Below are 56,879 nucleotides of genomic sequence, written 5' to 3' on the forward strand. Positions count from 1 at the left end.
GGCGATGTGCTCTTCCACTTTCCGGCAGGCAGCAGCGGAGATCAGCGGGCCTTGCTGGGCTTCGCTGTCGGTGGCAGGGCCGACCTTCAGCGCCGCGACCGCCTCGGTGAGGCGGGCGGCAAAGGCGTCATAAATCCCGGCCTGTACCAGAATGCGGTTGGCGCAGACACAGGTCTGGCCGCTGTTGCGGAACTTCGCGGCCAATGCACCGGCCACGGCGCTGTCGAGGTCGGCGTCGTCAAACACCAGCAACGGCGCGTTGCCGCCCAGCTCCAGCGACAACTTTTTCACCGTGCCGGCGCTTTGCGCCATCAGCAGCTTGCCGACGCCGGTGGAGCCGGTGAACGAGAGCTTACGCACCACTTCGCTCTGCGTCAGTTCGGCACCCACCGCGACCGCGTCGGACGAGGTGACAATATTCAGCACCCCGTGCGGCAGCCCGGCCTCTTCCGCCAGCACCGCCAGTGCCAGCGCTGAGAGCGGGGTTTCGGCGGCGGGTTTCAGCACCACCGTGCATCCTGCCGCCAGGGCGGGGCCGACTTTGCGGGTGATCATCGCATGGGGGAAATTCCACGGCGTAATCGCCGCGACCACCCCTACCGGCTGTTTGATGGTGACCAGCCGGCGCGAACTGTGCGGGGAGGGGATGGTCTCGCCATAGGTGCGTTTGCCCTCCTCGGCAAACCACTCGATAAAACCGGCACCATAGGTGATTTCGCCTTTGGCTTCGCTCAGCGGTTTGCCCTGCTCGCGGCTTAATAAGGTGGCCAGTTGTACCTGGTGCAGCATGATCAGTTTGTGCCAGCGCTTCAGGATGGCGCTGCGCTCATGGGCGGAGAGGGCGCGCCAGCCAGGCAGTGCCTGTTGTGCGGCCTCGATCGCCGCGCGCGTCTCCGCCGGGCCGAGGTCGGCGACCTGCACAATCACTTCGCCGGTCGCCGGGTCGGTGACGTTAAAGGTTTTGCCGCTCAGCGCGGCCGTCCATTCGCCGTTAATCCATGCCTGCCGGCGCAACAGGTCGAGTTCATCAGTCATCACGGATCACTCCTTACGAAACAGCGCGTGGACATTGTTTTGTTTGAAATTCAGCACCGGGTGCAATTCCTCAACCGCCAGCGACAGCGCCAGATAACGCTGCGCCATTAAACCGGCAAAGTGGCGTGTGATTAACTCAAACAGCGAGGTGATGACCGGGCGTAAATCCTCTACGGTGCGGCCGTGGCCGATTTTCAGCGTCATATGCACGAACGCGTAATCATGCCGGCCGTCGGCCATCTGCCAGGTGTCGATCCAGTGCGCGCGGCTGCGGATCCCACCCAACGGGAAGAGGCCGCTGTCAGCCAGGGCGCGGTTGACCTGCGCAAACAGCGCGGGCAGTTGCGCCTGTTCGCGAATGTTATCGGTACATTCCGCAATAAAATGGGGCATGGGAGACTCCGTTTCAGGCGCCGGCAGACGCCGGCGCACAGGGGGGGTTAGGCTTTGTACGCAGCACCCGCCCACCCGGGCGGGAGACGGTCACAGCGTGTTGCCGAGCTTGAAACCCTGCTCGGTATCGCCTTTGCGCGTGTAGGAGAAACCGTCAGCGCCTACAGTGACCGCCTCTTCGCCCGGGTCTTCACGCGCTATGACGGGCTGCACGGTGCCGTCCAGCGTCAGCACCCGTGACCCCTCGTGGTACCAGCTCGGTACCACCGGGCTGCCCCACCAGTCGCGGCGCTGGTTATCGTGCACATCCCAGCTCACCACCGGGTTGTCCGGGTCACCGGTGTAGTAGTCCTGGGTGTAGATTTCGATGCGGTGGCCATCCGGGTCACGCAGGTAGAGGTAGAAGGCGTTAGAGACGCCGTGGCGGCCAGGCCCGCGCTCGATCATGTCTGATTTGCGCAGCGCGCCGAGCTTGTCGCAAATCGCCAGGATGTTGTGTTTCTCATGGGTGGCGAAAGCGATATGGTGCATCCGCGGGCCTGCACCGCCGGTCATCGCGGTGTCATGCACCGTGGCTTTGCGGCGCATCCAGGCGGCGTACACCACGCCGTTCTCATCACGGATCTCTTCCGTGACGCGGAAGCCCAGCCCCTGCATATAGTCCACCGCACGCGGCACGTCCGGTGTGATCTGGTTGAAGTGGTCAAGGCGTACCAGCGCGCCGGGCGTGTAGAGGTCATAGCGCCAGGCCAGGCGGTCAACATGCTGCACGTCGTAGAAGAATTCATAGGGGAACCCCAGCGGATCTTCGACCCGTACCGCATCGCCCACGCCTTTGACAAAACCGTTCACACGGCGCTCGGTTTTGCAGCCCAGCGCCTGATAATAGGCTTCGGCACGGTCCACATCTTCCGGTGCGCGGACACGGAAAGCGAAGGCTGCCACCGCCGCCACCGGGCCTTCACGCAGCACCACGTTGTGATGGATGAACTCTTCCAGCGAGCGCAGGTACAGCGTTTTCTCATCCTCAGCGGTGACATGCAGGCCAAGGATATCGACATAGAACTCACGCGCCGCGCTCAGGCTGGTGACCTGGATTTCCATATAGGCACAGCGCAGGACATCCGGCGCAGGCAGGGAGGTGGTCAGGGTTGGTGTCTTCATTATGATGTTCTCTTCAATGTTCTCTTCAGGGTCAGAATAGGTTGCCCCGGCAGCCGGGGAGAGTGGGTTACACACCCCATTTAGGGATGGGGTGATCGCCAAACGAGATACAGACGTTCTTCATTTCCGCGAACACCTCGAAACTGTACTCGCCCCCTTCACGGCCGGTGCCGGAGGCTTTCACGCCGCCGAACGGCTGGCGCAGGTCGCGCACATTCTGCGTGTTGACAAACACCATGCCGGCTTCGATGTTGCGTGCCAGACGCAGGACTTTGCTGACGTCTTTCGTCCAGATATAGGAGGCGAGGCCATACTCCACGTCATTCGCAAGGCGCAGGCCCTCCGCTTCATCTTTGAACGGCAGCAGGCAGGCCACCGGGCCAAAGATCTCCTCCTGCGCCACGCGCATCCGGTTATCGACGTCGGCCAGCACCGTGGGGCGCAGGAAATTGCCGTGGCTCAGGCCCGCCGGTTTGTCCGGGCCGCCCGCCAGCAACGTGGCCCCTTCCTCAATGCCGAGGCGGATATAGCCGGAGACTTTTTCCCAGTGCTGCGGGCTGATCAGCGCCCCGACCTGGGTCTCCGGGTTGGTCGGGTCGCCTACCCGCAGGCGGTTGGCGCGCTCGGCAAAGCGTTTGACGAACTCCGGGTAGATGCTCTGTTGGATGAAGATGCGTGACCCGGCGGTACAGCGCTCACCGTTCAGGGAAAAGATGGTGAACAGCGCGGCATCCAGCGCCCGATCGATGTCGGCATCTTCAAACACCAGCACCGGCGATTTACCCCCCAGCTCCATCGAATATTTTTTCAGCCCGGCGCTCTGCATAATCTTGCGGCCGGTCGCGGTGCCGCCGGTAAAGGAGATGGCGCGCACATCGTGATGGCGCACCAGCGCATCGCCGGCCGTCGCGCCATAGCCCTGCACCACGTTGAGTACCCCGGCCGGGATGCCCGCCTCCAGTGCCAGTTCACCGAGGCGATCGGCGGAGAGCGGCGACAGTTCCGACATCTTCAGCACCGCCGTATTTCCCAGCGCCAGGCAGGGCGCAGTTTTCCAGGTGGCGGTCATGAACGGTACGTTCCACGGTGACACCAACGCGCAGACGCCCACCGGCTGAACCAGGGTGTAGTTGAGCATTTTGTCGTCAACCGGATAGGTGCGGCCGTTCATCTGCTGGCAGATTTCAGCGAAGAACTCAAAATTGTGCGACGCGCGCGGGATCAGCACATTTTTGGTCTGGTGAATCGGCAGGCCGGTGTCCGCCGTTTCCATTTCCGCGATGGCCGGGACATTCTCGTCAATCAGCTCGCCAAGGCGGCGCATCAGGCGCGCACGCTCTTTCATCGGCGTATTGGCCCAGCCGGGGAAGGCGTTTTTGGCAGCTTCCACCGCCTGATGCACCTCTTTTTCACCCCCCGCCGCGACCTCCGCCAGCACCTCGCCGTTCGCCGGGTTGGTGGTAGTGAAGTAGTCGTTGCCGGGAACGTTTTTGCCGTTGATCCAGTGATTAATCTTTTTCACTTCAGGCTCTCCTCAAACTGTTGTTCACTCACAATGCGGTTGGTTAACCGGCCCACGCCTTCGATCTCCACCACCACCTCATCGCCGGGGTTAACGTCTGCCAGCCCTTTGGGCGTGCCGGTGGCGATCATGTCGCCCGGTTGCAGCGTCATAAATTCACTCAGGTAGGCGATCAGGAAAGGCACATCGAACACCATGTCACGCGTATTGCCGGACTGGCGTAACTCGCCATTGATGAAGGTTTTCAATTGCAGGTTTTGCGCGTCAGGGATGGCGCTGCGCGGAACAACGGCAGGCAGCAGGGGCGTCAGGGTGTCGCGGCTTTTGACGCGCAGGTTCGGCCGGTAATAGTTTTCGAGGTAGTCGCGTACTGCGTAGTCATTGCATAGCGTATACCCCTCCACGTACTCCAGTGCCTGCCCGCGGCTGACGTTGCGCGCCGTTTTGCCGATCACCACCACCAGCTCCGCTTCGTAGTGCATATAGTCGACATTATCCGGCCGTACGCTGACACAGTGATCGCCGGTGAGGCTGTTCGGGGCTTTGATGAACACCAGCGGCTCTTCCGGCGCTTTAAATTCCAGCTCGGCGGCGTGATCGGCGTAGTTAAGGCCCAGGGCGAACAGGGTGGCATGCCCCTCCGGCTGGGTTTGCGCCTCAGCCTGGGTGCTGAAGTGGTTATGCAGCGGCGGCAGGCCCGCTGCGCGGATCACCACTTCATCACCGGGGTTCACCTCAATGCGCTGCTGCGGCGTGCCAAGCAGGATCACGTCCCCCGCCTGCAACGTCGCGAAATCACTCAACGCGGCGATCAGTTCCGCGGCATTACGGTGAAGATCCGCTGTGGACCAGCGCTGCTTCCCGACACCGTTTACCTCGGTAATGATCTCCAGCGCACTGATGTCTTTCAGGGGGGCCGGCTCACCTATCGGGCAGAAGCCGTCACGGCACTTCGCCTTAATTGCCGGGCGATAGAAGCTCTCTTCCGCCAGGCTGAGATCGTTTGCCAGCGCGTACCCCTGGATGAAAGCAGCGGCATCGGCAGCGGCCACCTTGCGTGCGGTCTGGCCGATGATGACAGCCAGCGTGCCGCCGCTGAATGTTTGCTGCCGGCTGGGTAACGCGATGGTGTCGCCGTCACGGCGGTGCGTGTTGCGCGGCTTGATGAACCAGACCGGCGTTTTTGGCGGCGTCTGGTAGGGCGATTGATGGAAGCGATCATGCCAGGCTTCCGTCTGCGAACGGTGGTTGAGTGCTACGGCAAAAACAGACCTTTTCATCATGATTCCTTGAGTCAACTTGGCGCCATTGCCACTTCATTAACATGTTAATGAGTTATTATTAGCGCGGGGAATTGAACAAGGTCAATAGCTTGTTTTGATGATTTAACATAGAAAAAACGTGGGGTTTACTGATTTTTATAATTATAAAACAAGGAGTTACATTTTAAGCGCGTCTAAATTTGTTATATTTTTGTTATTGCATTTGTGATGCGTATCACTCTATTAACCTGTTAATGGGTTTGGTGTTTTTTAGCGTGTCATTATTGGGGTGTCGCCAGGGCGATGTGAAAGGTATACTTCATTTTTCTCCTGGCCCCTGACCATAAAGCGATACTGATATGTACTATTCCCTGACTATTGCGTTACTTCAGGCCCGTGAAACCGCGATGGGGTACTTTCGCCCCATCCTGAACCGCCATAACCTGACGGAACAGCAGTGGCGCATCATCCGTATTCTGGCTGAACACCGTTCGTTGGATTTTCATGCGCTGGCGCAGGAGGCGTGCATTTTGCGCCCCAGCCTGACCGGCATCCTGACGCGCCTTGAACGCGATGGGCTGGTATTCCGGCTGAAGCCCCTGAACGATCAGCGCAAACTCTTTGCATCACTGACGCCGCAAGGCGTGGCGCTGTATCAAAAAGCCTGTGATGAGATTGAGGCAGGTTACCGGCAGATCGAGCAGCAGTTTGGCCAACAAAAAATGGATCAGCTCAAAACGTTGCTGGAAGAGTTCAATACGTTGCAGGCCGGTGAGGCGCCTGTTGAGGATGTCCGGGATTTGACCGGCTGAAGAGGGTAGGGGCAGCACATCTGCAATAAGGGAAACAAGACAGTCGCCGCCTGATGTCACCACAGCTTTCCGTGATCCCTGTCGTCATTCGCTGAACATGCCCCTAAGTGGCGCAAGTGAGATCACGCGCCGGTAACCTCCCCAGAAAACGGCGATGACGCCATACGTCATGTGTTGTGTTATTAGAAACGGAACAAGTGGCAATGGCGGGTAAGCAGAGCGGGCGGCCAGTCGGCCGCCCGCGTTAGGGTGTTTTCTGTGCGGCCTTACTTCTTCAGCGCGGCGTCCTGTGACCAGGTGGCGCTGCGCACGTCTACTTTGACCGGCAGCAGGCCAATCTGGGTGAATTTATCCGCCAGCGCCTGTTGCTGGGTAAAGACTTCCGCCGTCATGCGTTCAGCGCCGAACGGCATCCGCGCCAGCGCCCGTGCCCAGATCGCCTGCTCCAGCCCGGTGGATTGCGACAGGATTTTGGCCGCGTCATCCGGGTGGCTGTTCGCCCAGCTGCTCAGCGTCGCCAGTTCATCCACCACCTGTTTGGCGGTGTCCGGGTAGTGGTCAGCAAATTTGCGGCTGGCCAGGTAGAAGGTGTAGTGCGGCACCAGCCCCTCTGCATTCTTAATCAGGCGGGCCTTGGCGTGGGTTTCCACTTCCGCGTAGAACGGGTCCCAGATCACCCAGGCATCCACCGCTCCGCGCTGGAAGGCGGCGCGGGCATCGCTGGGCGGCAGGTAGACCGGCGTGATGTCTTTGTAGTTCAGTCCGGCGTTTTCCAGCGCGCTGACCAGCAGGTAGTTCACGTCTGAGCCTTTGTTCAGCGCCACGCGCTTGCCTTTCAGGTCTGCCACGGTTTTTATTGGCGAGTTTTCCGGCACCACAATCGCCTCGGTTTTCGGGTTCGCCGGGGAGTGGCCAAGATAGACCAGATCGGCCTGTGCCGCCTGGGCAAAGGTCGGCGGCGCATCACCGGTGGCCGCCAGGTCGATACTGCCGACGTTCAGCCCCTCCAGCATCTGCGGCCCGGCAGGGAATTCCACCCAGCGCACCTTAATTCCCTGTTTTTTAAAATCTTCATCCAGCGTGCCGCGGTATTTCAGCAGCGCAAAGATATTGGCCTTCTGGTAGCCGATATTCACGGTCTCGGGCTTTTCAGCTGCAAACGCAGATGCGCTGGAAGCGGTCAGCGCCAGCCCCAGGGCCACCGCGCTGAACATTGAGGGGAATCCTTTTTTATCCATTTTTTTATCTCATCTCTGGGAAACGGGGCGACCGTGCAAATGCCGCTGCGCTGCACGGAATGCCCCCATCCTGACGAGCTGAGGCTGAATTGAAAACGGCTTTATCGGAATAATATATGACTAATTACTAAATGCTTTTTATGGATTTAGATAGTTGGGCAGTGGGTAAATGGCACTCAGCAGAATAAAACGCGCCCTTCCTGACCTTATAAAAATGCCGTGCCGGGGAGTACACTTTTTCAGCGGTTTTTTTCGATTCTCTTTTTTAAGATCAATGCGCTATCGCAGGTTGCTGCGATACATTCTTGTGTCTAGACTTCAATAAAATCATTATAATTTTGCGATGAAACTCTCAAAATATTTGTTCACTTCAGCGTAGGACGCGTAGATTGCATCATGACTGACACCTTTACGGAACTCCCCCAGACTTCACGCCGCGTGCAGTGGTCCCGCGTGCTGCTGCTCAGCATCAGCGCCTTTATTTTTAATACCACAGAATTTGTGCCGGTGGGGTTGTTGACGGACATCGCGCAAACCTACCACATCGATGCCGCGCAGGCGGGCTGGATGCTGACCATCTATGCCTGGGTGGTGGCGCTGATGTCACTGCCGCTGATGCTGGTAACCAGTAAAGTCGAGCGCAAATCCCTGCTGCTCTGGACGTTTGTGGTGTTCATCCTCAGCCATGTGCTGTCGGTCTTGGCATGGAACTTCTGGATACTGGTGGCCGGGCGCATCGGCATTGCGCTGGCCCATGCGATTTTCTGGTCAATCAGTGCCTCGATCGCCATCCGCGTGGCACCGCCAAGCAAGAAAACCCAGGCGCTGAGTATGCTGGCGACCGGCACCGCGCTGGCAATGGTACTTGGCCTGCCGCTGGGGCGGATTATCGGCCAGCTGCTCGGCTGGCGGATGACCTTCGTCGCGATTGGCGTGTCCGCTGTCGTCACGCTGGTGATGCTCTACAAACTGCTGCCGCCGCTGGCGAGTGAGCACCACGCGTCACTGAAAAGCGTGCCGGCCCTGCTGCGCCGGCCGATGCTGTTCAGCCTCTATGTGTTCACCGCGCTGGTGTTCACCGCGCACTACACCGCTTACAGCTATATTGAGCCGTATATCAAAGAGATCGGCCAGATGGGTGATGGCTTCACCACCTTGCTGCTGCTGGTGTTCGGCGGGGCGGGGATTATCGGCAGCCTGCTGTTCGGCTTTATGGGCGAGCGTTTCACCACCACGCTGCTGATGCTGTCGATTGCGCTGATTACCCTTTCGATGTTCCTGCTGAATTTTGTGGCGACCAACGCACTGGAGATGCTGATCCTCAGCGTGTTCTGGGGCATGGCGATCATGATGGTGAACCTGTCATTCCAGGTGAAAGTGCTGGCGACGGACGCCAACTCGCCGGACATCATCATGTCGATTTACTCGTCGATTGTGAACCTGGGTATCGGCCTCGGCGCGCTGCTCGGTAACCAGATTATCCTGTTCTCCGCGCTGGGGGATATCGGCGAAACCGGGGCGGCGATTGGGCTGCTGACCTTTATCCTGCTGGCGCTCTATCTGCGCAAACAGGCGAAACTCCGCTGACGTTTCTGCGCCGGGCCTGCCCCGGCGCATTCCCCTTTCTGTCCCGGTTAATCCCCGTATGCCAGCGCAATCGCCTCGGCGACGGCCTCTGCCTGTTCGGTTTTGATCAGGCTGGTGCTGATGCGGATAAATTGCCCCTCGCCCAACAAACAGCGTTTGCCCGGCAGCACGGCGTAGCCACGGGCGGCCAATGTCACCAGCGCATACTGTTCGGACGGCACCGGCAGCCAGAGCGCCAGCCCGTCCCGCGCCGGAACGGTGATGCCCCGGCGTGCCAGTGCCGAGACCAGCGCAGCGCGGCGTTCGGCATAGACCTGGCGCGCCGCCGCCACCCCTTTCTGCGTTTGTGCATCCTGCAATAACCAGGCTGTGGCGTGTTGCAGCAGGCGGCTGCTCCAGCCCACCCCAAAGTTCCTGAATGACTGGATCTGTTTAATCAGCGCGGCGGGGCCGGACATCACCGCCATACGCAGATCCGGCCCGAACACCTTGGAGTAAGAACGCACATGGATCGTGCGCTCCGGGTAGTGCGTGCCGAGGCTGCGCGCCGGATGCGCGGAGAGATCGCCTATCCCGTCATCCTCGAAGATATAGCCGTCAAAGCCTGCCAGCACCGTGGCCAGCTCATTAAAACGTGACGTTGTCACGGCGTGGCCGCAATGGGAGTGGGTACGCGGCTGGTAGATAAAGGCCGCCGGTTTCTTCGCCAGGGCAGCCGCCAGCTGGTCTGGCATGGGCCCCTCTCCATCACACGCCACCGTCAGCACCGTCGCGCCTATGTTATCCAGCATATCGAGCAGCCGTGAGGCCGTCGGGTCTTCAATCACCACCTGCGAGCCCGGCATGATCAGCGTTTGCAGCATCAGGTTCATCCCGTCGAATCCGCCGTCTGTGGCCATAAAGGCCCCGGCGCGGTAGGGCCAGCTCGGCTCTACGGCGTCACGCAGTACCGGCATGATCGCTTCGCGCTGGTAACTGTGGAGATTTTGCGTATGGGCCGCGCTGATCAATGCCTGGGTGAGGTCGGGCAACAGGGCCGGGTCAGGCGATGCCATCACCAGATCGGCCACGATATGCTCGCCAAAATTGCCTATCTGCTCAAACCGTATCGGCCGGGGCGAGACCCGATCCCCGCAGACCCAAATGCCGTTCCGGCCGCGCCCGGCGATCACTTTTTGCCGCCGCAACTGGCCCCAGGCTGCCGATACCGTGGCCGGGCTGACGTTCAGCGCCTGCGCCAGATCCCGCACTGAAGGCAGGTGCGCACCGACCTTGATGCTGCCGGAGCGGATAAGCGCCGCCGTATCGAGGGCAATACCGCGCATGGTGCGGTTCTGGAGCTGCGCTGCCAGCCAGTTGACATCAATCATCCCGGTCATAAGAAACCCATTTGTTCAGTAACAAAGTTATTATTGTACAGAGAAAACTAAACATTTAGCATCAAAAAACGATCAAAACGCGGTGATAAATTAACCGGATAAAGATTATTTATTTAATATCAACAAGATAAACATAGTTACAGGGGAGCAATGTGACCATTACACTCAGATTGGCCGTACGGGACTGGGACTATTTAACGCCCCTCGCGCTCGGGGATGTCACACCGGAAGGTTTTACGCTTGAGCTTCACCGGGTCGGTACGCTGGTGGGGGATTTGGCAACCAACAGCGCCTACGACGGCGGCGAGGTCTCATTCAGCCGCTATGCCCAGGGGCGCGCCCGGGGCGAAAACGATCTGCTGGCTCTGCCGCATTTCCTGATGCGTGGCTTCCGCCAGCGCTGCATCATCACCACCGCCGACAGCCCGCTGACCACGCTCGGCCAGTTGAAAGGCAAACGCATCGGCCTGACCGGATGGCAGGACTCCGGCAACACCTGGACGCGCGCACTGTTGCGCCGGGAAGGGGTCGGCATCGATGACGCGCAATGGTTTGTCGGCCGCTTGACGGAGGATCACCCGGTGGTGGATCGCCTGAACGGCTTTGGCCGCCCCGGCCGGATTGAGGCGGCAGCCGGTGAGCGCCCGCTGATGGCCCTGTTGGCAGAGGACGAACTGGACGCGGTGTTCACGCCCTTTATGCCGGAAGGCTTTTTCGCGCCGGGCTCCGGCTTCCGCCAGCTTCAGCCTGATTTCCGGCAGGCGGAGATCGATTACTTCCATCAGGTAGGTTACATCCCCGGTATTCATCTGCTGGCGTTGAAGCCGGCCATCGCCGATGCCCATCCGTGGTTGCCGCAGGCCTTAAGCGAGGTGATTGATCGCGCTTATCAGGTCTGGATGGATAAACGCGCCAAATACGCGGACACCACCCCGTGGCTGCTGGACGACCTGCGCCGTACCGCCCGCGACCTGCCGCCGGACTGGAATGCCAATGGCTTTGCCGCCAATGAAAAGATGATCGCCAACTTCGGTACAGAACTGCATGTACAGGGGGTGACCACCCGTTGCCTGACGCCGGCTGAGCTGTTCCCGGCCTATGCGCTTACCCACACCTATTAACAGGAGAGAGCCCATGAAAGTGGCATTAGGACAATTTGCCGTGGCCCGCGAGTGGCCGGTTAATGCAGAAACCTGCCTGGGGCTGATGGCCCGCGCACAGGAAGGCGGGGCTGACCTGTTAGTGTTGCCGGAGGGGATTCTGGCGCGTGACATTGCTGACCCGGATCTGGTGCTGAAAGCGGCACAACCGCTGGATGGGCCGTTTATCAGCGAGTTGCTGGCGGCCAGCCGCGGCAACACCCTGACCACCATGATGAGTGTTCACACGCCTACCGGCGATGGCCGCGCCTGGAACGTGCTGGTGGCGCTGCGTAACGGCGAAATTATCGCGCAGTACCGCAAGCTGCATCTTTATGACGCCTTTTCTATGCAGGAATCCAAAAACGTCACGCCCGGTAACGAGGTGCCGCCGTTGGTGGAGGTCGCCGGTTTTAAAGTAGGGCTGATGACCTGCTATGACGTGCGTTTCCCTGAGATGGCGCGCCGGCTGGCGCTGGATGGGGCAGAGGTGATGGTATTGCCGGCCGCCTGGGTAAAAGGGCCGCTGAAAGAAGCGCACTGGGATGTGCTGGTCACGGCGCGTGCGCTGGAGAATACCGCCTATATGGTGGCGGTGGGCGAGTGCGGTGAGCGCAACATCGGCAACAGCATGGTGGTCGATCCCCTCGGGGTGGCGATTGCCCGTGCTGCCGAAGGCCCGGCGCTGGTATTTGCCGATCTGGACAAAGCCCGGCTGGCGCATGCCCGGAAGGTCTTGCCGGTATTGGAAAATCGTTGTTTCGACACCCCACAGCTGCGCCGGGATAAGTAATTCCTATTAAACACGCAGATGTAAACCGGTTAACACTGTTGTTTCGCTAACAGGGTCAGCCCGGTAAAGAGAGGCGGCCTGCGAAACCGGGCCGCGGTATGTACAGACTCCCAGGCCGGATAATGGGCTTTCACCCTGGCCGGTTAGCCACACAGGAAAGAGAGAAGATGACAAAACACCTTTGCAAGCTTGCTGTTCTCATCGCTGCCTGTTTTTCTGTCGCCGGTTTTGCGGCCGACAGTGTGACGGTGCCGGCGCAAAACGTGGATCCGGCGCTGCGCGCCATGCTGCCGGCTGACATCCAGAAATCCGGTACGCTTACCTCGGTCAACAATGGCTCGTTCCCGCCGTATGAGATTGCCACCAGCACCGACTCGCTGGAGGGGGCCAGTGCCGATCTCGCTAAGGCGATGGGCGAACTGCTGGGGGTGACCATTCACCACGCCTCGGTCAGCGGCTTGTCCGGCCTGCTCAGCGGGGTAAACTCCGGGCGCTATCAGTTAGGGTTCGGGCCGATTGGGGATTACCCGGACCGCCAGGCCAAAAATACCTTCATCGATTTTGTGCAGGAGTTTGTGGTGTTCGCTGTCCATGCCGGGAACCCGGAAAAGATTAACGGGCTGGAGGATACCTGCGGCAAACGCATTGCGGTGATGGCGGGCGGCTCGGCGGAACAGGTGATCCGCAAGCAATCCACCCGCTGTACCGAGGCGGGTAAACCGGCGGTGCGCGTGCAATCCTTTGTGGACCAGCCGACCTCTATTCTGGCCGTACGATCCAACCGTTCCGATGCGTTCTTCTCCTCACAAGCGCCGCTGATCTATTTCGTGTCCAAAACCAATGGTCAGCTGGAACTGGCCGGGGTCGGCAAGAAAAACGGCTTCCATGACATTTTCCAGGGCGCGGTGGTGCCGAAAGACTCGCCGTTAAGCAAGGTGGTGCTGGCCGCGTTCCAGACCCTGTTCGATAACGGCACCTACGCCACCATCATGAAAAAGTGGGGCCTGGAAAATAATATGATCAAGGCACCGGGCATTAACCTGGCAAAAGAGGCGACCCAATGAATACAGAAACGTCTCGCCCAGACCCGGCAATCAAGGATGGCGATACGCAGGCATACCCGGTCAAGGCACTGGAGCAGCACCGTAATGTTGAGTTCGCCCACGCCCCCGCCGGGCTGGGCCGCTGGCTGGCATGGGCCGTGGTGATCGCCCTGGCCGCCTATTTTTTGTGGGTCGTCGCCACCAATAAGAACTTTGAGTGGCAGGTGGTGGCGCAGTGGTTTACTGAAGCGTCAGTGATTAAGGGGTTGGGTGTCACGCTTGGCCTGACGGTGGTGTCCATGTTGCTGGGGGTGATCATCGGCCTGTTGCTGGCGGTGGCGCGGCTCTCCAACAGCCGGTTGTTGCGCGGGCTGGCCGGGTTATACATCTGGTTCTTCCGGGGTACGCCGCTGCTGGTGCAACTGATCTTTTGGTACAACATGTCCACGCTGTTCCCCTACGTCAGCCTGGGCATTCCGTTCGGGCCGGAACTGGCGCGCTGGAACACCAATGACCTGATCACGCCGCTGACGGCCGCGATTGCCGGGCTGGCGCTGAATGAGGCGGCCTATATGGCGGAGATTATCCGCGGTGGGCTGATGTCGGTGGACAACGGCCAGGTCGAGACCACGCAGGCGTTCGGCATGTCGCGGGCGCGGGCCTTGCGCCGGATTATCATCCCGCAGGCGATGCGCTCCATTATTCCGCCGACCGGCAACCAGCTGATCAGCATGATCAAGGCGACCTCGCTGGTGAGCGTGATTGCGATGGGTGACCTGCTCTACTCGGTGCAGTCAGTCTATAACCGCACTTTTGAAGTGATCCCGATGCTGATGGTCGCGGTGATCTGGTATTTGCTGATTACCTCTTTGCTGAACCTCGGGCAATCGGCCATTGAACGTTATTACGCACGCGGCACGCGCCGTTCCGCCCCGGCCACCAGGCGCCGTTCACCCACGGTTGACGCCCCGGCAGTGCCTGCCCATCCAGGGACATCTTATAAGGAGGGCGCATGAGCCACCCTGAACAACATCCGGTGCGGCCGCTGGTGCAGGCGCGCAACGTACATAAAAGTTATGGTGATAACAATGTGCTGAAAGGCATCGATCTGGACGTGAACCCCGGTGAGGTGGTGGTGATCCTGGGGCCGTCCGGCTCGGGGAAATCGACCTTCCTGCGCTGTATCAACCACCTGGAAGAGATGGATCGCGGCTATATCCTGGTGCAGGGCGAGCAGATTGGTTACCAGCTGCGCGGCGAGCGCCTGCACCGGCTGAGTGCGCGGGCCATTGCCCGCCAGCGGCGCGGCATCGGCATGGTGTTCCAGCAATTCAACCTCTACCCCCATATGACGGTGTTGCAGAACATCACCGAAGCGCCGATTGGCATCCACAAGCAGAGCCGTCAGGAGGCAGAACGTTACGCCCATGAACTGCTGGCCCGCGTCGGGCTGAGTGACAAAGCGGATGCCTACCCGCGCCATCTCTCCGGCGGGCAACAGCAGCGGGTGGCGATTGCGCGGGCGCTGGCGATCAAACCGGCCCTGATGCTGTTTGATGAGCCCACCTCAGCCCTCGATCCGGAGCTGGTGGGGGAGGTGCTCGCCACCATGCGTGATTTGGCGGCGCAAGGGCTGACGATGATTGTGGTGACGCACGAGATCGGGTTTGCCCGTGAAGCGGCGGATCGGGTGGTGTTTATGGATCGCGGTTACGTGGTGGAGCAGGGCGCGCCGGAAGATGTGCTGGTTGACCCCCGCCACCCCCGCACCCGCGCCTTTTTAAGCCGGTTTATTTGAGGGAGCGGCGGCCGGAAAAGTGTCACCTGTTCCGGCCGCCGCGCCATTGCTGGCCTACTCATAAGTAATCGAGAAATTCACCAGTGCTTCGGCGTGGCCCGCCTGTGGGTTGTTTTGGGTCACCACATACTGCGCCACGTAGTCGAGCCGGTTGTTCTGGTCTTTGGTGAGGTTCCACTGTATCCCGTCTTCCGCTGCGGAAAGGGGTTGCGGGCGCTGCTGTTTCCCGGCGACGGTGCTGATTTTCAGTGCAACACCACGCGCGCCGCCGTTAAGTTTGAACAGGGTGGCATCGTCACTGTCGGCTTCGCCATCCATTTTGACGTAAGCACGCGCCACATCGCCGCACTCTTCCAGTTCCAGCGCAAACGGCTTTTCGCCCAGTACGCTGCCGGGGGTGTCACTTCCCCGGGTCCGGCCTTTACTGCGGTGCAGGTAAAGGGTGCCGAGATCCACCTCCAGCGCGTTATCCGCGAGTATGCAGGTGCCCTGAAGAATCCGGATTTTAAAATGCAGTTCGCCGGGTTTGCCGATATTTTCCATCGCCTGTGTCGGCTGGGAGAACAATGGGGCGGCGACACAGGCCGCCAGGAACAGAGTGCGTTTCATCCCGTTACTCCACGTCCAGACTAAGGGTAGCGATGCCGTCAAACTCGCCGCTCTGCGGGATTTTGCCGGTGGTGCTGATCGGGTAAGCCTTTAAGGTTACGCCGGCATCACGGTCAACGCCGTTAAGCGGCCCCACCTCAAGCTCGACATTATCATGAGTGCCGGGGCGCAGTACGGTGCCGCTTTTGCGGGTAACGATGGCGCCAATATCCGGGTTACCCAGATCGATCGCATCCGTGTTATTAGGGTTGGTCTTTCCTTCCAGTTTTAAATAGATATGTACGCCGTCCGAGATGTTCGAGCATTTAAAATTGAGTTTCTTTTCTATAATCCGGGCATTGGCGGGCATATCGCCGTTTCTATTTTTAAAGTCACGGGCGTTGTAGTCACCAAAATCAATTTCGGTGGTGTACCCGGCTGGAATTTCGCAGCCTTGCGGCACCACAATTTTACCACTGATGGTAACCATAGCCATAGGTATGGAACCGTGCGGAGGAATTATAGTACTTTTGTTCCAGGCCCTGACGCCATATATCTGTAACAAGGTAGTATTTGGAATAATACTTTCACCAACGAACGGCCTGGCGATATAAAGGTCCAGAGTGCCTTGTGCACCACTTCCATATATACTCGATGCTATATTGCAAGAAGTCCGGTTATTTGTATTATTTGAAATATTCTGGAAAGGAACGTAAAAATAGTTTTGGGTACCCCCCGAAATGAAGACTTTTGCAGCAAACTCCAGATTTTCATTTATCTTATAAAATGTTACCCCCCCTTCTGTATGCCCCGGTGGTAGCGTGCTTTCCCCAGAGTAGTAGACATTGGCTTTCTGTGACTCATCATTGGAACAGGGGCATGTAGCAGAGTATGTACCGCCCAGATTCCAATTATAAAAACCAGGAATAGATTTCCCGGCGAAATTCTCTGCGGGGTTAGAAACGGTTTTATCGATCTCTGCGTGATAGTCATGTACAGGGCCATCTGGAATACACGGCCCCCAATCCCCTACCGCCCGTACCGGCGCACTCAGCACCAGCAATCCGGTGACCAGCGCTGCCAGCGCACTGAACATTTTCCACTTCATCTTTTTAGCCTCGATAATTATTGGCAGCGTGCGGTCAGACTGACCACCGATGCAGGTTGGTCTGACAGCGTGACGCGGTACGGCGCGCTGCACTGCTGCCCCGCCTCTTTGCCCCAGCTCACCGTCAGGGTGCCTTTTTCCGGCAGGCCGCTCATATAGAGCTGGCCCTCTTCGCCGACGATGCCGCTCTGAAGGGTTTTCGCATTCTCTTTCTGCGCCAGCGTGGCGGTAGCGCCAAACGGCACGGCGCGGCCATCCGCCCGGCTCAGGGTCATCATCACCCGGTAGCCCACCTGCGTGGTGAACTGCGCCCGCACCACCGCGCCGCGGGTCGGCACCACGTACTGGATCGGTTCACTGAGGTCCACGTTGTCACCCAGCGTATCGGTACGCAGCGAGACTTCGGTTTCCCGGTAGGGGGTGGCGTAGGGGATAATGGCGTTGCCGAAGTGGTCCAGCGCCACGCCGCTGTTATTGCTGACGTTGGTGCCTGCCGCGCCCGCTGCATTCACCAGGATCATCGACTCGCTCAATGGCTGTGACAGCGTCACGCCCTGGCTATGAACCACCACACCGCCGCGCAGGCCGTAGTTCACCTGGCTGCTGTCACGCGCATAGTTGTAGCCGAGATCGATATTGCCTTTGCTGCCCTGATAGCCCAGTGAGGCATTGCCGCTGTTGCCGACGCCGTCTGAGCCGTAACCCTCCTGCACGCTCCAGTTCAGGTTGCGCTGCGCCAGCGCGGTGCCGCTAAGCCCGACCTGATGATTGGTGCGCCCTTTGAGATCGCTGGTCATGCGGTAAGAGCTCCAGGCCCGCCCCAGCGGCACCGAGACGTTAAAGGAGAAGAGGTGATCCGGGTCGTCATAGTCCGGTGAGCGCGTATAGCTGTAGGCCATGCCCCAGCTCACCGGGCCGATGCGGCCGTTATAGCCGCCGCTGACGGAGCGCTGGGTGCCGTCATCGCCCCAGTAATCCTGCAGGTTCATGCTGAAATAGACCGAGCCGTAACGCCCCATCTGCTGGGTGATATTGCCCTGTAACTGACTGCGCTGGTGGTAACGGGCGTAGTCGCTGTCGGCGTGGTTGCGCACGTCGGTGGCTTCCTGGAAGCTGTAATAGCCCTGTGTGGAGTAGCGGTAACCCAGCAGGCGGAAGTCGGTGCCGCTGTCGGCAAAACTTTTGGCATACAAAAAACGGTAAGACTGGCCCTGTTCGTTGCGGCCGTCACCCAGGTCGCTTTTTGCCTGCGTGATGTCCAGCGAGACGGCGCCGATGTTACCCAGGTTGATGCCCGCGCCCAGCGCGAGGGCGTTATAGTCTTCGGAGAACAGCGTGCCGCCGTAAGCCGTGATGCCGTGCGGCAGGCCATAAATCGCATGGCCCTGGAGGAATTGCGGGTTACCGGAGTCATAGTTCCCGCCCTGGTACTCACCGCCGCTGACGCTGTATTTCAGGTGCCCTTCACGTTGCAGGATCGAGACCGCCGCAAACGGCTGGATGAAACGCTGCTCACGGCCGTCGCTCTCTTTGACGGTCACCGTCAGGTCACCGCTGCTGGAGGTGGGGTAGAGATCGTTAATCTCAAACGCGCCGGGCTGCACGAAGGTGCGGTAAATCACGTAGCCGTTCTGCTCAATCACCACTTCCGCATTGGTGCGGGCAATGCCGCGCACCACCGGCGCAAAGCCGCGCTGGCTGTCCGGCAGCATTTCATCATCCGAGGTGAGTTGCACGCCGCGGAACTGTACGCTGTCAAACACATCGGCGGAGGTGTAGGTGTCACCCAGCGTCAGATCGGCTTTCAGCGGCACGATATTGCGCGTGAGGTAGGTGCCGAGGTTGTCGGTGGTGGTCTGCCCGTCGTAGCGGCTCCAGGTGGCATTATTGCGCAAGCGCCAGGCACCGAGGTTAACGCCGCTGCGCAGGTTGAAATAGTAGCCGTTGCTGTAGCTGCGCCCGCCGCTGCTGTCGTTATGCTCGCGGCCCCACTCATCGGTGTAGCGGTTCTCCCGGTAGTCGGTGTCGGTACGCCCGTTACTGCCGGAGAAGCTGTAGTCCAGCAGCAGCGCCGGGATGCCCTCATCCCAGCGGCTTTCCGGCACCGTGCCGCGGGCGGTCTGCACCATCGCCGCCTGCGGGAAGCTGAGGATCAGGGTCTGGTTGTTGAAATCAAAATGGCTGGCGGCGTTGGGTATCTGTTCCGTAAACGGCACACAGGCCTCGGCCGGGTACGCCGCCATCGCCGGGAAACGCTCAACCCGCACCCCCAGCTCCGCCAGTTGCACCCGGCTCAGGCAGGGCGTCAGGGATTCACCGGCGGCCTGCTGGTCGGCCGTCGCGGCGCTGAATGCCAGCTCGCGCACCTCATGCTTACGCTCATTAACGACAATCTCTACCCGGTAATTCCCCGGCAGCTGTTTACCGGTTGCGCCTTCATAAATCGACAAGTCGGCCAGTGCGCCGCCGGTACCGACATCTTCCAGAAAGCGCGGGTTGAACTGCGCGGCCTGTGCGCCACAGGCACCGGCCACCAGCACCGCCAGGGCCGAACGTATAAAGCGCTGACAAAAGGCCGGGTGTTGGGGCTTCTGCATCCGCTGCATGGTGATGGTCACTCAGGTAAGGAGGGAAAGGGTGTCATTCAGGATTTAACCGGCTGATTCAGGGTGTCACTTGAGGCACCGAAATCATTAATCACCGAATAGGTGACGGTGGCCGCGCTCTGCATACCGGCAGGCAGCGGCTGGCTTACCTGGCCTTTGGCCGGTACCATCGGGACGCGCCCGGCATCCCGGCCATCAAACGCGAGGTGATCAAACGACAGGGTGTAAGGCGTGGGGTTGTGGATCACCACCTGATTGCCCTGACGGGTAAAGGTCAGCTGGCGGTAAGCGTCATTGGCATTGCCCGGCAGCCCCACCGGCCGGTAGAACAGCTTCAGCCGGGTGCGCACGGCAATTTGCAGCACGTTCTTGCTCTGGCTGGCCTCGGAGGTGGACGGAATCGCCTTCACATTAATCCAGTAAACGGATTCCCGATCCTGCGGCAGTGGTGCGCCGAGGTGCACAATACGCAGCACATTGTCTTTCGCGGGATCAAGGCGGAACAGCGGCGGGGTAATCACAAACGGGGTTTTTTTATTGCCGCTGACGTCCTCTGCCCAGGCCTGGATCAGGAACGCTTCTTTGTCATTGCGGTTACTGACGGTAAGTGAAGCCTCTTTTTTATCAGCCTGATAAATCACGCGCGTGGCACTCATGGCGATGCCCCCGGCCGCATAAGCACTTTGCGCAAGGGGGAGAAGACAGAAAAGAGAGCAGAGGAGTTTTTTGGTCAGTGTCATGATTGCGCCCGGCATAAAATAAACGGGCGGCATGAAAAGTTTATGCTGCCCGCAGGACATGGCGATTCACCTTAGCGTCAGGTGCGCCTTGGGTGATCAGTTGTAGGTCACATTGAAATCAACCTGGCTATTGCCATAACCCGGTGTTGCCCCGCCTTCTTTGCTGACATAGGCGGCGGAGTAATAGAGCACGTTCTGGCCTGCTTTCAGGGTTTCAGCCGCCGTGGCGGTGCCTACCTTAATGTCCGCGCCGGCTTTGTTGAACAGGCCGATGGCCACTTTGGTGGCGGCCCCGGCTTCGTTATTCACCAGCAAGCGGCCGTCATCATCTGCCAGGCCGTCGAACTGCACCTGCACATTTTGCTTGGTGGAGATATCGCACTCTTCCAGTTTGATCTGGAAAGCTTTTGCCGGGGATTTGGAGCCTGGATCTTTTAGGGTCGTGGTTTTTACCTGGCCCAGGTTAACTTCCTGGTTTTGGGAGTCGGCGGAGACCACGCAAGGCGCATCCACAATCTCGCCTTTAAAACGGATGGTGCCGTCGCCGTTATCCGCTGCAAAAGCGGATTGACTCAGAACCAGTGCCGCAATGGCAGAAATAACAAATCCTTTCTTCATTTTTAAAAATCCTGTGAATAATCAATTCATAAAAGACGCCATGCCCAATTTTGGGAAAGCGTATCTGGAAAGTCGGGGAGTATATTAGTGAAGTGAAAAGGCATATCAATTTATAGATTTTTAATAGTAATGTTACTGTGGGTTAATTCTTATTAATGCATTGATTTCACTGCTTCTAATAAGTGCTATTTATTTGGTGGATCGATAAGATTAAAACGATCGAAAATTTGTATGAAACAAGGGCGTGAATAAAGCGTGATATTATAGATTTCAAGAATGGATAATTTGTGAGTAATTGACAAATTATATGTTTGTAGGGTATTGCTTGAAAAACATAGGGGAGGGATGCCCGTCGTTACCGGGCAAGGTGCCGCTCTGCAACGCTAAAAGGGGATATCAGCGAGGGAGAATAGCGGTATGTGAAGGCGCAAAATTAATTTCATTCATCGATGTCCCTTTCTGTCCCCGCTCCGCTTCTCAGGCATTCAATGGCATTCATCAGCCTTTTGGCATTTGCTGGGGAGCGTAACAAATACGCGGTCTCCTCCAGCGAGTTGTACTCCTCCAGTGACATTAAGACACAAGATGTACCATCGTGGCGGGTAATCAGCACCGGGGCCTGATCCTCAACGGTTTGTACCATGGTTGCTGAGAGATTTTGTCGCGCTTCACTATAGGTGATGGTTCGCATTGGAAATGCTCCTCAGGTTATGTGAGCAATCGTTGTACAATGATTGTGAGCATAAGACCACGCATATAGCGCGCTGACCCCACTTGTCCTCCAACACAATACCAGCTTTACCGGAAGGTCGAGGAAAGCCGGTATCTGATCGGTGAAAACGAGGGATACCACCAAACTTACATCGTGCTCCTCATATAGTGATTGTCCCCCACACAGACGGCCAGCGCCGTATCAAGCGTCATTTGCTTAATGTCCTCCTTACAGACAGCAAGATCGTCATAGGCCGCGGGGTTGACAGCAATAACCTGCCCCCGCCGCGACATCAGGCGCCAATTCCACGCCTGGCGCGAATCCTGGTAAATATAGAAATAAGATACGGGTAATTGCTGCATAATTTGTCCTGTTTACTGTGGGTAATGATTTTACGCCCTTCACCCGCCCGCATTGCACGCAGCGTGATAAAGGAAAGCTAAGGTAGGTGATAAAGATAACGCCAGCGAAGCGCTAAATACAGAATGACAATATTTTCATTGATTGAACAGTCCGGCTAATATGTTTTGATAAAAAATGAGGGTGTTTATCTCTTCGCCGCCGGCATCATTGCCCTGAAAAACTGCCTCATTTATCTCAAATAAATCATTAAACGCCATTATCTGAACTAAATTATGCGGGTTAGTTTCTGTCGCAAAAAGGGGTAGTTATACTTATCCCAACGGATGCGTAAAAAAATATCCCCTGGAGGGGCGTGATTTAATGGCTGATACAGCATGTTTATCAGTGTGCTGTATTTATACCAGGGGAACCAGATATCGCGGACGAGTCAATTTGATTGCTGGTGGTTACCCGTTTACTCACCGCCCCTTATACGGGGAAGGAGAGAATAATGTCTGCTCAGAATAAGTTTTTTAAAAAGCTTGCCCATAAAAACAGCAAAAAAGCCGTCGCCAACAACCTGCACGATGACATTGAAGTGTTCAGGAAGGAGACCCTGCGTCTGCTGGAGATCGTCGAAAAATGGTTTCGTGATACACCGATTCACTGCAACAGATGGGAAAATAGCCTCACTGAACATATTGCCCCGGAAGTAATCTACCAGATCCCCGGCATGACCCTGATTAATGAAGAGAAGCACTTACATATCACGCCGTTGGGCATGTATTGCCTGGGTGGGGTAAAAGGGCGGCTTCTGGTGTCATTGCATATGAACGGCGAGGAGAAAAACCTGTTTGAATGCCGCCTTAATGACAGCCGGGCCGACTTCGATGAATGGGGGCTGATTGATTGCGCCAATAAAAAGAAAATTATGCCGCTCAGGGAAGACACGTTTTTTGACTATATTTTTGAATTCGCGTGAAACCTGCCAACGCGGCTCTTTTTCTGCCCCCCTCTGCCCGCAGTCGACGGGCTGAGGGGGCTTTTTAGTAAAAGTGGGTATTCATGGCTTAAATCACTGTTCATCCATGACATTCTGCCGCTCAGCCATAAAATCCGCATCTGCTTTTTCTTCCAGCAAAAACGTTCTCCAGCTGGGTTTCACCGGTCGCAAAATCAGGGAAGCGTCGCGTAGGATGCTGCCACCATCGAAGTTTGGGCATCGACGGATAGCCAGGTTATTGCCATATCTGAATACCGATACAATGCGCATAGCCGGGTTCCTTACAGAGTAAAGGAATCAAAGATAGCCCGGTTTCCCTCATTGGACGTTGATATAGGCTAACTGTAATGACATGCATAGGTCAGGCCTATGTGGATAATTGGCTATGAAGGTGTGTTATTGGCGTAAACAGAAAAACAGGGGGAGAACGTGGCCCCGTAAGGCCACGTACAACAGCATTACGCTTCCGGCGTGATTACCACCGGGCGGGGGCGCGAGACGCGCTCATTCAGCAGGGAGAGCAGGAAAATCACCAGCCCCAACAGCGGCAGGATCGCCCCATAGGTGGCGGTATAGGTGACCGGGTAGCCATTTTCCACCACATAAGCCCCCACACTGGCACCCAGGGCGTTAGCGATGTTGAACGCCGAATGGTTCAGCGTGGCCGCCAGGGTCTGCGCTTTGCCCGCCACCTGCATCAGCCGTACCTGCAACGGCGCGCAGAGCGCGAGGTTAGTGCCGATCAGGAAACTGCCGAGGATGGCGCCAAACAGCGTCGGGGCCAGCAACGGGAACAGCAGCAACACCGCGATGCTCCAGAGCAGAATGCAGAACATCGACAGCATGACCTTTTTGTCCGCCGCCCAGCCGCCGGCCAGATTGCCCGCCACCATGCCCAGCCCAAAGGCGAACAGAATCACCGGCAGCCAGCTGTGGGAGAGGTGCACCGCATAGGTCACCACCGGCGAGATGTAACTGATCACCGAGAACATGCCGCCAAAGCCAATCGCCGCAATCCCCAGCGTCAGCCAGATGCGCCGGTTCATCAGTGCCTTAATCTCTTTCAGCGGTGAATTGGTGGGGTCTTGCGCGGTTTTCGGGAAAATTGCCGCAATCAGCACCACATCCACCAGCGCGATCAGCGCCACGGTGCCGAACGCCCAGCGCCAGTTGATATATTCCCCCAGCATGGCCGCCAGCGGATTACCCAGCAGTGACGCCAGCGTCAGCCCGAGCAGCACATTCCCCACCGCTTTACCACGGCGATCCGGTGACACCAGCGAGGCTGCCGCCAGCGCCGCCACCCCGAGAAACGCCCCGTGCGGCAGGCCGCTGACGAAACGCGCCAGCACCAGCGCGTGGTAATCCGCCGCCAGCACGCTGGCCAGGTTCCCGGCCAGGAACAGCGCCATAAACAGCATCAACTGGTGTTTGCGTTGCAACTGGGTGGTCAGCAGTGAAAACAGCGGCGCGCCGATCACCACGCCAATCGCGTAGGCGCTGATGAAATGGCTGCCTTGCGCCAGCGTCACAGACATCGACTGACAGACTTCGGCCAGCAGGCCCATGATAGAGAACTCGCTCATGCCGATGGCAAAGCTTCCCAGCGCCAGCGCAAAGATCGCCAGGGCGAGGGAGGGCGCAGGCGAGGGGGTAAAACTGTTTTTTTCCATGGTGAAATACGGCTTACGTTGTGATTCAAATAAAAAGAACGACGGCGACAGGGCGAAGCCCGGCGCTGAAGATGAAAGGAAAAACCTGGGGGCTGTTATGGCAGCGCAACAGCGCCGGCGGGATATTCCCGCATCTGACTCCCCACCCCTTGCGGGCCGGGCAGTGTAGTCGCCCCATCCGGCCACGGCAAGAAGTGATTTGCGTCACACTTTTTTCAGCGGCGCGTTATTGCCGGGTGGAATAAACTTATTCCGGCGCTGGTGCACAGCGGTGGGAAATTGCCCTGTCGCGGTGCACAAAAAATCACCTTAACGCCCTAAAAGCCCGGCCGCGCATTCCGCCCGTTATTTCCCCTGCGAATTCGGCAGGAAATTTTTTTCCACCGCCGTTTACGCATTAAAATTTTTTCCGCCATTCTGGCATGCAACCTGCAATATCTTCCTCATAAGCGCCAACACCGTTATTTATTAACGGGTTAGCAATTGCGTCTGTACACCTTTCATCCGGCGAAGAAAAGGAATGATGCCATGCTGAGTTTTAACCCCAACAAGGTGGTGCTGCCTGCCGGGCAGTTTATTAACGGTGAGTATTGCCGGGGAGAGGGCGCGGCTTTCCCGGTGAAACGCCCGTCAGACGGCCAGGTCGCCGGGGAGTTATACGAATCGGGCGCGGCGCAGGTGGATGAGGCGGTCACGCTGGCTGACCAGGCGGTAAACGCCAGCGGCTGGGCAGCCTGCCCGCCGCGAGAACGGGGCGCGGTGCTGCGCCGCTGGGCGGATCTGATCGCCACTGACAGCGCGCTGGCGCAACTCGAAGCCCTCGGCTCCACCCGCCCGATCAGCGACGTGGTCAACCACGAGCTGCCGTTTACCGCCGAGGCGATCCGTTTTTATGCCGAATGCGCCGACAAATACAGCGGCGACCTGCTGCCGACCCGTGATGCCAGCCTGGGCATGCTGGTGCCGGAGCCGTATGGCGTGATCGGGGCCATCACGCCGTGGAATTTCCCGCTGTCGATGGCGTCGTGGAAGTGCGGCCCGGCGCTGGCGGCCGGTAATGCGGTGGTGCTGAAACCCTCTGAACTCACGCCGTACTCCACCGTGCGCATGGCGGAACTGGCGGTGCAGGCGGGGTTACCGGCCGGGGTGCTGAATATTGTGCAGGGCAGCGGCGCGGTAACCGGCAGCGCGCTGGTGGCGCACCCGCTGGTACGTAAAGTCTCCTTTACCGGCTCGACCCAGACCGGCGCACGCATCATGAGCGATGCCGCGTTTAACGGCATGAAACCGGTCACGCTGGAGCTGGGCGGCAAAAGCCCGCAGCTGGTGTTTGATGACGCAGGCGATCTGGATGTGGTGGCCGATCGCATTCTGCGCGGCTTCACCGCCAATGGCGGGCAGGCGTGCGTGGCCGGCACCCGGCTGATTGTGCAGCGCGGCGTGGCCGATGCCCTGATAGCGAAACTGATCGCCCGCTGCGCGGCCTTCCGCCCCGGCGTCACCTGGGAGGAGTCCAGCCGCTACGCGCCGCTGATCAACGCCCGGCAGGCGGAGAAAGTCGCCTCGGTGGTGCAGGCGGCGGTACGCGCAGGCGGGGAGATCCTTACCGGCGGGCAACGGTTTGACGGCACCGGCGAGGGCTATTTCTGGCAGCCGACCCTGCTGGCGAACGTCAGCGCTGACAGCCCGGCGGTACAGGAGGAGATTTTTGGCCCGGTGCTGACGGTGCAGCTGTTTGATGACGAGGCCGAAGGGCTGGCGCTGGCCGCGCACCCGACTTACGGCCTGTGCGCCGGGGTACACACCCTGAGCCTGGCGCGCGCCCTGCGGGCGATGCGCGGGATTGCCGCCGGCACCGTCTGGATCAACCGTTATGGCCGCTCCGGCGACTTCATTATTCCCACCGGCGGGTTCCACGGCTCCGGCATCGGCAAGGATCTGGGGCGGCAGGCGTTCGAAGCCTGCCAACGCCATAAAAGTGTGCTGATTGATTTCTGAACCCTTTTACCCAACTGCGAGGTACGTCATGGCCCTGTTCAAACCCAAGTTCATCACCTTCGACTGCTACGGCACGCTGATTAATTTTGATATGGCGGGGGCCGCGCAAGCGGCCTTTGCTGACCGGGTCAGTGAGGCGGAGATGCCCGCCTTTACCCGCGATTTCGCCGCCTACCGGCTGGATGAAGTGCTCGGTGCCTGGAAACCCTACGATCAGGTGGTCAGCAATGCGCTGCGCCGCACCTGTAAAAAGTGGCAGGTGGAATACAGCCCGCGCGACGGCGATGCGGTCTACACCGCCTGCGCCACCTGGGGGCCGCACCCGGACGTGCCCGCCGGGCTGGCGAAAGTGGCGGAGGCCTTCCCGCTGGTGCTGCTCACCAACTCGATGAATGACCTGATCACCCACCATGTGCCGCGCCTCGGCGCGCCGATCCACATGACCATTACCGCTGAAGAGGTCGGGGCCTATAAGCCGCAGATGAAAGGCTTCGAATACATGCTCGACAAACTGGGCTGCGGCCCGGACGAGATCCTGCATGTCTCCTCCAGCCTGCGTTATGACCTGATGACCGCCCACGATCTCGGCATCACCCACAAGGTGTTTGTGGCACGCGGGCATGAGCCGTCCACGCCTTATTACGGCTACACCGAAATCCAGGACATCGGCGGGCTGGCCGCCGTGGTCGGCCTGTAATCCGGCAAGGGGGAAGGCGCATGAAACTTGAATCGTTCTGGCAGGCCACCGCCCCGGCGTTTACCGGCGCGGCCACCGGCGACCTGCCCGCCTCGGCGGAGGTGGTGGTGATTGGCGGCGGCTTTACCGGCATGTCGGCGGCGCTGTCACTGGCGCGCCACGGCATGAAGGTGGTGCTGCTGGAGGCCGGGCAGGTGATGGGGCAGGCCTCGGCGCGCAACGGCGGCCATTGCAACACCGGCGTGGCGCAGAACTTCGCCTCACTGGCGGCGTCGCAGGGGCTGGAGCAGGCCAGCCGCTATTACCACGCCTTTGCGGATGCGGTGGAGTATGTGCAGGCGCTGGTACAGCGCGAGCAGATTGACTGTGATTTCATGCGCTGCGGCAAGCTCAAGCTGGCGAGTAAAGCCTCCCATTTCCCGGCGTTGCAGGCGGCCTATGAGCTGATGCGCCGCACGGTAGACCCGGAGGTGGAACTGCTCAGCGCCGATGAGGTACGCCATGAAATCGCCTCAGGGGACTTCCACGGCGGGTTGATCCAACAGCGCGGCGGCCAGATGCACATGGGCAAATTCGGCGTCGGGCTGGCAGAGGCGGCCGCCCGCAGCGGCGCGGCCATCTACCCGCAGACGCCGGTGACTGGGCTGACCCGGCTGGCCGGTTACCGCCACCGGGTGGAAACCGCGCGCGGCGCCATCGTGGCGGACAAAGTTTTCATGGCGACCGGCTGCTCCAACCTCGGGCCGTTCCCGTGGTTCCAGCGGCGTATTGTGCCGGTGGGCAGTTTTATTGTGGTGACGGAGCCGCTCGACCCGGCGCTGCTGCACCATTTATTGCCGCATAACCGCACCTACGTCACCTCAATGAACATCGGCAACTACTTCCGCACCACCGCCGATAACCGGCTGGTGTTCGGCGGCCGGGCGCGTTTCGCCGTGAGCAACCCGACGTCGGATGCGCGCAGCGGCGCGGTGCTGCAGGCCGGGCTGGTGAAACTGTTCCCGGCACTGGCGGATAGCCGCATCGACTACTGCTGGGGCGGGCTGGTGGACATGACCGCCGACCGCCTGCCGCGTGCCGGGGAGCGTGACGGGGTGTTCTACTCCCTCGGCTACAGCGGCCACGGCACGCAGATGTCGGTCTGGATGGGCCGGGTAATGGCGGACATGCTGGCAGAAAAAGCCGACGCCAACCCCTGGCAGCGTGACCCCTGGCCGGCGGTGCCGGGCTATTTCGGCAAGCCGTGGTTTTTACCGGTGGCGGGGTGGTACTACAAAGCCAAAGACCGCTTCTCCTGAATCTCACTGTGAACAACTGAGGGTGTGCGATGAGCAAATTTTTAAAAGAATTCAGCGGCATTACTGTATCAACCCAGATCGACCCCTCCCTGAGCCGGGCGATTAATGAGGTTTCACTCTCACGACGCGGCCTGATGAAGATGCTGGCGGCCGGGGCGGTGGCAAGCACCGGTTTACTGGGCTTCCCCGACGCGGTGTTTGCCGCTGAAACGCCGGTGATGGGCGGGAAATTGCGCGCGGCGATGGCGAACGCCTCCGCCACCGACACGCTCGACCCGGCCAAAGCCAGTAACAGCGGCGACTATGTGCGCCAGTGCATGTTCTACAACGCCCTGACTGAGCTGGACAAAAACCTCACCCCGCAACCGGCGCTGGCGCAAACCTTTGACAGCGCCGACGGCAAAACCTGGCGCATCACCCTGCGCCCCGGCGTCACCTTCCATGACGGCAAAACCCTCAGCGCACAGGATGTGGTCTACTCCCTGAGCCGCCACAAAGACCCGGCGGTCGGCTCCACCGCCATCACGCTGGCGTCACAGTTCCAGACCATCACCGCCGTCAGCCCGACCGAAGTGCAACTGGTGCTGGCGTCCCCTAACTATGATTTGCCGTCCCTGCTCGCCACCAACGCCTTTATGATCATTCAGGACGGCACCAAAACTTTCAGCAAGGCGGTCGGCACCGGGCCGTTTGTTTGTCAGGAGTTCTCGCCCGGCGTGCGTTCCATCGGGGTGAAAAACAAAAACTACTGGAAACCGGGGCTGCCGCGCCTCGACGAGGTAGAGCTGCTGGGCGTTACCGACCCGGCGGCGCGCGTCAATGCGCTGATGTCCGGCGATTTGCATATGGTCTCCACGCTCTCCGCCGGGGATGTGAAACGGCTGAAACAGTCCGGCCAGTTCGGCATTCTGGAGAGCAAATCCGGCATGTACAGCAACCTGATTATCCGCACTGACCGCCAGCCGGGGAATAACGCCGATTTCGTGCTGGCGATGAAGTACCTCCAGCCGCGTGACATGGTGGTGAAAACCGTGATGCAGGGGCTGGGTGACGTCGCCAATGACACGCCGGTACCGCCGTGGCACCCGATGTTCAACCAGGATCTGCCGCAGCGTACGCTGGATATCGACAAGGCGCGTTTCCACCTGAAAAAAGCCGGGATGGTGGGCGCCAAAGCCGAGATCATCACCACGCCGAACATCGAAGGGGCGGTGGAGGGCGGCCAGCTGCTGCAACAGGTCGGCCGCTCGGCGGGCGTCAATTTCCAGGTACGGCGCGTGCCCTATGACGGCTACTGGTCAACCCACTGGATGAAAGACCCGATCGGTTACGGCTCGGTGAACCCGCGCCCGACGCTGGACATGCTGTTCTCCCAGTTTTACGTCTCTGATGCGCCGTGGAACGAGTCCGGCTGGCGCAACCCGCAGTTTGACCAGCTGGTGGTGGCCGCACGCGGCGAGCGCGATCAGGGCAAACGCAAGCAGATGTACGGCGATATGCAGGCGTTGATCTACGAACACTGCGGCACGCTGATCCCGGCGTTTATCAGCTCGCAGGACGGCTTCAGCAAGAAAGTGAAAGGCGTGGAGCCGTGGCCGTCCGGCATGATGATGGGGTATCGCTTCCACGAATTCGCCTGGCTGGCGGCATAACCCGGGGGGAGCGCCATGAACCGCTACTTGATGATGTTGATTGCGCGCCGCATCGGTGCCGGGCTGCTGACGTTGCTGATCGTCTCGGCGGTGGTGTTCCTGATCACCAGCCTGCTGCCGGGGGATGCGGCGCAGATGATGCTCGGGCAGAGCGCCACGCCGGAGACGGTGGCGGCGCTGCGCGCCCAGCTGGGGCTGGACCAGCCGCTGCCGATGCGTTACCTGCACTGGCTGGGCGGCATGGTGCAGGGCGATTTCGGTACCTCGTTCGCCAGCCACCTGCCGGTGGCGGAGCTGGTGACGCAGCGCATCCCGGCCACCTTTGAACTGGCGGCGATCACCACGCTGGTGGCGGTGCCGCTGTCGCTGGTTATCGGCATCACCGCCGCGATGAAACGCGGATCCTGGCTTGACCGGGCGCTGGTGGTCGGCACGCTGTCGGTGGTGGCGGTGCCGGAGTTTCTGGTGGCGACGCTGGCGGTGCTGCTGTTCGCGGTGAAGCTGCACTGGGTGCCGGCGATGTCTTTGGGCGCGGCGCCGCAGGATCTGGCCGGTTACCTGAAAACCTACGCGCTGCCGGTGCTCACGCTCTGCTGCGTGCTGGTGGCGCAGATGGCGCGCATGACGCGCTCGGCGATCATCAGCCAGATGGACAGCCCTTATCTGGAGATGGCGCGGCTGAAGGGTGCCTCCCCGCTGCGCGCCGTGTTGCGCCATGCGCTGCCGAACGCCGTGGGGCCGATTGCCAACGCCATTTCACTCAGCCTCTCTTACCTGTTTGGCGGGGTGATCATCATCGAAAGTATCTTCAGTTACCCCGGCCTCGCCAGCCAGATGGTGGACGCGGTGAGCAACCGTGACCTGCCGGTGGTGCAGCTCTGCGTGATGCTGTTTGCGGTCTGCTACCTGGTGCTGCTGCTGGCGGCGGACATCCTGACCATCGCCTTTAACCCGAAATGGAGGGGCCATTGACTGCTCCCCTCCCTAGCGGAAGAGGATTCCCACTTCAAAGCAATCAACCTTAACACCCTGGATGGCATTAAGGATTTACGTTCGCTCCATGGGCTAACACTGCCAGCCCGGCAGCTTTGATATTACGAGCCGCGTTAACGTCGCGGTCATGGCGAGTATCGCATTCAGGACAATTCCAGCTACGAACATTAAGAGGCATTTTGTTCATTATGAAACCGCAATCGCTACAGCGTCTTGAAGATGGGAAAAACTGGTCAATAGCTATCACTGACCGGTCTGCCCATTCGCCTTTATATTGCAGTTGGCGCATTAACTCGCCCCAGCCGGCATCAGCAATTGCCTTTGACAGTATTGGATTGCGGATCATGTTTTTCACTTTCAGTGATTCGACGCAAACAACTTGGTTCTCGTTAATCAGTTTGCGGGACAGCTTGTGCAAGTTATCCAATCGGCAATCAGCAATTTTCGCGTGGATGCGGGCGACTTTTAAGCGTGCTTTGACGCGATTCTTTGAACCTTTCTGTTTCTTGCTCAACCGACGTTGTAGCAGCGCAAGTCGCTTCGCGTATTTAGCGGTGTGGCGGGGATTGCCGGTTTTGAAGCCGGTATCAGTGACGAATAATTCTTTTAAACCAACATCAATGCCGACCATTTTCGGGCTGATTGGCAGTGATACAGGCTCAAACTCGCACAGGCAGGAGACAAAGTATCGCCCGGCAGCATCTTTGCTGATGGTGACTGTAGAGGGTACACAGGGCAGCGGACGCGACCAGCAAATATCTAACGGGTCTTTACTTTTAGCCATATACAGCTTGCCGTCACGGTATTTGAAGGCACTGGCAGTTAGTTCTGCTGACTGTTTATGTCGCTTGCTCTTGAAAGCAGGATATGAGGCGCGCCCCTCAAAGAAATTTTTAAAGGCGGCCTGCTGGTGCCGTAGTGACTGCTGGAGTGGCACACAAGAAACGTCATTCAACCATGCGAACTCAGTCTCTTTTTTTTGCGCGGTCAATCGTGCGCTGGCCTGTGTGTAGCCGATTTTCTCCTGACGCTCATAGTATGCATCAGTGCGCCAGCGGAGGATTGAATTATAGACAAAACGCACACAGCCGAACGTTTGAGCCAGAAGCTCAACCTGATCGGGTGTTGGATAGAATCTGTATTTATATGCGCGTTTCATAGGGCTGACAAAATACGTGCAAAAATGTGAGAGGTATTGATGATGGTCAATTTTAAAGAAATTAGGCAGAAAACCGCCTTCTTTGCTCCTCACCTTAAAAGGACAGGGTATCTCGGAGGCGCTCAATGAATACACTTTCTCTGCCCTGGCGGTTCTTCCGCACGCTGAGCCTCGCCGGCAAAATCGGCCTGCTGGTAACCCTGTTCTGGATCCTGATGGCCGTGTTCGGTACCGCGCTGGCCCCGCACAATTTGGACGGCATTGGCGAGGGCGATCTGTTCGGCGGCTTCAGCACCACCTTCTGGTTCGGCACCGACTACCTGGGGCGCGACATCTTCAGCCGCATCCTCTATGGCGCACGCTACTCCATCGGGCTGGCGCTCGGCGCGGCGCTGCTCGCCAGCGCAATCGGCACCCTGCTAGCGCTGCTGGCGGCGGTGGCCGGGCGCTGGCTGGAGGAGATCCTCGGCCGCCTGAATGATGCCCTGCTGGTGCTGCCGGGGAAAATCCTGGCGCTGATGATTGTCGCGGTGTTCGGCTCCTCGCTGCCGATGCTGATTATCACGGCGGTGTTCACCTACTGGCCGGGCGCGTACCGCATCGCCTACGCCATGGCGAGCAACCTGCGCGGCATGGATTACGTGCGCGCCTCGCGGCTGCGCGGTGAAAGCCGCTGGTACGTGGCGCTGCATGACATCCTGCCGAATATGCTGCACCCGATGCTGGCGGATTTCGGCCTGCGCTTTGTTTACATCGTGCTGCTGCTGAGCGGCCTGAGTTTCCTCGGGCTGGGCGTGCAGCCGCCTTATGCCGACTGGGGTACGCTGGTGCGGGAAAATCTACAGGGGCTGTTTGACGGCTCCCCGGCGGTGCTGATGCCCGCGCTGGCGATTGCCAGCCTGACCATCGGGGCCAACCTGTTTATCGATAGCTTACAGGCGATGCGCCCGATGCAGACAGCGAAGGAGGCATTATGACGAACGTTATGCCGCATACCGCCCGGCCGGTGGTGGCCGTGGACAACCTGCGCGTCACCGCCCAGAGCGATGACGGTCGCGAGGTGACGCTGGTCTCTGATATCCGCTTTACCGTGCAGAAAGGGGAAGTGCTGGCGCTGATTGGCGAATCCGGCTCCGGCAAAACTACCATTGCGCTGGCGCTGATGGGCTATGCGCGCCACGGCTGCCGCATCGCGGGGGGCACGGTGCACGTGGCGGGTACCGATGTCACCTCGCTGTCGCCCGCCCAGCTCTGCGCGTTTCGCGGCAATAAAGTGGCCTATATCGCCCAGAGCGCGGCCGCCTCCTTTAACCCGGCGATGAAAATTATCGATCAGGTGGTGGAGCCGGTGATGATCCACGGGCTGATGCGCCGCGCTGAGGCGGAGCAAAAGGCGATTGGGCTGTTCCGCGAGCTGGCGCTGCCGCAACCGGACACCATCGGCCGGCGCTACCCGCATCAGGTTTCCGGCGGGCAGTTGCAGCGGCTGATGACGGCGATGGCGCTGATGGGCGACCCGGAGGTAGTGATTCTGGATGAACCCACCACGGCGCTGGATGTCACCACCCAGGTGGAGGTGCTCAAGGCGTTCCGCCGCGTGGTGAGCCAGCGCGGCACCACGGCGATCTACGTCAGCCACGATCTGGCGGTGGTGGCGCAGATGGCCGACCGCATTCTGGTGCTGCTGAAAGGGCAGATGGCGGAATACGGCACCACCCCGGCGCTGATCAATGCGCCGCAGGCGGACTACACCCGCCAGCTGCTGGCGGCGGCCGGTCACCAGAGCCGGGAAAGCCACTGGCAGGCCGACGCGGCAGAGCGCCACCCGATGCTGGAAGTGCGCGACCTCGCCGCCGGGTACGGCCCCCGCGGCAGCGATGGGCTGCCGAAAATCCGCATTCTGGAGGCGATCAACCTCAAACTGTGGCGCGGGCAGGCGATCGGCATCATCGGCGAATCGGGCTCCGGCAAAACCACGCTGGCGCACGCCATCGCCGGGCTGAACCCGCCCTCGGCCGGGCATTTGCTGTTCAACGGCCACTACATCGCCGGGGATATGCAGCAACGCTCAGAGGATGAGCTGCGTCGCATCCAGTATGTGTTCCAGATGGCGGACACCGCGCTGAACCCGGCGCACAGTGTGGCGACCATTCTGTCGCGGCCGCTGGCGCGCTTCCACGGTTTGCGCGGCGCGGCGCTGGAGACGCGGCTGCGTGAACTGCTCGACCGGGTGCGGCTGCCGCACAGCGTGCTGGGGCGCAAGCCCGCCGCGCTCTCCGGCGGCCAGAAGCAGCGCGTCAACCTGGCGCGGGCGCTGGCGGCAGAGCCGGATCTGATTATTTGTGACGAGGTCACGTCCGCGCTGGACACGGTGGTGGCCGCCGCGGTGCTGGATCTGATTAACGATTTGCGGCGCGAACTCGGCGTCTCGGTGCTGTTTATCAGCCACGATCTTCAGGCGGTGCGCGCCGTCTGCGACGAGATTGTGGTGATGCGCAACGGCCGCGCCGTGGCGCAGGTGGCGCGTGATGATTATGACAAACCCAACAGTAACCTCTACTTTGAACGCCTGAAGCGGGCCGTGCCGGAGTTGCGGCTGGGCTGGCTGGACGAGCACGAAGAGATTTTAAAAGCGGAATAACGGTGGCCGTGATGTGGGGCCACCGCCTTTGATAACGAGGTAAGAGAGAGTATGCCGGCACCGATACGATATGTTCAGGACAGTGCGCATTTTCCCGAGACGGCGGACGTCGTGGTAATTGGCGGCGGCATCGCCGGGGCCGCTGCCCTGTATGAGCTGGCGGTAAAAGGCGTCAGGGCGGTGTTGCTGGAAAAGGGGCTGGTGGGCGGCGAGCAGTCGAGCCGCAACTGGGGCTGGTGCCGCCAGCAGAACCGCGACGAACGCGAGCTGCCGCTGATCATCTACGCCTTACGCCGCTGGGCCGAACTGCGCGAAGAGACCGGCGAGGAGCTGGGGTTCCGCCGCACCGGGCTGGTGTACGCCACCCGCAACCAGACGGAGATCGATGCCTGGGACGCCTGGGGGAAAATGGCGAAATCTTACGGCGTGCGCAGTGACATCCTCTCTGCCGCGCAGGCCAAAGCGATGACGCCGGGCAGCGTGACGCCCTGGCTCGGCGGCGTCTCTTCACCCACCGACGGCCACGCGGAGCCGTCACTGGCTGCGCCGGGGCTGGCGATGGCCGCCCAGCGGCTCGGCGCGCAGGTGTTTCAGCAGTGCGCGGTGCGTGGGCTGGATATCGCCGCCGGGCGCGTCAGCGGCGTCTGGACAGAGCGCGGGCTGATTAAAACCCAGAGCGTGATTTGTGCCGGCGGGGCGTGGACGTCGATGTTCTGCCGTCGCCACGGTATTCCGTTGCCGCTCGGCAATGTGATCGGCACCGCGTTCCGTACCGCCCCGATTGAACAGGCAATCGCGATGCCGCTCTATACCCCGGCGTTCGCCTGCCGCCCGCAACTCGACGGCAGCTACACCGTTTCGGTTTCCGGCCGGGGGCGGCTGGAGCCGGGCGCACAAGGGCTGCGTTATGCGCGCCAGTTCTACCCAACATTCCGCGCCCGGCGCAAAAACCTGACGCTGCGCCTTGGCCTTGGCCCGTTCTTCCGGGGCCCGGAGGCGCTGGCGCGCTGGGAGTTTGACCGGCAGTCGCCATTTGAGAAAACCCGCATCCTCGATCCGCAGGCAGACATGGCGATGGTTGATGAAGGCATCGCGGCGATGCGCCGTGAATTCCCGGCGCTGGCAAACTTACGCATGGTGCAGGCGTGGGGCGGCATGATTGACAGCACGCCGGACGCGGTGCCGGTGATCTCTGCCGTGCCGTCCCTGCCGGGGCTGGTGCTCTCGGCCGGTTACAGCGGCCACGGCTTCGGCATTGGGCCGGGGGCCGGGCGGCTGGCCGCCGATCTGGTGATGAATGATGACCCGGTGGTTGACCCCACCCCCTACCGCTATGCGCGGCTGGTTGACGGCTCGGGGCTTGACGCGCCGGGCATGATGTAAGGAGAAACAGGATGCAGATCCGGGTAATGCATGAGGGTGACCTGCCCACGGCGCTGAGGTTGTCGCAGCAGGTGAAGTGGCCGCACCGCCTTGAGGACTGGCAGCAGGCGCTGAAGCTGGGCGCAGGCATTGTGGCGGAGGAGGCGGGGCAGGTTATCGGCACCGCCCTTGGCTGGCGCTGGGGTGACGATTACGCCACCCTCGGGCTGGTGATCGTTGACCCGGCCTGCCAGGGGCGCGGCATCGGCAAGCAGCTGTTGCTGGCGGTGCTGGAAAACCTGCCGGGCTATACCGTGCGGCTGCACGCCACCGAAGCGGGCAGGCCGCTGTATGAAAAACTCGGTTTCCAGGTGACCGGCATCCTCCAGCAGCACCAGTGCGCGGCGCTGGGCCAGATCGCCCCGGAACCGCTGACGGCGCACCCGTTTCTCAGCCAGGCGCGGCCGCAGGATGCCGCCGTGCTGACCGCGCTCGACCAGCGGGCGCACGGGCAATCGCGCCCGGCACTGATCGCGATGTTACTGGCAGAGGCGGAGCGGGTGGTGATGCTGAAAGATCAGCATGGCCTGCCGCAGGGCTTCGCCGCGCTGCGCCGCTTCGGGCGCGGGCTGGCCATCGGCCCGGTGATCGCCCATGACCTTCAGCAGGCCAAAGTGCTGGTCAGCGGGCTGTTGCAGCCGCTGGCCGGGGAGTTTGTGCGCATCGACAGCGATCCGTCACTCGGGCTGGGTGACTGGCTGGAAAGCCAGGGGCTGCCGGTGGTGGACGTGCCGACCGTGATGATCAAGGGAACGCCCTGGATACCGGCTGCCGGTGCCCCGCAGGCGTTCGGGCTGATGTCCCAGGCGCTGGGCTGATGAACATCGTTTATAAGTCTGACCCGGAACGCGGCCGCCGCTGGGCTGCGCTGTTCGCGGAACTCGCCCCGGAGGCGGATTTCCGCCTCTGGCCGGACATCGGCGACCCGGAAGAGGTGGAGTACCTGATCGCCTGGCAGCCGCCGGACAATCTGATGCAGCGCTTCCCTAACCTGCGGGTGCTGTTCTCGGTGGGCGCGGGCGCGGACCAGTTCGACTATGCGCGCCTGCCGCCTGAGCTGCCGGTGGTGCGGATGATTGAGCCGGGGCTGACGCAGGGCATGGTGGAGTACGTCACCTTTGCCGTGCTGGGGCTGCACCGGGATATGCCGCGCTACCTTCAGCAGCAGCGGCGCGCCGAGTGGCAGCCGCACCCGATGGTGCCGGCCGCACAGCGGCGCATCGGCGTGATGGGCCTCGGGCAGCTTGGTGAGGCGTCACTGGCCGCGCTCACTGCGCTGGGGTTTCCCTGCCACGGCTGGAGCCGCACCCCGCGTGAGCTGCCCGGCGTGCGCTGCTGGGCCGGGCGGGAACAGTTGCCGGATTTTCTGGCTGCCTGCGACATCCTGGTCTGTTTGTTGCCGCTGACCGCTGAAACCCACGGGCTGCTGAACCGCGACCTGTTTAACCAGCTGCCGCGCGGTGCGGCGCTGGTGCAGGCCGGGCGCGGGGCGCAGCTTAACCAGCCCGACCTGCTGGCGGCGCTGGCAGAAGGGCAACTCAGCGCGGCAGTGCTGGACGTCACTGACCCGGAGCCGCTGCCGGCTGACCACCCGTTCTGGCAGCATCCCGCCCTTTGGCTGACGCCGCACATCGCCAGCCAGACCCAGCCGGAGAGCGCCGTGGCCTCCCTGCTGGACAACCTGCGCCGCTTTGAACGCGGCGAGCCGATGACCGGCGTAGTAGACCGGCAGCGCGGCTACTGACGCCGCCCGCCGCCAACAACTTCTTATAATCGCCCTATCGATGAGGTAAAGAGATGCAAAACGTACTGGCTGAGCAGCAATCCGCAATGGATAACGACCTCTATCTGGACGCGCGCGCGCAACAGGTGCCGCGCGGCGTGGTCACCGCCCACCCCATCGTGATTGAGAAGGGCAAAGGCGCGGAAGTGTGGGATGTCGAGGGCAACCGCTATCTCGATTTTGTCGGCGGCATCGGCGTATTGAACGTCGGCCACAGCCACCCGGTGGTGATCAACGCCGTGACGCGCCAGCTTAACCTGGTGAGCCACGCCTGTTTTCAGGTGGCGGCCTATCCCGGCTACATCACGCTGGCCCAACGGCTGAACCAGCTGGTGGGCGCGCCGGGCGAGTACAAAAGCGTGCTGTTTACCAGCGGCGCAGAAGCGGTGGAAAACGCGGTGAAAATTGCCCGCGCCCACACCGGCCGCCCCGGCATCATCGCCTTTGACGGCGCGTTCCACGGCCGTACGCTGCTCGGCTGTGCGCTGACCGGCATGAGCCAGCCCTATAAGCAGAACTTCGGCCCGTTCCCCAGTGACATCTACCGCGTGCCGTACCCGAACCCGTTCCACGGCGTGACGGAAGCGGATTGCCTGAAGGCGCTAGAGACGCTGTTCGCAGTGCAGATTGCGCCGGAGCGGGTGGCGGCGATCATCATCGAGCCGGTGCAGGGCGACGGCGGTTTCCTGCCTGCGCCGGCCAGCTTTATGCAGGCACTGCGGGCGCTGACCACCCGCCACGGCATCGTGCTGATCTGTGACGAAGTGCAGACCGGCTTTGGCCGCACCGGCACGCTGTTTGGCTTTGAGCACAGCGGCATCCGCCCCGATCTGATCACCGTGGCAAAAAGCCTCGGCGGCGGTTTGCCGATTTCCGGCGTGGTGGGGCTAAGTGAGATGATGGATGCGCCGCTGCCCGGTGGGCTGGGCGGCACCTACGGCGGCAACGCGCTGGCCTGTGCGGCGGCGCTGGCGGTGCTCGATTTAATGGAGAGCGAGGATCTGCCGGGCCGCGCCCGCCAGTTGGGCGAGCAACTTAATGCGCGGCTGCACCAGCTGGCGAAGAAATACCCCTGCATCGGCGAGGTGCGCGGCGTCGGCTTTATGCAGGCGATGGAGATTGTGGATGTCGAAAGCCGGGAGCCGGACGCCGCGCTGACGCAAAAAATCCTCGATTGCGCCTGCCAGGAGGGATTACTGCTGATTAAATGCGGGGTGCAGCGCAACACGGTGCGCTTCCTCGCGCCGCTGGTCACCAGTGATGCCCAGCTGGACGAGGCGCTGCACATTGTGGACATCGCCCTGGCGCGCGCCACCGGGCGGCTTGGCTGAGTTTTCCCCCTTGATATTGTTGTGGTTTTTTTCAACATGTTACCGGCGCGCCGGTGGTTGTTAACGCTGGCGCAACAACCGGGAAGCATGTTATACCTTCGGAGTGATTGCGCAATATTGACCTGAGGGGTATGCCATGAACGGCTTAATGAAACTGGACCGTATCGACATCAATATCCTGGTGCAATTGCAGAAAGATGGCCGCATCAGCAACGTCAATCTGGCGGAGGCCGTGGGGTTGTCGCCCAGCCCCTGCCTCCAGCGCGTGAAGCGCCTGGAGACGGCCGGTTTTATCACCGGCTATGAAGCCCACATCAACCTGACCAAAATCACCGATTCAGTCACGGTATTCACGGAAGTGACGCTCTCCGGCCACCGGCGCGAAGATTTCATCAATTTCGAAAGTGCCCTGCGCGAGGTGGAGGAACTGATGGAGTGCCACCTGATCACCGGCGGCTATGACTATCTGTTGCGTTTCATCACCCGCAGCATTGAGCATTATCAGGATGTGATTGAAGGGCTGTTGGATGCCAAAGTCGGCATAGATAAGTACTTCAGTTATATCGTGATTAAAACCCCGATCATGAAAAGCAGCGTGCCGCTGAAATCGCTGATCGCCCGCCATTTGCCAAGCGCCTTATAATCCTGGGATTCTGTAATCCTGGAATCCCAGGATTCTGGAATCCTTGCCGTTTTTGCTTATCTTTCAATCACCCAACGTTTTTGCGTGTTTTGTCCGCCCGGCCAAATGGCTTGTAAAAGCGAATGATATTGATTATCTTTCCCAGCCAAATTCCATGGCCGGGATAACCCCATGCGCATCGCCGCCTTATTACTGTTGTTAGCGAGTTTTACCAGCCAGGCCAGAGAGGTGGTCGATCTGCTTGGGCGGCAGGTCACGGTGCCCGATCACCCGCAGCGCGTGGTGCTGGGCGAAAGCCGGATGCTCTATACCCTGGCGTTGCTGGAGCCGGGCTACCCGGCGGCGCGCATCGCCGGCTGGCCGGGCGACCTGGCGAAATATGACCCGCAGACCTGGGCGCAATATCTCTACGCCTTCCCGCAGATGGCAGCGATCCCGCAATTCGGCAACGGCAGCATCAATGACATCAGCGCTGAGAAGGTGCTCGCCCTGCGCCCCGATCTGGTGATTCTGCCGCGCCTGGCGAAAACCACTGCCAACAGCGCCGCCTTTATGCAGCTGATGGAAAAGGCCGGGGTGCCGGTAGTGGTGGTGGATCTGCGGGTCGATCTGCTGCACAACACGGTGCCGAGCGTGCGGTTGCTGGGTGAGATTTTTGAGCAGCCGCAGCGCGCGCAGGCGTTTATCAGCTTCTACCAGCAGCATATGAACGCCATCCAACAGCGGCTGGCGGCGTACCACGGCCCGAAAACCCGTGTGATGCTGCATCTCCACCTCGGGCGGCGCGACACCTGCTGCACCACGGCAGTTAACGGCAACCTGGGGCAACTGCTGGCGTTTGCCGGTGGGGAGAACATCGCCGCGTCACAGGTCAGCGGCGTGTTTGGTGAGCTGAACCCGGAGAACGTGCTGGCCGCCAATCCCGATGTCTATATCGCTACCGGCATGGCCGCGCCGGAAGAGGGCACGCGTACCGTCAGCCTCGGGCCGCAGGTCTCCGCTGCACAGGCATCCGCGAGTTTTACACAGATCATGGCGGCGCAGCCGGTACTCTCGCACCTCAGCGCGGTGCAGAACGGGCGCGCTTACGCGCTCTGGCACAACTTTTACCTCAGCCCCTATCACGTGGTGGCCACCGAATTCTTCGCTAAGGCGCTCTACCCACAGCAGTTCGCCGATCTCAACCCACAACACACCTTGCAAGACCTTTACCAGCGCTTTTTACCGCTGGCATTTTCAGGGACCTTCTGGAGTCAGTTACCAAAATGAAAACCATCGCCACCTGCCTGCTGGGCAGCAGTTTGCTCATCCCGGCGTTAACCCAGGCAGAAGAGGGTGACACGCTGGTCGTCAACAAACAGAGCGACGACAGCGCGCAGAGCGCTACGACTTCTTACCAGCCGCACACCAGCGTCACCGCCACCCGCAGCGAAAGCCGCATTGTCGAGGTGCCGCAGTCCATCACCGTGGTGCCGGAGCAGGTGCTGAAGGATCAGGCGGTAACCAGTGTGGATCAGGCGCTGAACTATGTCAGCGGCATTACCCAGTCCAACACGCTGGGCGGCACGCAAGATGCGGTGATCAAACGCGGTTTTGGCGATAACCGCGACGGCTCGATCCTGCGCGACGGCCTGCGTTCGATTCAGGCGCGTAACTTCACACCAACCAGCGAGCGGGTCGAGGTGCTGAAAGGCCCGTCGTCGATGCTGTTCGGCATGAATGAGCCGGGTGGGATGATCAATATCATCAGCAAAAAACCGCAGCTGACGCCGCATGTGCATCTGGAGGGGCGTACCAGCAGCTTCGGCGGCGGCGGCGGGCAACTGGATGTCACCGGGCCGCTGGGCGGCGGCTTTGCCGGGCGGCTGATTGTTGATCACAGCGAAACCGACTACTGGCGCAACTTCGGCAGCAACCGCCAGACAGTGGTCGCGCCGTCGCTGATGTGGTTTGGTGACAGCACCATGGTGCGCGTCTCCTGGGAGCACATGGAATACCTGGTGCCGTTTGATCGCGGCACGGTGATTGACTCAAACACCGGCAAACCGGTCAATACCCCGCGTGAACGCCGCTTCGACGAGGGCTACAACGCCACCCGCGGCGATCAGGATACGCTGACGCTTCAGGTCGATCAGGCGCTGAGCGAGAACTGGGCCTCGCAGTTTACCTATTCGTTCAACCGTAACCGCTACAGTGACAATCAGGCGCGTGCCACCGCCTACAATGCCGATACCGGCGTATTGACCCGGCAGGCGGATTCCACCGCCGATGCTGACGCCCGCACGCAGATTGTGCAGGCCTCGGTGAAAGGGGATGTGGACTGGGGGCGCGTCAACCATCAGGTGCTGATGGGCTTTGACTATGAGGCGGACCGCACCTTCCGCGGTGACATGATCCGCGGCACCAAAAATACCGCTTTTAACGTCTACCATCCGGTGTATGGCGAGATGGCGGCAGGTACCACCGTCAGCGCCGCAGACAGCGACCAGCGCGAGAATATCGACAGCCGGGGCCTGTTCTTACAAGACGAGATCCGGCTGACTGACCGCTGGCGGCTGATCGGCGGTTTGCGTTACGACAGTTTTGAGGTGATGGCGGGCAAAGGCCGCCCGTTTGTGACCAATACCCAGAGTTCCGACAGCAAACTGGTGCCGCGCGCCGGGGTGGTGTACAGCCTGACGGACTGGTCCAGCCTCTATGCCAGTTATACCGAGTCGTTCAAACCCAACTCGTCGATTGCTACAGAGATCGGCGCGCTGCCGCCGGAGCAGGGCAAGGCGTATGAAGTCGGTGCGAAGATTGACACCCAGAACGGTATCACCGGCACGCTGGCGCTGTATGACATCCGCAAGCGCAATGTGATGGTCAGCGAACTGGTGGACGGTGACACTGTCACCCGCACTGCCGGGCAGGTGCGTTCGCAGGGTGTGGAACTGGATGCCTCCGGCCGCCTGACCTCTTCGCTCAGCCTGATTGGCTCCTACGCCTATACCGATGCACGGGTGACGGAAGACCCGGACAACCGCGGCAAACTGATGCCCAACACGGCGCGCCATACCGCCGCGTTGTTCCTGACCAATGACTTCGGCGGCACCGGGCTGATGGCCAATGACAACCTGCGCGCCGGCGTCGGTGGGCGTTACGTGGGCAAGCGCCCCGGCGATGCCGCCAACAGCTTCTGGCTGGACTCCTACACCGTGGCGGATGCCTTTGTGGCCTGGCGCACACCGTTCAGCGGTTACGACGTGAAATGGCAGCTGAACGTGAAAAACCTGTTCGACAAAACCTACTACACCTCCAGCGGCAATAACCTGCGCATCGCCATCGGCGACCCGCGCGAAGTGGTGCTTTCCGCCGCCGTGGATTTCTGAGTTTCCCTGCCGGGGCGCTTGCTCCGGCTGTTTCCCTCTTTTCCCGACGAAATTCTTAAAAGTATCAGACAATCATTCATGGCGCTAATAGTTACAACATACTTTATGCTTTTATCATTATAAATGTGCCCGAGGCTGATAAAGGGGATGCGATATTGCCTGACAGGCAAAAAAAGGCGCACGCCGTGAGGGGTGCGCCTTTTGACGTCGGCTGATTTAACGCACGATGCGCCCGGCGTCCATGTGTACTGCGTGGTCACACATATGGTCGATCACGTCCGGGTCGTGGCTGACCAGCACCATGGTGAGGTTGTCCTGCCGTTTGAGGTCATTGAGCAGGTTGAGCACTTCGGCCTGCACCGACATATCCAGCGCGGAGGTGGGCTCATCCAGCAGCAGGATTTTCGGTTGCAGCAGCAGCGCGCGCACAATCGCCACGCGCTGGCGCTGGCCGCCGGAAAGCTGATGCGGGTAGCGATCCGCCATGGCCGGGTCCAGCCCAACATGGCGGAACCCTTGCTGGATGCGGTCGTCCACGTTGTCAAAGCCAAACAGTTTCAGCGGCTCTGCCAGCGTGCGGCGCAGGCGGTGGCGCGGGTGCAGCGAAGCATACGGGTCCTGAAATACCATCTGCACCTCGCGGCGCAGCGTGCCGGTAAAGGCCTTGCCCGGCTGCGCCTGATGTTCTGCCAGCCGCATCTTGCCGTCCCAGTTCGGGTTCAGCCCGGCCATCACCCACAGCAGCGATGATTTACCGCAGCCGGACGGCCCGACCAGCCCGAAACACTCCCCGGCCTGTACCGTCAGGGACACCTCATGCACCACTTTGCGCAGCTCATAGCCCTGGCGGTGGGAGACGCTGAGTCCGTTCAGTTCAATCATGTCCACGGGCGGCCTCCAGTGCAGCGCGATCCAGCGTCGGCAACGGTTTGCCGTGCGTTGATTTATTCGGGCGGCAGGCCCACAGCGTATGAGTGTAAGGATGGGTGGCGCGCGGCAGCTCCGCCGCCGGCAACGAATCGAGAATGTCGCCTTTATACATCACCATCACCCGGTCACAGTGGTCTGCCACCTGTTGCAGATCGTGGCTGATCAGCAGCAGCCCCATGTTGCGCTGCTCAACCAGCTTGCGGATCAGGCCGAGCACCTGATCACGCATGGCATGGTCGAGGGCGGAGGTCGGCTCATCGGCAATCAGGAACTGCGGATCGGTGATCAGCGCAATCGCCAGCATCACCCGCTGGCCCATCCCGCCGGAGAGCTGGTGCGGGTAGCGCGCCATCAGCTGGGCAGGCTGCGGCAGGCCGACCGCGTCCAGCATGTCGCACACTTTTTCGCGGCGCTCGGCGCGCCCCAGTTTGGTGTGCAGTTTCAGCGGCTCCTCCACCTGCCAGCCAATGGTACGGGTCGGGTTCAGGGCATATTTCGGGTCCTGCATTACCATCGCCAGCTGGTTGCCGCGCATCGCGTTCCAGCGCCGCTCACTCAGCTGCAACAGGTTCTCGCCGTCAAAACTGAGTTGCTGCGCCTGCACCTTCAGCGACGGCGGCAACAGCCCCATCAGCGAGCGGGCCGTCAGGGATTTGCCGGAACCGGACTCGCCGACCAGCGCCACGCGCTCACGCCCGAGGGTAAAGCGCAGATCGTTAACCAGCGGTGCACCGCTCCCGGCGACCGAGACCCGCAGCTGCTCAGCGATCACCAGCGGGGAAGAAGGATTAATGGCCATGGCGGGTATCCAGTCGGTCACGCAGGCCGTCGCCTGTCAGGTTAAAGGCGAGGCTGGCAAACAGAATGGCCCCACCCGGTGCAGCGGCCACCCACCACTGGTCAAAGATCACTTTACTGCCTTCCGCCACCATCGACCCCCATTCGGCGGTCGGCGGTTGCACGCCCATGCCCAGGAAGCCGAGACCGGCAGAGGCGAGAATGATCCCGCCCAGGCTCAGCGCGGCGCGCACCACGGCGCTCGGCATACAGAGCGGCAGGATATGGCCGAACATCAGGCGCAGGCCGTTGATGCCCTGCATCCGGGCGGCGGCGAGGTAGTCACTGCGGCGCAACGCCAGCGTCTCGGCGCGTGCCTGCCGGGCAAACGGCGGCCAGCTGGTCAACGCCAGGGCCAGCGCACCGTTCAGCAGGCCGGGGCCGAGCATCGCTACCAGCGCCAGCGCGATCACCAGGTTCGGCAACGACAGGAAGATGTCGGTGATGCGCATCAGCACACGCTCCGTCCAGCCGCCAAGGTAACCGGCACTGATACCGATCAGCATCCCGACCGGGATGGTCAGCACCAGAATCAGCGACACCAGCAGCAGGGTCGGGCGCGCGCCATACAACACGCGGGAGAAGAGATCGCGGCCGAAGCCATCGGTGCCGAACCAGTGCAGCTCAGAGGGCGGCAACAGGCGGGCGCTCATCAGCTGCGCATTCGGGTCAAACGGGGCCAGCCAGGGCGCAAACAACGCCACCAGCAGCAGTACCGCAATCAGGCTGCCGCCGATCGCCAGGGTGGTGACCCGGCGGCGACGGCGTTGCGGCGTGAGGGGCTCCGCATCAGAGAGATGTTGCGTCATCAACGTGTCCTCGGGTCGGTCAGGTAGGTCAGGGCATCGGCCAGCGCATTCAGGATAATGAAGCAGGTGCCGATCAGCAGCGTGCCGCCCAGGATCGCCGGGGTATCCGACGCGAACAGCGCGGTGGTGAGGTAACGCCCCACGCCCGGCCAGGAGAACACAGTCTCGGTGAGTACCGCACCCTCCAGCAGGCTGGCGTAGGAGAGCGCCAGCACGGTGATCAGCGTGCCCAGCACATTCGGGAAGATATGGCGCAACAGAATGCGGCCGCGGCCGGCCCCTTTGGCACGAGCCAGCGTCACATACTCTTTATTGCTCTCTTCCAGCAGCGCGGCGCGCAGCAGGCGGGTGATCCCGGCCATCGCCAGCAACCCGAGCACCACTACTGGCAGCCAGAGGTGGGCGAGGGCGTTGCGGAACATCGCCGGGTCGCCGGAGAGCCAGCTGTCGATCAGCACAAAGCCGGTTTTCGGCTCCAGCGTATAGACGTAGAGGTCATCCAGCCGCCCCGGCCCGGCTGACCAGTGCAGCACGGCGTAGAACAGCAGCAGCCCCAGCAGGCCCAGCCAGAAGATCGGCACCGAATAGCCCAGCAAGGAGATCATCCGCGCCAGGTTGTCGAGCACACTGCCCGGTTTCCAGGCCGCCAGCAGCGCCAGCGTGATGCCGAACAGCGCGCCGAAAATAATCGCGCAGGTCGCCAGCTCCACGGTGGCCGGGAACGTCCGCAGCAGATCGCTCATCACCGGCTGGTTGGTAATCCGGGAGATACCCATATCGCCGCGCGCCAGGTGTTCGATGTAATGCCAGAACTGCATCAGCACCGGCTGGTCAAGCCCCAGGTCGCGGCGCGCCTGCTCATAGGTTGAGGTACTGGCGTGATCGCCGACGATTTGCAGCACCGGGTCAACCGGGGAGAGGCGGGAGAGTGCGAAGGTGAACGCCAGCAGGCCGAGCAGGGTGACCACCACCGACAGCACACCGGTAGCGACCCGTGAGGCACGGCGCCAGAACAGCCGGGCGGACCCGGCTTCAACAGAAGTTACCGCCATTACTTGGCGGCCTGGCTGGTTTTGGTGACCTGGGAATAGTAGACCATGTCAGGGTTGATGCCCTGCACGTAGCCTTGCAGGTTGTCCCGCACTGCCACCAGGTTGCGTGCCTGCAGCCCGATCACATACGGCGAACTTTTCTGCACTTCACGCTGCATCGCCTGGTACATCTCCACGCGTTTCGCCTTATCACTCTCTGCCGTGGCAGCGATCACCTGTTTGGTCAGCTCAGGGATGTGCCAGTTGGAGCGCATCGCCAGCGTGGTGCTGCCATCTTCCGGGTTATAGGCGAAGGCGGCGGCGTTGGTGTTCGGGTCAAAGTAGTCGGCACCCCAGGCGTTCAGCGTGGCTTCATATTTATGCGCTTTGACGCTGGTCGCGACTTCGGTGCTGATGCCGGGGATCAGTTCCACTTTTACGCCGCCTTTGGCGAAGCTGGCCTGCAACGCCTGCGCGATGTCCAGGTACGGCGGCTGGTTGCTCACCGACAGTTTAAAGCTGACGTTGGTCAGGCCGGCTTTTTCCAGGATCTGTTTGGCTTTCGCCGGATCGTAGGTGTACGGGTTGTCGTTCAGCGCGCCCAGGAAACCTTCCGGCAGGAAGGATTGATGCACCTGGAACTGGCCTTTCAGCAGGTCATCGGCAATGCCGTGGTAGTCAAACAGGTAGCGCGACGCTTCCCAGAAGGCCGGGTTTTTCAGCGCCGGGGAGGCGTCGGTGTTGAACTGCATGTAATAGAGCGACGCCATCGGGATCGCGAGCGGCTTCACGCCCGCTTTACCTTTAAGCGCGGCCATCTGGTCAGCCCCCAGATTACGCGCGATGTCTGCGTCGCCCTGCTCCAGCAGCAGGCGGCGGGCGGCCGGTTCCGGCACGTTTTTAATCAGCACGTTTTTCAGTTTCGGCGCGCCGCCCGGCGAGGTCGGGTTCGCGGACATCAGCAGCACTTCATGCGGGATGAAACGGCGGATCTGGTACGGGCCGCTGCCGGCAGAGTGGGTAATCAGCCACTGGTTGCCGTAGTCATTTTTCTTCTGGTTCGCCATCGCGGTTTTTTCATCCACGATGGAGGCCACCGGCGCAGAGAGCAGGCTCAGCACGTAAGTCGGGCTGACGTTGGCGCTCCAGCTCACCTGCACCTGATTCGGGCCGACTTTTTTCAGGCTGGCATCCACGTTTTCCGGCGTCCAGCCCAGCTGGGTCAGGATAAAGGAGGGTTCCAGGTTCAGCTTCACCACGCGGGAGAGGGAGAAGATCACATCTTCCGGGCGAACCGGGTTACCACTGGCGAATGTCGCGCCGTCACGCAGGGTAAAGGTCATGCTGCGGTTATCTGCGCCCGGCTGCCAGTTGCTGGCCAGGGTCGGCTGGATGTCGATGGGGTTTTTCGGGTCAGACTGCACCAGACGCTGGTACAGGTTGGTGAACGCCTGCACCGAGGTCAGTTCAAAGCCCTGTGCCGGGTCAAGGCTGCTGGCGTCATCAATCGATTGGGCAATCACCAGCGTGTCCGGTGGGGTGGCCGCATAGGCTGAAAAAGAGGTAGCCAGCGCCAGCGCAATCATAGAGGGAACGTTATATTTCATGGGGTTTCCTTGCTGAGTCTTTTTTCGCGAGTGTAGGTTAACTTAGGGTAGGGCAACCAGAACAATATTGGCTATGCTTATGCCTTATCGTTATAAATATATCTGTTATGAATATAACGTAACCAGTTGATTCTTCAAGCGCCTGTTTTATAACGCAGAGTGAAAGTCACCGGCGTTTCTGTTTCTTCCTGACGCGTTAAAAAATCTGTTCCGCTATGCAAGCGCCTTTTGGCAATGGAATCAGCTGCTATTGATTAGCAAGATTGATTTTTGTACTAATCTTAACGGACTCACCTTCCCTCTTTGCACGGATACAACCATGCTCAGTGACATGAAACTTCCTGAAGGTTTCCGCAGTCGCTTTAACCGGCAGATGCTCTACCCGCTGAGCGCTGTGCTGCTGATCATGTTTGTCGCTATCGGCCTGTTTTTATTCTGGTTGGGCCACCAGAACGACCAACGGGCGCAACATCAGGAGGCGGCGATCATTACCTCCTCGCTGACCTACAGCCTGGCTGAACTGGCCTCACAGCAGCGCAGCGTGGCCGCCTGGGAGCCGGTGGCGCAGAAGCTGGCGGAGCAGCCTGTTGATATCACCTGGCTTAATGAGAATGTCGGCGCTTGGCTCTATAACATGTTCAAACATCAGCAGGTGTTTATCCTGTCGCCGGACAACCGGATGGTCTTCGCCTCGATCAACGGCATGGGCAGCAATGACCCACGGCTGATGCCGCCCGAGATCGTGCCGCTGCTGGCTGAACTGCGCGCACGCGCTGAAAAAGCGAACCTGAAAACGGTCTCTGACCAGAATTTACGGCGTACCCGCGCACCCAGCCTGACGGATGTCGCCATTGTGGAAGGGAACCCGGTGGTGTTTGCCGCCAGCCAGATCCATGGGCCAAAGCTGCCGCGTGAGCCAACCTATACCCTGGTCAGCATCCGGTTGCTGAATGATGGTTTCCTGTCCAGTCTTTCACAGCGCGGCCTGATCCGGGGCCTGCACTTTACCCTTAAGGCAAGCAGCAAACCGGCGGAGATCAGTATTCCGGTTTATGCCAAACATACCGATCAGGTCGGTTACATGACCTGGCAACCAGACCGGCCCGGCAGCCGGATGCTCAGTTACGTCGGCCCGGCCGCCGCCCTGTTTGGGGTGGTGATGGTCGCGGTGATTATGGTGATTGTGCGCACGCTCTGGCATTCGGCCCTGAACCTGAACCAGTCGATGATTGAACTGCGCGCCAGTGAGGCGCAGGCGCAGCATCTGGCTTTCCATGATGTGCTGACCGGGCTGCCGAATCGGGCGCTGCTGGAAGACCGGCTCTCCCATTCGCTGGCGCTGACGGCCCGCAATGGCGGGTTTACCGCCCTGCTGGTGCTGGATCTCGACCGCTTCAAAAACGTCAATGACACCCTGGGCCACAGCGCCGGGGATGGGTTGATCAAAGAAGTCGCGTCGCGCCTTTCGGCGCTGGTGCGCAAAACGGATACCGTGGCACGCATCGGCGGGGATGAGTTTGTGGTGGTGCAGACGGACGTTCATGACCTGAGCGATGTGCAGGCACTCTGCCAGCGGATCCACGCGGCGATTGAGCGGCCGTTTATGCTGGCCGGCAATGATACTTTTATTGGCGTCAGCATCGGGGTGGCGCTGGCGCCGGCCGATGCCATGGAACGCAGCGAGCTGATGCGTAAAGCGGATATTGCGCTGTATGTCGCGAAATATGAGGGGCGCGGCCACTTCCGCTATTTTGAGCAGTCGATGGATGACTCGGTGCAGACCCGGCAGGAGATTGCCACCGATCTGCGCAATGCGTTGATGAACAACACCGGGCTGGAGGTGCATTTCCAGCCGCAGGTGGATATGTCCGGCCAGCACGTGATCGGGCTGGAAGCGCTGTTACGCTGGCAGCACCCGACGCGCGGCACCATTTCGCCGGATGAGTTTATCCCGGTGGCGGAGGAGAACGGTGTGATTATCCCGCTGGGGGAATGGGTACTGCGCCAGGCGTGCCGGGCTTCCCATACCTGGCCGGCGCTGTTTATTGCGGTGAATGTCTCGCCGGTACAGTTCCGCTCCAGCGATTTCGCCAACCGGATCAAAACCATTGTGACGGAAGAGAAGGCCGACCCGTCCCACATTGAGCTGGAGATTACCGAAAGCGTGTTGCTGAATGATGATGACGAAGCACGCCTGACCCTGATGGCGCTGCGTGACGCCGGGTTCAAAATCGCGCTGGATGATTTCGGCACCGGTTACTCCAGCCTCAGTTACCTGAGCCGCTTCCCGGTGGACAAAATCAAAATCGACCGTTCGTTTATCCGTAACCTGGGCGTAGGGGAGAACTCCGGCGCGATTGTGGAATCCGTGGTGCGGCTCGGCCGGGCGATGGGGCTGACGGTGACCGCCGAAGGGGTGGAAACCGAGGGGCAGATGGCGGCCCTGACCGAAGCGGGCTGCGATGAGATGCAGGGCTATCTCTTCTCCCGCGCGATCCCTGAAGATCAATTGCCGGCGCTGATGGCGAAATCAGATGCCCACCATACTTAAGCGCTGTTTTGCGTTATTCTGCGCAGCGGTTTACAACGTCTGACGAAGTGACGTTGTCACCTGTAATAGGCGTTTTGCTTTTCAAAAGGACAGGATCATGCAATTTATTACGGTGCCCGGGTATACCAACTCCGGGCCACAGCATTGGCAAACGCTGCTGGAGCAGAAATACCCGCAGATTATCCGTGTGCAGCAACAAGACTGGGAATGCCCGGCGCGGCAAGCCTGGATTGACGGCATCACCGCGACACTGGCACCGCTCACCGGCGAGGTGATGTTGATTGGCCACAGCTGCGGGGCGGTCGCGATCACCCAGTGGGCGGCGCACTCTTCAGCAATGAATAACGCCGGGCTGAACATCAAAGGCGCGCTGCTGGTAGCCCCGGCAGATGTGGACGCACCTGACGCGCTGGAGGCGATCCGCGTTCAGCGGCCGTTAAGCCTCGCCCCACTGCCGTTCCCCTCGATGCTGGTCGCCAGCGACAACGATGAACACCTGAGCCTGACGCGCGCCAACCAGCTGGCAACCGCCTGGGGCAGTGAGCTGATTATTATCCGCGGCGGCGGCCACCTGCACAGTGCCGCCGGTTATGGTGAGTGGCCGTTATGTGAAGTGCTGATTAACCAGCTTTCCGGTAACCAGCTTCAGCCGGTGTAAGCACCTGCCGGAAACCGGCATTCTGCGCCTGATTGTCTATACTGTTAATTCACTTTCGTTTTTTGACGAAATCTGGATAGCAACGTTAACCATTGAGGAGCACGTGATGAGCCAGCAACAGTTTGCCAGCGGGCAACAGGACGATAAGAGCAAAAACCCGTCGCCTTCCCATGCCAACGACAAAGACGATCCGCATAGCGCACCCGAGTCCGGCGATAAAGAGCCGCCCAAAGACACGCCAAAGCATTGATTGTCACCCCGGCGCAGGCGCGCCGGGTTATCTTTTCCTCGCCTTTCCTGCTTTCCTCAGAACGCTATCTGCATTGACAACTCCGCCATGCGCGGCTCACCCAGTTGCGCCGAGGCATACCCCGCGCCGCTGTAGCCATTCAACCCGCCCGGCACAATATTCGTCCAGTAGTGGCGGTTGGTGAGATTAATGATGTCCAGCCGGAAGGTGGTTGCGCTGTTAAATAACGTGGTCTGGTAGCTGCTGCCGAGATCAACCGTGGCGTAGCTCCCTACCCAGTTATCATTGGCGTTATCGGTGGGGCGGCGGCCGACATAGTGCGCCCCGGCATGCACCTCGGTACTGCGCAGCATCGGCAGGGTGTAGATCGCCAGCAGGCTGGCCGTGGTGCGCGGCAGCCCGACAATCTGCCGGTTTTCGGTGTCAGCACTCGCCGTATCCCGCAGGCGTGGGTCGAGCCAGGTTACCCCGCCGAACAGGTGCAGATCCGGCGTGACGTCGCCGTCCGCCATCAGCTCCAGCCCGCGGTTCCGTTGTGCGCCGTCCACCGCGTAGTTGCCCGCGCTGTTGGTGTAAGCGTAAGGGCGGTCAATCTGGAACAGGGCGGCGGTCAGCAGCGTTTTGCCGATCGCCAGTTTGCTGCCTGCCTCAACCTGCTTGCTGCGATAGGGCGACAGCACCGATCCGGCATTGGTTGCCCCGCTGGGCGCGACATCCCCCTGTTGCAGGCTGTCAGCATAGGTGACGTAGAGCGTCAGCGGTTCCACCGGTTTGTACATCACACTGCCGGAACCACTGAACCCGCTGTCATCAGAAGCGCTGCTGCGGCTGCCGTTTTTATTGTAGTTCGCTGAGGTCAAAAAGCTCTGGCTGCCGGCGAGCAACAGGCTCCATTGCGGCGAGAAGGTCAGGGTGTCGCTGAGCAGGAACGACTGCTGGGTGGTGGTGGCAGAGTGATAACGATCGGTAAAATCGGGGTAATCGGGTTCTGCAAAAGCCTGCGGATGCGCCAGGCTCGCCTGGCCCAGCGTCGTGGTGGTGCCGTTACGCGGGTTATCATTTTTCCAGACAAAGCCGCGCAGCCCGGCAGCGATATCATGCTTCAGCCAGCCGGTGTCCACCTCGCCGGTAAGGTTGGCGAAATAGCTGTTAATGGTAAAACGGCTGGCAGCAGAACTGGAGGTGGTGGTCTTGTAGTCGCCGTTACCGTTCAGGAAGGTATTGGTCACCGCCGTGGATTCACGATCGGCAATCTGCCGCAGCACCGCGATTTCGCCCAGCCAGTTGCCGTCAAAATCGTGTTTCAGGTGGAGGGCGGCGGTCAGGGTTTTGTCATCATTTCCTGCATAATACTGCCCGGAACGGTCCTGATCGATGCGTGATGCCGACGGAAACGCCACACCATTTGCCAGCGCATAACTGGCCGGCAACCCTTTTTCAACATAGTGGTAATAGCTGAAGGTGGTTTCCAGCACCGTCTGATCGGTGAGGTTAGCGTCAACAGCCAGATCCACCAGCTGGCGGCGTTTCCGGCTGTTGGCGGCATAACTGTGCCCCTCCTCATCCAGCAGGTTCAGGCGGTAACGCAGCCGGTCGCCGCTGTCGAGCGGGCCGCTGAGATCGGCACCCACCTTGCGGCTGCCGTCACTGCCGCCGCCCAGCGTGATGGAACGCTGCGGCAGATCGGCCGGGCGTTTCGATACCAGATTAAACATCCCCGCCGGGTTGGCCGGGCCATACAGCGCGCCCCCCAGGCCATTCAGCACTTCAATATGGTCAAACTGCTCGACCGGGTAAGGCGTGGTCGAGACCACATTCAGCCCGTCGATCAGGCTGTTTTGCACTACGCTGCCCTGCATGCCGCGGCTCTGCGGCCGCACGCCATCGCCCTGTACGGAGGGCAGGTAACGGTAAATCTGTTTGATCTCTTTAAACTGCTGTTGTTGCATCACGCGCGGCGACACCGCCTGTATTGCGTAAGGCGTGTTGCGGATTTCGCGCTTCCCCAGATTACCGACCGAGGCTTCTTTGTCAGGCGCGGGGGTGCCGGTAGTGGGCGGCGTGGCGGTCACGGTCAGGGTATCGTTTGGGGTGGCGGCATAGACCGGCAATGCGGCAGCAACGGCAAGCGCCAGGGCGCGGCGGGCAAAAAGGGAGATGGTTATCATCAGGTAACAGGCTTACGGCCGGGGTAAAGAATCAAGGGTGCGAAGGGTAACATATCGATATGTATTATTATATATAACGATGTGATAGGTTAGGGCGTTTGTTTTCGTGCATGAAGGTAATTATGAATTCTCGCCTCAGGCTAATCGCCGCGTTTTCCCTGCTTTTTGGCTCTTTTCCCTCTGCGTTTGCCGCTGATGGCGTGCGGCAGATTACCGATGACACAGGTAAAACGGTGACGGTGCCGGGGCAGGTCAGGCACATTGCCGATGCCTGGTATGCGCATCACTCTCTGTTAATGACACTCGGTGCCGGTAGCAAAATTGTGGCAACGGTCAACCATCCTGAAAGCCGCCCGTGGATGTTCCGCCTGCAACCGTCGCTGGCCCAGGCGCTCAGCGTGCACGGCATTACCTTTAACAGCGAGGCGTTACTGGCGCGACAGACTGACGTGATTTTTGTCCCGGCGGGTGACGGCGATGCCCCGGCATACCGGCAGGCAAATATCCCGACGCTGGAGATGCGGTTTACTGATTACCCGTCGCTGAAAAAATCCCTGCTGACCACGGCCGCCGTATTGGGCACCCCGGACGCCGCCGCGCGGGCGCAGGCCTACAACGCCTATCTGGATGCGCAACTCACCCAGACCACCCAGCGCACTGCCTCGCTGGCACCCGAGCAACGGCCGACCGTGCTGCATATCGCCTCTCTGCATCCGCTGAAAATAGACGGCAGCGATACGCTGATCGATCAGTGGATCCAGGCGGCAGGCGGGCGCAATGCCGCTGCCGCGATCAAGGGCAACCTGCATGAAATCTCGCCGGAGATGATCCTCGCCTGGCAGCCGGACATCATTATTCTGGGGGCGGATGCCGGGTCAATTGCGGATTCTGACTACGCGGCACTGTTCACGGCGCTGAAGGCAGTGCAGCAAAAGCGGGTGTACCGCAACCCGGCCGGGGTGTTCCCGTGGGATCGTTACGGCACCGAAGCGGCACTCCAGATCCCATGGGCGGCAAAACTGTTACACCCGGATCTCTTCCCGCAGAACGATATGGTGAAAATTACCCGGGATTTCTACCAGCGCTTTTTCGATTACCGGTTAAGTGACGCCGAGGCAATGCGGATGTTGAAAGGGTTGGGGCCGGAGTAAGGGAATGGAGAGAAAAAAGGGTTCATATTAAAAAATGTTCCCCCGTCCCATAACGGGGGCGCCTGTTTTACTCTTCAGGTAATTTATCAGGATCTGACAAACGGGCATTGGCCAGAGCCTCCACCTCCGGCGGCAGGGGCAAGCCGAGGCGGGCAAACAATTTTTTGGCGCGCCGGGCATCACGCTGGTTTTGCGCATGTTCGATGACATGCTGTTGCCGCACCAACTGTTCAGCGCGCCGCTCGTAATAGTCGCGGCGATCCGCCTCTGTCATCCGGTAACCCACCACATTCCCCGCCAGCCGCACGGTTTCCACCGGCACAAACACCACTGAGCGGCACCCGTCTGCTATACGTGCCAGCGCCTGACGATCGTGATGTTCATCCGGTTGCAGGGTATGGCCGGCCAGCATCTTTTCCACATACGGCATAAAGTGTTCGACATTCTGCTTCTTGGTTACCGCCATCGTCACGCTCCTCAAGAGAAAAGTCCTGCTTAACAGCATACTGTCGGGCTGCGTAAAGGTCTAACCGGCAAAGGCATCTGAAGATGATCGCGCTCAAGAAAGCAGGGCTGGATAACCAGTGAATCGGATTCTCTGCCATTTTGTTCCCACGTATAATTATTCCCCTCTTTCCTCAAGGATGGGTCTGAATGGCAGTTGGCGATAACGCACTGCGCGAAGCAGTCGCGTATTACATGGAATGGGTTTATCAGGTTTCCGTCATCGGCGCAGGCGTGCCGGCAGAAGAATGGAACGCGCCGCTCTTTACCTATCTGCTGACTAATAAACAATTCAATGAGCTGAAAGTTATCTGTACCCGCCAGGGATGGCCGCCGCCGGGCAGAGGCATTACCTTCTTTCCCCATGTTATCAAACATATCCTTACCGCTCGCGGCAGCAAAGATGGGTTAACATGGCAGGAGTGCGCAGCTGTACTGGCTGCTTCACTTAATGCCCGCAGCAGTGTGGCAGTGCAGAAAATACACGAGCAACAGGTTGTGGTACTGAACTCTGTAGAGGTACTGAGAGTGGGTAAAACGCGGGAGAAATACCGGGGAATGCTGATAGTGGAAGTCACTATAAACAACCTGGCCCCGGTCACTGCGTATCACGCATCCGAGGCCAAAAGTCGTGCCATCATGAAGAATGGCAGGTAAAACAGTAATCAGCTGGGGGTACGCCACCCTGAGCGATTTTCCGCAATTGAATGCGAATAAACCATCCTGCCCAGCGTTCTCCCCATCGGTTCAGCCTGTGCTGATCTGCATGGCATCGGCGTTTTTCCATGCGTCAACCGATTACAGGTGAAATTATACCCGCCTCCTGCTGTTTTCGTCAAT

51 protein-coding genes (1 of these 51 running past the window's edge) are annotated in these 56,879 nt (G+C 60.2%); 27 read left to right on the forward strand and 24 right to left on the reverse strand.

The genetic code is table 11. From position 1 onward, the window contains the following. The 5 genes from CYR55_RS07355 to CYR55_RS07375 form a co-directional block, all read right to left on the reverse strand. On the reverse strand, positions 1–1,035 hold the 5' portion of the coding sequence (locus CYR55_RS07355) for an NAD-dependent succinate-semialdehyde dehydrogenase (protein WP_101815495.1). The gene continues 441 nt to the left of window position 1, outside the view; the window shows 1,035 of its 1,476 coding nt (coding positions 1–1,035); its start codon is at positions 1,033–1,035; the stop codon falls past the left edge of the window. 6 nt (positions 1,036–1,041) lie between these two features. Further along, entirely contained in the window at positions 1,042–1,428 is a 387-nt protein-coding gene (locus tag CYR55_RS07360) for a 5-carboxymethyl-2-hydroxymuconate Delta-isomerase (RefSeq protein WP_101815496.1), read from the reverse strand. A 90-nt stretch (positions 1,429–1,518) separates the two neighbouring features. Further along, a complete protein-coding gene (gene hpaD, locus CYR55_RS07365; protein WP_101815497.1) occupies positions 1,519–2,592 on the reverse strand; it encodes a 3,4-dihydroxyphenylacetate 2,3-dioxygenase in 1,074 nt (357 codons plus the stop codon). A 67-nt stretch (positions 2,593–2,659) separates the two neighbouring features. Continuing rightward, positions 2,660–4,114 carry a 5-carboxymethyl-2-hydroxymuconate semialdehyde dehydrogenase gene (gene hpaE, locus CYR55_RS07370; protein WP_101815498.1) on the reverse strand — a complete coding sequence of 485 codons (1,455 nt, stop codon included), beginning with the start codon at positions 4,112–4,114 and terminating at the stop codon, positions 2,660–2,662. Further along, entirely contained in the window at positions 4,111–5,394 is a 1,284-nt protein-coding gene (locus CYR55_RS07375) for a fumarylacetoacetate hydrolase family protein (protein WP_101815499.1), read from the reverse strand. The genes hpaE and CYR55_RS07375 overlap by 4 nt, the downstream gene beginning before the upstream one ends. Before the next feature lie 341 nt (positions 5,395–5,735). On the opposite strand from CYR55_RS07375, the gene hpaR reads away from it, so the two are divergent. After that, entirely contained in the window at positions 5,736–6,188 is a 453-nt protein-coding gene (gene hpaR, locus CYR55_RS07380) for a homoprotocatechuate degradation operon regulator HpaR (RefSeq protein WP_101815500.1), read from the forward strand. A gap of 266 nt (positions 6,189–6,454) precedes the next feature. Here hpaR and CYR55_RS07385 read toward each other — a convergent pair whose 3' ends face one another. Beyond that, positions 6,455–7,402, reverse strand: coding sequence for a sulfonate ABC transporter substrate-binding protein (locus CYR55_RS07385; RefSeq protein WP_101815501.1), 948 nt, complete (start codon positions 7,400–7,402; stop codon positions 6,455–6,457). A 420-nt stretch (positions 7,403–7,822) separates the two neighbouring features. Between CYR55_RS07385 and CYR55_RS07390 the strand changes: the two genes are divergently transcribed. Then, positions 7,823–9,013, forward strand: coding sequence for a sugar transporter (locus CYR55_RS07390; RefSeq protein WP_101815502.1), 1,191 nt, complete (start codon positions 7,823–7,825; stop codon positions 9,011–9,013). Between the two features lie 47 nt (positions 9,014–9,060). Here CYR55_RS07390 and CYR55_RS07395 read toward each other — a convergent pair whose 3' ends face one another. After that, positions 9,061–10,392, reverse strand: a complete 1,332-nt coding sequence (locus CYR55_RS07395) for an aminotransferase class I/II-fold pyridoxal phosphate-dependent enzyme (protein WP_101815503.1) — start codon at positions 10,390–10,392, stop codon at positions 9,061–9,063. A gap of 152 nt (positions 10,393–10,544) precedes the next feature. Between CYR55_RS07395 and CYR55_RS07400 the strand changes: the two genes are divergently transcribed. The 5 genes from CYR55_RS07400 (at position 10,545) to CYR55_RS07420 (ending at position 15,165) form a co-directional block, all read left to right on the forward strand. After that, positions 10,545–11,513, forward strand: coding sequence for a substrate-binding domain-containing protein (locus CYR55_RS07400; RefSeq protein WP_101815504.1), 969 nt, complete (start codon positions 10,545–10,547; stop codon positions 11,511–11,513). 13 nt (positions 11,514–11,526) lie between these two features. Next, entirely contained in the window at positions 11,527–12,324 is a 798-nt protein-coding gene (locus CYR55_RS07405) for a deaminated glutathione amidase (RefSeq protein ID WP_101815505.1), read from the forward strand. Positions 12,325–12,491: 167 nt separating this feature from the next. Continuing rightward, entirely contained in the window at positions 12,492–13,388 is an 897-nt protein-coding gene (locus CYR55_RS07410; protein ID WP_101815506.1) for an ABC transporter substrate-binding protein, read from the forward strand. Next, positions 13,385–14,383: an amino acid ABC transporter permease gene (locus tag CYR55_RS07415; protein ID WP_101815507.1), complete on the forward strand. Its 999-nt coding sequence runs from the start codon at positions 13,385–13,387 to the stop codon at positions 14,381–14,383. Before CYR55_RS07410 ends, CYR55_RS07415 begins: the two co-directional genes overlap by 4 nt. Beyond that, a complete protein-coding gene (locus CYR55_RS07420; protein ID WP_101815508.1) occupies positions 14,380–15,165 on the forward strand; it encodes an amino acid ABC transporter ATP-binding protein in 786 nt (261 codons plus the stop codon). The genes CYR55_RS07415 and CYR55_RS07420 overlap by 4 nt, the downstream gene beginning before the upstream one ends. Before the next feature lie 54 nt (positions 15,166–15,219). On the opposite strand, the gene CYR55_RS07425 is transcribed toward CYR55_RS07420, so the two are convergent. The 7 genes from CYR55_RS07425 to CYR55_RS07455 all read right to left on the reverse strand — a co-directional run bounded on the left by CYR55_RS07425 (position 15,220) and on the right by CYR55_RS07455 (position 21,899). After that, entirely contained in the window at positions 15,220–15,774 is a 555-nt protein-coding gene (locus tag CYR55_RS07425) for a fimbrial protein (RefSeq protein ID WP_101815509.1), read from the reverse strand. A 4-nt stretch (positions 15,775–15,778) separates the two neighbouring features. After that, complete coding sequence (locus tag CYR55_RS07430) at positions 15,779–16,861, reverse strand: fimbrial protein (protein WP_101815510.1); 1,083 nt, start codon at positions 16,859–16,861, stop codon at positions 15,779–15,781. Between the two features lie 17 nt (positions 16,862–16,878). Continuing rightward, positions 16,879–19,458 (reverse strand): outer membrane usher protein LpfC, encoded by a 2,580-nt coding sequence (lpfC, locus tag CYR55_RS07435; protein ID WP_101815578.1) that lies wholly within the window; start codon positions 19,456–19,458, stop codon positions 16,879–16,881. A 47-nt stretch (positions 19,459–19,505) separates the two neighbouring features. Further along, positions 19,506–20,207, reverse strand: a complete 702-nt coding sequence (locus CYR55_RS07440; RefSeq protein WP_101815579.1) for a fimbria/pilus periplasmic chaperone — start codon at positions 20,205–20,207, stop codon at positions 19,506–19,508. 96 nt (positions 20,208–20,303) lie between these two features. After that, a complete protein-coding gene (locus tag CYR55_RS07445) occupies positions 20,304–20,825 on the reverse strand; it encodes a fimbrial protein (protein WP_101815511.1) in 522 nt (173 codons plus the stop codon). Positions 20,826–21,264: 439 nt separating this feature from the next. Next, the gene (gene yefM / locus CYR55_RS07450) at positions 21,265–21,516 is read right to left on the reverse strand and encodes a YoeB-YefM toxin-antitoxin system antitoxin YefM (protein WP_101815512.1); all 252 of its coding nucleotides are present in this window, start codon (positions 21,514–21,516) and stop codon (positions 21,265–21,267) included. Positions 21,517–21,683: 167 nt separating this feature from the next. Continuing rightward, a complete protein-coding gene (locus CYR55_RS07455; protein WP_101815513.1) occupies positions 21,684–21,899 on the reverse strand; it encodes a YegP family protein in 216 nt (71 codons plus the stop codon). Between the two features lie 437 nt (positions 21,900–22,336). Here CYR55_RS07455 and CYR55_RS07460 point away from each other — a divergent pair, with 437 nt between their 5' ends. After that, positions 22,337–22,861, forward strand: coding sequence for a hypothetical protein (locus CYR55_RS07460; protein WP_146000961.1), 525 nt, complete (start codon positions 22,337–22,339; stop codon positions 22,859–22,861). Positions 22,862–22,954: 93 nt separating this feature from the next. On the opposite strand, the gene CYR55_RS07465 is transcribed toward CYR55_RS07460, so the two are convergent. Then, positions 22,955–23,152 carry an AbrB/MazE/SpoVT family DNA-binding domain-containing protein gene (locus CYR55_RS07465; RefSeq protein WP_101815515.1) on the reverse strand — a complete coding sequence of 66 codons (198 nt, stop codon included), beginning with the start codon at positions 23,150–23,152 and terminating at the stop codon, positions 22,955–22,957. Between the two features lie 188 nt (positions 23,153–23,340). Further along, on the reverse strand, positions 23,341–24,555 hold the full coding sequence (locus CYR55_RS07470; protein ID WP_101815516.1) for an MFS transporter: 1,215 nt from the start codon (positions 24,553–24,555) through the stop codon (positions 23,341–23,343). A gap of 528 nt (positions 24,556–25,083) precedes the next feature. Between CYR55_RS07470 and CYR55_RS07475 the strand changes: the two genes are divergently transcribed. From CYR55_RS07475 to CYR55_RS07495, 5 genes are read left to right on the forward strand one after another with little or no spacing between them, the layout of a single operon-like run. After that, positions 25,084–26,553 (forward strand): aldehyde dehydrogenase family protein, encoded by a 1,470-nt coding sequence (locus CYR55_RS07475; RefSeq protein WP_101815517.1) that lies wholly within the window; start codon positions 25,084–25,086, stop codon positions 26,551–26,553. A 28-nt stretch (positions 26,554–26,581) separates the two neighbouring features. Further along, on the forward strand, positions 26,582–27,250 hold the full coding sequence (locus tag CYR55_RS07480) for a haloacid dehalogenase type II (RefSeq protein ID WP_101815518.1): 669 nt from the start codon (positions 26,582–26,584) through the stop codon (positions 27,248–27,250). A 20-nt stretch (positions 27,251–27,270) separates the two neighbouring features. Beyond that, the gene (locus CYR55_RS07485) at positions 27,271–28,548 is read left to right on the forward strand and encodes an NAD(P)/FAD-dependent oxidoreductase (RefSeq protein WP_101815519.1); all 1,278 of its coding nucleotides are present in this window, start codon (positions 27,271–27,273) and stop codon (positions 28,546–28,548) included. 29 nt (positions 28,549–28,577) lie between these two features. Continuing rightward, a complete protein-coding gene (locus CYR55_RS07490; protein ID WP_101815520.1) occupies positions 28,578–30,200 on the forward strand; it encodes an ABC transporter substrate-binding protein in 1,623 nt (540 codons plus the stop codon). Positions 30,201–30,215: 15 nt separating this feature from the next. Further along, the gene (locus tag CYR55_RS07495; RefSeq protein WP_101815521.1) at positions 30,216–31,172 is read left to right on the forward strand and encodes an ABC transporter permease; all 957 of its coding nucleotides are present in this window, start codon (positions 30,216–30,218) and stop codon (positions 31,170–31,172) included. Positions 31,173–31,239: 67 nt separating this feature from the next. Here the strand turns inward: CYR55_RS07495 and CYR55_RS07500 are convergent, their stop codons facing one another. Then, complete coding sequence (locus tag CYR55_RS07500; RefSeq protein ID WP_101815580.1) at positions 31,240–32,352, reverse strand: RNA-guided endonuclease InsQ/TnpB family protein; 1,113 nt, start codon at positions 32,350–32,352, stop codon at positions 31,240–31,242. Positions 32,353–32,477: 125 nt separating this feature from the next. Between CYR55_RS07500 and CYR55_RS07505 the strand changes: the two genes are divergently transcribed. From CYR55_RS07505 to CYR55_RS07545, 9 genes are all read left to right on the forward strand, one after another. Further along, on the forward strand, positions 32,478–33,329 hold the full coding sequence (locus CYR55_RS07505) for an ABC transporter permease (protein WP_101815522.1): 852 nt from the start codon (positions 32,478–32,480) through the stop codon (positions 33,327–33,329). Further along, the gene (locus CYR55_RS07510; RefSeq protein ID WP_101815523.1) at positions 33,326–34,993 is read left to right on the forward strand and encodes an ABC transporter ATP-binding protein; all 1,668 of its coding nucleotides are present in this window, start codon (positions 33,326–33,328) and stop codon (positions 34,991–34,993) included. The genes CYR55_RS07505 and CYR55_RS07510 overlap by 4 nt, the downstream gene beginning before the upstream one ends. A gap of 51 nt (positions 34,994–35,044) precedes the next feature. Further along, positions 35,045–36,376, forward strand: a complete 1,332-nt coding sequence (locus tag CYR55_RS07515; RefSeq protein ID WP_101815524.1) for an NAD(P)/FAD-dependent oxidoreductase — start codon at positions 35,045–35,047, stop codon at positions 36,374–36,376. Between the two features lie 11 nt (positions 36,377–36,387). Further along, complete coding sequence (locus CYR55_RS07520; protein WP_101815525.1) at positions 36,388–37,233, forward strand: GNAT family N-acetyltransferase; 846 nt, start codon at positions 36,388–36,390, stop codon at positions 37,231–37,233. Further along, a complete protein-coding gene (locus CYR55_RS07525; RefSeq protein WP_101815526.1) occupies positions 37,233–38,159 on the forward strand; it encodes a 2-hydroxyacid dehydrogenase in 927 nt (308 codons plus the stop codon). The genes CYR55_RS07520 and CYR55_RS07525 overlap by 1 nt, the downstream gene beginning before the upstream one ends. Before the next feature lie 53 nt (positions 38,160–38,212). After that, positions 38,213–39,529 (forward strand): 4-aminobutyrate--2-oxoglutarate transaminase, encoded by a 1,317-nt coding sequence (gabT, locus tag CYR55_RS07530; protein ID WP_101815527.1) that lies wholly within the window; start codon positions 38,213–38,215, stop codon positions 39,527–39,529. 136 nt (positions 39,530–39,665) lie between these two features. Further along, a complete protein-coding gene (locus CYR55_RS07535) occupies positions 39,666–40,172 on the forward strand; it encodes an Lrp/AsnC family transcriptional regulator (RefSeq protein ID WP_101815528.1) in 507 nt (168 codons plus the stop codon). Positions 40,173–40,343: 171 nt separating this feature from the next. Next, on the forward strand, positions 40,344–41,441 hold the full coding sequence (locus tag CYR55_RS07540; RefSeq protein ID WP_101815529.1) for an ABC transporter substrate-binding protein: 1,098 nt from the start codon (positions 40,344–40,346) through the stop codon (positions 41,439–41,441). Continuing rightward, positions 41,438–43,543, forward strand: a complete 2,106-nt coding sequence (locus tag CYR55_RS07545; protein ID WP_101815530.1) for a TonB-dependent siderophore receptor — start codon at positions 41,438–41,440, stop codon at positions 43,541–43,543. The genes CYR55_RS07540 and CYR55_RS07545 overlap by 4 nt, the downstream gene beginning before the upstream one ends. Before the next feature lie 216 nt (positions 43,544–43,759). Here the strand turns inward: CYR55_RS07545 and CYR55_RS07550 are convergent, their stop codons facing one another. From CYR55_RS07550 to CYR55_RS07570, 5 genes are read right to left on the reverse strand one after another with little or no spacing between them, the layout of a single operon-like run. After that, a complete protein-coding gene (locus CYR55_RS07550) occupies positions 43,760–44,425 on the reverse strand; it encodes an ABC transporter ATP-binding protein (protein ID WP_101815531.1) in 666 nt (221 codons plus the stop codon). Then, entirely contained in the window at positions 44,418–45,272 is an 855-nt protein-coding gene (locus CYR55_RS07555) for an ABC transporter ATP-binding protein (protein ID WP_101815532.1), read from the reverse strand. The genes CYR55_RS07550 and CYR55_RS07555 overlap by 8 nt, the downstream gene beginning before the upstream one ends. After that, positions 45,262–46,119, reverse strand: a complete 858-nt coding sequence (locus tag CYR55_RS07560; RefSeq protein WP_101815533.1) for an ABC transporter permease — start codon at positions 46,117–46,119, stop codon at positions 45,262–45,264. Before CYR55_RS07560 ends, CYR55_RS07555 begins: the two co-directional genes overlap by 11 nt. Then, a complete protein-coding gene (locus CYR55_RS07565) occupies positions 46,119–47,171 on the reverse strand; it encodes an ABC transporter permease (protein ID WP_101815534.1) in 1,053 nt (350 codons plus the stop codon). The genes CYR55_RS07560 and CYR55_RS07565 overlap by 1 nt, the downstream gene beginning before the upstream one ends. Further along, positions 47,171–48,757, reverse strand: a complete 1,587-nt coding sequence (locus tag CYR55_RS07570; protein ID WP_101815535.1) for an ABC transporter substrate-binding protein — start codon at positions 48,755–48,757, stop codon at positions 47,171–47,173. Before CYR55_RS07570 ends, CYR55_RS07565 begins: the two co-directional genes overlap by 1 nt. Before the next feature lie 331 nt (positions 48,758–49,088). Between CYR55_RS07570 and CYR55_RS07575 the strand changes: the two genes are divergently transcribed. The 3 genes from CYR55_RS07575 to CYR55_RS23520 all read left to right on the forward strand — a co-directional run bounded on the left by CYR55_RS07575 (position 49,089) and on the right by CYR55_RS23520 (position 52,216). Beyond that, positions 49,089–51,308 carry a bifunctional diguanylate cyclase/phosphodiesterase gene (locus CYR55_RS07575; protein WP_241522103.1) on the forward strand — a complete coding sequence of 740 codons (2,220 nt, stop codon included), beginning with the start codon at positions 49,089–49,091 and terminating at the stop codon, positions 51,306–51,308. 97 nt (positions 51,309–51,405) lie between these two features. Beyond that, the gene (locus CYR55_RS07580; RefSeq protein ID WP_206604036.1) at positions 51,406–51,966 is read left to right on the forward strand and encodes an RBBP9/YdeN family alpha/beta hydrolase; all 561 of its coding nucleotides are present in this window, start codon (positions 51,406–51,408) and stop codon (positions 51,964–51,966) included. 106 nt (positions 51,967–52,072) lie between these two features. Further along, positions 52,073–52,216: a hypothetical protein gene (locus CYR55_RS23520; protein ID WP_165699542.1), complete on the forward strand. Its 144-nt coding sequence runs from the start codon at positions 52,073–52,075 to the stop codon at positions 52,214–52,216. A gap of 56 nt (positions 52,217–52,272) precedes the next feature. On the opposite strand, the gene CYR55_RS07585 is transcribed toward CYR55_RS23520, so the two are convergent. Then, a complete protein-coding gene (locus CYR55_RS07585) occupies positions 52,273–54,384 on the reverse strand; it encodes a TonB-dependent receptor (RefSeq protein WP_101815538.1) in 2,112 nt (703 codons plus the stop codon). A 122-nt stretch (positions 54,385–54,506) separates the two neighbouring features. Here CYR55_RS07585 and CYR55_RS07590 point away from each other — a divergent pair, with 122 nt between their 5' ends. Then, the gene (locus tag CYR55_RS07590; protein WP_241522104.1) at positions 54,507–55,535 is read left to right on the forward strand and encodes an ABC transporter substrate-binding protein; all 1,029 of its coding nucleotides are present in this window, start codon (positions 54,507–54,509) and stop codon (positions 55,533–55,535) included. Positions 55,536–55,602: 67 nt separating this feature from the next. On the opposite strand, the gene CYR55_RS07595 is transcribed toward CYR55_RS07590, so the two are convergent. Next, positions 55,603–56,001, reverse strand: a complete 399-nt coding sequence (locus CYR55_RS07595) for a hypothetical protein (RefSeq protein WP_101815540.1) — start codon at positions 55,999–56,001, stop codon at positions 55,603–55,605. Positions 56,002–56,189: 188 nt separating this feature from the next. Between CYR55_RS07595 and CYR55_RS07600 the strand changes: the two genes are divergently transcribed. Beyond that, positions 56,190–56,696: a hypothetical protein gene (locus CYR55_RS07600; protein ID WP_101815541.1), complete on the forward strand. Its 507-nt coding sequence runs from the start codon at positions 56,190–56,192 to the stop codon at positions 56,694–56,696. Positions 56,697–56,879: the final 183 nt, after the last annotated feature.

It is taken from the genome of Chimaeribacter californicus (assembly GCF_002858675.1).
Lineage (GTDB): Bacteria > Pseudomonadota > Gammaproteobacteria > Enterobacterales > Enterobacteriaceae > Chimaeribacter > Chimaeribacter californicus.

What these genes read in the sequence shown, in the direction of transcription:
- CYR55_RS07560 (WP_101815533.1), bottom strand. Translation starts at nt 46,119, where the DNA reads ATGACGCAACATCTCTCTGATGCGGAGCCCCTCACGCCGCAACGCCGT.
- CYR55_RS07405 (WP_101815505.1), top strand. Translation starts at nt 11,527, where the DNA reads ATGAAAGTGGCATTAGGACAATTTGCCGTGGCCCGCGAGTGGCCGGTT.
- CYR55_RS07375 (WP_101815499.1), bottom strand. Translation starts at nt 5,394, where the DNA reads ATGAAAAGGTCTGTTTTTGCCGTAGCACTCAACCACCGTTCGCAGACG.
- CYR55_RS07475 (WP_101815517.1), top strand. Translation starts at nt 25,084, where the DNA reads ATGCTGAGTTTTAACCCCAACAAGGTGGTGCTGCCTGCCGGGCAGTTT.
- CYR55_RS07470 (WP_101815516.1), bottom strand. Translation starts at nt 24,555, where the DNA reads ATGGAAAAAAACAGTTTTACCCCCTCGCCTGCGCCCTCCCTCGCCCTG.
- CYR55_RS07385 (WP_101815501.1), bottom strand. Translation starts at nt 7,402, where the DNA reads ATGTTCAGCGCGGTGGCCCTGGGGCTGGCGCTGACCGCTTCCAGCGCA.
- CYR55_RS07415 (WP_101815507.1), top strand. Translation starts at nt 13,385, where the DNA reads ATGAATACAGAAACGTCTCGCCCAGACCCGGCAATCAAGGATGGCGAT.
- CYR55_RS07510 (WP_101815523.1), top strand. Translation starts at nt 33,326, where the DNA reads ATGACGAACGTTATGCCGCATACCGCCCGGCCGGTGGTGGCCGTGGAC.
- CYR55_RS07520 (WP_101815525.1), top strand. Translation starts at nt 36,388, where the DNA reads ATGCAGATCCGGGTAATGCATGAGGGTGACCTGCCCACGGCGCTGAGG.
- CYR55_RS07595 (WP_101815540.1), bottom strand. Translation starts at nt 56,001, where the DNA reads ATGGCGGTAACCAAGAAGCAGAATGTCGAACACTTTATGCCGTATGTG.
- CYR55_RS07565 (WP_101815534.1), bottom strand. Translation starts at nt 47,171, where the DNA reads ATGGCGGTAACTTCTGTTGAAGCCGGGTCCGCCCGGCTGTTCTGGCGC.
- CYR55_RS07570 (WP_101815535.1), bottom strand. Translation starts at nt 48,757, where the DNA reads ATGAAATATAACGTTCCCTCTATGATTGCGCTGGCGCTGGCTACCTCT.
- CYR55_RS07410 (WP_101815506.1), top strand. Translation starts at nt 12,492, where the DNA reads ATGACAAAACACCTTTGCAAGCTTGCTGTTCTCATCGCTGCCTGTTTT.
- CYR55_RS07575 (WP_241522103.1), top strand. Translation starts at nt 49,089, where the DNA reads ATGAAACTTCCTGAAGGTTTCCGCAGTCGCTTTAACCGGCAGATGCTC.
- CYR55_RS07485 (WP_101815519.1), top strand. Translation starts at nt 27,271, where the DNA reads ATGAAACTTGAATCGTTCTGGCAGGCCACCGCCCCGGCGTTTACCGGC.
- CYR55_RS07555 (WP_101815532.1), bottom strand. Translation starts at nt 45,272, where the DNA reads ATGGCCATTAATCCTTCTTCCCCGCTGGTGATCGCTGAGCAGCTGCGG.
- CYR55_RS07445 (WP_101815511.1), bottom strand. Translation starts at nt 20,825, where the DNA reads ATGAAGAAAGGATTTGTTATTTCTGCCATTGCGGCACTGGTTCTGAGT.
- CYR55_RS07390 (WP_101815502.1), top strand. Translation starts at nt 7,823, where the DNA reads ATGACTGACACCTTTACGGAACTCCCCCAGACTTCACGCCGCGTGCAG.
- CYR55_RS07465 (WP_101815515.1), bottom strand. Translation starts at nt 23,152, where the DNA reads ATGCGCATTGTATCGGTATTCAGATATGGCAATAACCTGGCTATCCGT.
- CYR55_RS07440 (WP_101815579.1), bottom strand. Translation starts at nt 20,207, where the DNA reads ATGACACTGACCAAAAAACTCCTCTGCTCTCTTTTCTGTCTTCTCCCC.
- CYR55_RS07480 (WP_101815518.1), top strand. Translation starts at nt 26,582, where the DNA reads ATGGCCCTGTTCAAACCCAAGTTCATCACCTTCGACTGCTACGGCACG.
- CYR55_RS07420 (WP_101815508.1), top strand. Translation starts at nt 14,380, where the DNA reads ATGAGCCACCCTGAACAACATCCGGTGCGGCCGCTGGTGCAGGCGCGC.
- CYR55_RS07395 (WP_101815503.1), bottom strand. Translation starts at nt 10,392, where the DNA reads ATGACCGGGATGATTGATGTCAACTGGCTGGCAGCGCAGCTCCAGAAC.
- CYR55_RS07490 (WP_101815520.1), top strand. Translation starts at nt 28,578, where the DNA reads ATGAGCAAATTTTTAAAAGAATTCAGCGGCATTACTGTATCAACCCAG.
- CYR55_RS07540 (WP_101815529.1), top strand. Translation starts at nt 40,344, where the DNA reads ATGCGCATCGCCGCCTTATTACTGTTGTTAGCGAGTTTTACCAGCCAG.
- CYR55_RS07585 (WP_101815538.1), bottom strand. Translation starts at nt 54,384, where the DNA reads ATGATAACCATCTCCCTTTTTGCCCGCCGCGCCCTGGCGCTTGCCGTT.
- CYR55_RS07425 (WP_101815509.1), bottom strand. Translation starts at nt 15,774, where the DNA reads ATGAAACGCACTCTGTTCCTGGCGGCCTGTGTCGCCGCCCCATTGTTC.
- yefM (WP_101815512.1), bottom strand. Translation starts at nt 21,516, where the DNA reads ATGCGAACCATCACCTATAGTGAAGCGCGACAAAATCTCTCAGCAACC.
- CYR55_RS07430 (WP_101815510.1), bottom strand. Translation starts at nt 16,861, where the DNA reads ATGAAGTGGAAAATGTTCAGTGCGCTGGCAGCGCTGGTCACCGGATTG.
- CYR55_RS07535 (WP_101815528.1), top strand. Translation starts at nt 39,666, where the DNA reads ATGAACGGCTTAATGAAACTGGACCGTATCGACATCAATATCCTGGTG.
- CYR55_RS07515 (WP_101815524.1), top strand. Translation starts at nt 35,045, where the DNA reads ATGCCGGCACCGATACGATATGTTCAGGACAGTGCGCATTTTCCCGAG.
- hpaD (WP_101815497.1), bottom strand. Translation starts at nt 2,592, where the DNA reads ATGAAGACACCAACCCTGACCACCTCCCTGCCTGCGCCGGATGTCCTG.
- CYR55_RS07580 (WP_206604036.1), top strand. Translation starts at nt 51,406, where the DNA reads ATGCAATTTATTACGGTGCCCGGGTATACCAACTCCGGGCCACAGCAT.
- CYR55_RS07545 (WP_101815530.1), top strand. Translation starts at nt 41,438, where the DNA reads ATGAAAACCATCGCCACCTGCCTGCTGGGCAGCAGTTTGCTCATCCCG.
- CYR55_RS07455 (WP_101815513.1), bottom strand. Translation starts at nt 21,899, where the DNA reads ATGCAGCAATTACCCGTATCTTATTTCTATATTTACCAGGATTCGCGC.
- lpfC (WP_101815578.1), bottom strand. Translation starts at nt 19,458, where the DNA reads ATGCAGAAGCCCCAACACCCGGCCTTTTGTCAGCGCTTTATACGTTCG.
- CYR55_RS07525 (WP_101815526.1), top strand. Translation starts at nt 37,233, where the DNA reads ATGAACATCGTTTATAAGTCTGACCCGGAACGCGGCCGCCGCTGGGCT.
- CYR55_RS07495 (WP_101815521.1), top strand. Translation starts at nt 30,216, where the DNA reads ATGAACCGCTACTTGATGATGTTGATTGCGCGCCGCATCGGTGCCGGG.
- CYR55_RS07360 (WP_101815496.1), bottom strand. Translation starts at nt 1,428, where the DNA reads ATGCCCCATTTTATTGCGGAATGTACCGATAACATTCGCGAACAGGCG.
- CYR55_RS07590 (WP_241522104.1), top strand. Translation starts at nt 54,507, where the DNA reads ATGAATTCTCGCCTCAGGCTAATCGCCGCGTTTTCCCTGCTTTTTGGC.
- gabT (WP_101815527.1), top strand. Translation starts at nt 38,213, where the DNA reads ATGCAAAACGTACTGGCTGAGCAGCAATCCGCAATGGATAACGACCTC.
- CYR55_RS07505 (WP_101815522.1), top strand. Translation starts at nt 32,478, where the DNA reads ATGAATACACTTTCTCTGCCCTGGCGGTTCTTCCGCACGCTGAGCCTC.
- CYR55_RS23520 (WP_165699542.1), top strand. Translation starts at nt 52,073, where the DNA reads ATGAGCCAGCAACAGTTTGCCAGCGGGCAACAGGACGATAAGAGCAAA.
- hpaR (WP_101815500.1), top strand. Translation starts at nt 5,736, where the DNA reads ATGTACTATTCCCTGACTATTGCGTTACTTCAGGCCCGTGAAACCGCG.
- CYR55_RS07550 (WP_101815531.1), bottom strand. Translation starts at nt 44,425, where the DNA reads ATGATTGAACTGAACGGACTCAGCGTCTCCCACCGCCAGGGCTATGAG.
- CYR55_RS07600 (WP_101815541.1), top strand. Translation starts at nt 56,190, where the DNA reads ATGGCAGTTGGCGATAACGCACTGCGCGAAGCAGTCGCGTATTACATG.
- CYR55_RS07500 (WP_101815580.1), bottom strand. Translation starts at nt 32,352, where the DNA reads ATGAAACGCGCATATAAATACAGATTCTATCCAACACCCGATCAGGTT.